This window comes from Emergencia sp., assembly GCF_048465375.1.
Classification (GTDB): domain Bacteria; phylum Bacillota; class Clostridia; order Peptostreptococcales; family Anaerovoracaceae; genus Senimuribacter.
Window position 1 is genome coordinate 692058 of the sequence record NZ_DBFWLQ010000024.1, and the last position, 45794, is coordinate 737851.

General features: G+C 46.2%; 39 protein-coding genes and 1 riboswitch (1 of these 40 only partly in view). Of the genes, 6 read left to right on the forward strand and 33 right to left on the reverse strand.

The annotated features are described in order from the left end of the window. Positions 1 to 406 carry the end of a pyridoxal phosphate-dependent aminotransferase gene (locus ACMQ5W_RS18475; protein WP_419026433.1) on the forward strand. The gene continues 785 nt to the left of window position 1, outside the view, so only the last 406 of its 1191 coding nucleotides appear in the window; the start codon falls outside the window, past its left edge; it ends in the stop codon at positions 404 to 406. A 53-nt stretch (positions 407 to 459) separates the two neighbouring features. On the opposite strand, the gene ACMQ5W_RS18480 is transcribed toward ACMQ5W_RS18475, so the two are convergent. The 6 genes from ACMQ5W_RS18480 to ACMQ5W_RS18505 form a co-directional block, all read right to left on the reverse strand. Further along, positions 460 to 1068: a PolC-type DNA polymerase III gene (locus ACMQ5W_RS18480; protein ID WP_419026434.1), complete on the reverse strand. Its 609-nt coding sequence runs from the start codon at positions 1066 to 1068 to the stop codon at positions 460 to 462. Next, positions 1065 to 1853, reverse strand: a complete 789-nt coding sequence (locus tag ACMQ5W_RS18485; protein WP_419026435.1) for an MmcQ/YjbR family DNA-binding protein — start codon at positions 1851 to 1853, stop codon at positions 1065 to 1067. The genes ACMQ5W_RS18480 and ACMQ5W_RS18485 overlap by 4 nt, the downstream gene beginning before the upstream one ends. Positions 1854 to 2090: 237 nt before the next feature. Next, positions 2091 to 3290 carry an FAD-binding oxidoreductase gene (locus ACMQ5W_RS18490; RefSeq protein WP_419026436.1) on the reverse strand — a complete coding sequence of 400 codons (1200 nt, stop codon included), beginning with the start codon at positions 3288 to 3290 and terminating at the stop codon, positions 2091 to 2093. A 1-nt stretch (position 3291) separates the two neighbouring features. After that, a complete protein-coding gene (locus ACMQ5W_RS18495) occupies positions 3292 to 4812 on the reverse strand; it encodes a phytoene desaturase family protein (protein ID WP_419026438.1) in 1521 nt (506 codons plus the stop codon). 30 nt (positions 4813 to 4842) lie between these two features. After that, positions 4843 to 6078: a 2Fe-2S iron-sulfur cluster-binding protein gene (locus ACMQ5W_RS18500; protein ID WP_419026439.1), complete on the reverse strand. Its 1236-nt coding sequence runs from the start codon at positions 6076 to 6078 to the stop codon at positions 4843 to 4845. A gap of 1 nt (position 6079) precedes the next feature. Continuing rightward, positions 6080 to 7612 carry a phytoene desaturase family protein gene (locus ACMQ5W_RS18505; protein WP_419026441.1) on the reverse strand — a complete coding sequence of 511 codons (1533 nt, stop codon included), beginning with the start codon at positions 7610 to 7612 and terminating at the stop codon, positions 6080 to 6082. A 238-nt stretch (positions 7613 to 7850) separates the two neighbouring features. Here ACMQ5W_RS18505 and ACMQ5W_RS18510 point away from each other — a divergent pair, with 238 nt between their 5' ends. After that, a complete protein-coding gene (locus ACMQ5W_RS18510) occupies positions 7851 to 8570 on the forward strand; it encodes a FadR/GntR family transcriptional regulator (RefSeq protein ID WP_419026442.1) in 720 nt (239 codons plus the stop codon). A 93-nt stretch (positions 8571 to 8663) separates the two neighbouring features. Here ACMQ5W_RS18510 and ACMQ5W_RS18515 read toward each other — a convergent pair whose 3' ends face one another. The 22 genes from ACMQ5W_RS18515 to pyrH form a co-directional block, all read right to left on the reverse strand. Beyond that, complete coding sequence (locus ACMQ5W_RS18515) at positions 8664 to 9428, reverse strand: enoyl-CoA hydratase/isomerase family protein (protein ID WP_419026444.1); 765 nt, start codon at positions 9426 to 9428, stop codon at positions 8664 to 8666. A gap of 14 nt (positions 9429 to 9442) precedes the next feature. Then, the gene (locus ACMQ5W_RS18520; protein WP_419026445.1) at positions 9443 to 10828 is read right to left on the reverse strand and encodes an aminopeptidase; all 1386 of its coding nucleotides are present in this window, start codon (positions 10826 to 10828) and stop codon (positions 9443 to 9445) included. A 72-nt stretch (positions 10829 to 10900) separates the two neighbouring features. Continuing rightward, positions 10901 to 12364, reverse strand: a complete 1464-nt coding sequence (locus ACMQ5W_RS18525) for a sodium/proline symporter (protein WP_419026447.1) — start codon at positions 12362 to 12364, stop codon at positions 10901 to 10903. 112 nt (positions 12365 to 12476) lie between these two features. Continuing rightward, the gene (locus ACMQ5W_RS18530) at positions 12477 to 13238 is read right to left on the reverse strand and encodes a creatininase (RefSeq protein ID WP_148491715.1); all 762 of its coding nucleotides are present in this window, start codon (positions 13236 to 13238) and stop codon (positions 12477 to 12479) included. A gap of 246 nt (positions 13239 to 13484) precedes the next feature. After that, positions 13485 to 14648 (reverse strand): PucR family transcriptional regulator, encoded by a 1164-nt coding sequence (locus ACMQ5W_RS18535; protein ID WP_419026449.1) that lies wholly within the window; start codon positions 14646 to 14648, stop codon positions 13485 to 13487. A gap of 294 nt (positions 14649 to 14942) precedes the next feature. Next, a complete protein-coding gene (locus tag ACMQ5W_RS18540; RefSeq protein ID WP_419026451.1) occupies positions 14943 to 15137 on the reverse strand; it encodes a hypothetical protein in 195 nt (64 codons plus the stop codon). Between the two features lie 402 nt (positions 15138 to 15539). Beyond that, a complete protein-coding gene (locus ACMQ5W_RS18545) occupies positions 15540 to 18059 on the reverse strand; it encodes an ABC transporter permease (protein WP_419026452.1) in 2520 nt (839 codons plus the stop codon). Continuing rightward, positions 18052 to 18735, reverse strand: a complete 684-nt coding sequence (locus ACMQ5W_RS18550) for an ABC transporter ATP-binding protein (RefSeq protein WP_419026453.1) — start codon at positions 18733 to 18735, stop codon at positions 18052 to 18054. The genes ACMQ5W_RS18545 and ACMQ5W_RS18550 overlap by 8 nt, the downstream gene beginning before the upstream one ends. A gap of 12 nt (positions 18736 to 18747) precedes the next feature. After that, positions 18748 to 19512, reverse strand: coding sequence for a TraX family protein (locus tag ACMQ5W_RS18555; protein ID WP_419026454.1), 765 nt, complete (start codon positions 19510 to 19512; stop codon positions 18748 to 18750). Positions 19513 to 19611: 99 nt separating this feature from the next. After that, positions 19612 to 20541, reverse strand: a complete 930-nt coding sequence (locus ACMQ5W_RS18560) for a sensor histidine kinase (protein ID WP_419026455.1) — start codon at positions 20539 to 20541, stop codon at positions 19612 to 19614. Beyond that, positions 20538 to 20747, reverse strand: coding sequence for a hypothetical protein (locus ACMQ5W_RS18565; protein WP_419026457.1), 210 nt, complete (start codon positions 20745 to 20747; stop codon positions 20538 to 20540). The genes ACMQ5W_RS18560 and ACMQ5W_RS18565 overlap by 4 nt, the downstream gene beginning before the upstream one ends. 20 nt (positions 20748 to 20767) lie before the next feature. After that, positions 20768 to 21433 carry a response regulator transcription factor gene (locus tag ACMQ5W_RS18570; protein ID WP_419026458.1) on the reverse strand — a complete coding sequence of 222 codons (666 nt, stop codon included), beginning with the start codon at positions 21431 to 21433 and terminating at the stop codon, positions 20768 to 20770. Between the two features lie 178 nt (positions 21434 to 21611). Next, positions 21612 to 22382, reverse strand: a complete 771-nt coding sequence (locus ACMQ5W_RS18575) for an SDR family NAD(P)-dependent oxidoreductase (protein WP_419026460.1) — start codon at positions 22380 to 22382, stop codon at positions 21612 to 21614. A gap of 456 nt (positions 22383 to 22838) precedes the next feature. Then, the gene (locus ACMQ5W_RS18580; RefSeq protein WP_148491705.1) at positions 22839 to 23072 is read right to left on the reverse strand and encodes a DUF3784 domain-containing protein; all 234 of its coding nucleotides are present in this window, start codon (positions 23070 to 23072) and stop codon (positions 22839 to 22841) included. A 26-nt stretch (positions 23073 to 23098) separates the two neighbouring features. Next, positions 23099 to 26926, reverse strand: a complete 3828-nt coding sequence (locus ACMQ5W_RS18585; protein WP_419026461.1) for a PolC-type DNA polymerase III — start codon at positions 26924 to 26926, stop codon at positions 23099 to 23101. Further along, complete coding sequence (ispG, locus tag ACMQ5W_RS18590) at positions 26923 to 27966, reverse strand: flavodoxin-dependent (E)-4-hydroxy-3-methylbut-2-enyl-diphosphate synthase (RefSeq protein WP_419026462.1); 1044 nt, start codon at positions 27964 to 27966, stop codon at positions 26923 to 26925. Before ispG ends, ACMQ5W_RS18585 begins: the two co-directional genes overlap by 4 nt. After that, positions 27963 to 28958, reverse strand: a complete 996-nt coding sequence (rseP, locus tag ACMQ5W_RS18595) for an RIP metalloprotease RseP (protein WP_419026463.1) — start codon at positions 28956 to 28958, stop codon at positions 27963 to 27965. The genes ispG and rseP overlap by 4 nt, the downstream gene beginning before the upstream one ends. Further along, a complete protein-coding gene (dxr, locus tag ACMQ5W_RS18600) occupies positions 28955 to 30088 on the reverse strand; it encodes a 1-deoxy-D-xylulose-5-phosphate reductoisomerase (protein WP_419026464.1) in 1134 nt (377 codons plus the stop codon). The genes rseP and dxr overlap by 4 nt, the downstream gene beginning before the upstream one ends. A 111-nt stretch (positions 30089 to 30199) precedes the next feature. Then, complete coding sequence (locus tag ACMQ5W_RS18605; RefSeq protein ID WP_148491700.1) at positions 30200 to 30985, reverse strand: phosphatidate cytidylyltransferase; 786 nt, start codon at positions 30983 to 30985, stop codon at positions 30200 to 30202. A 5-nt stretch (positions 30986 to 30990) separates the two neighbouring features. Next, positions 30991 to 31719 carry an isoprenyl transferase gene (locus ACMQ5W_RS18610; protein WP_419026465.1) on the reverse strand — a complete coding sequence of 243 codons (729 nt, stop codon included), beginning with the start codon at positions 31717 to 31719 and terminating at the stop codon, positions 30991 to 30993. 90 nt (positions 31720 to 31809) lie between these two features. Further along, positions 31810 to 32364, reverse strand: coding sequence for a ribosome recycling factor (gene frr, locus ACMQ5W_RS18615; RefSeq protein ID WP_148491698.1), 555 nt, complete (start codon positions 32362 to 32364; stop codon positions 31810 to 31812). Between the two features lie 11 nt (positions 32365 to 32375). Further along, entirely contained in the window at positions 32376 to 33080 is a 705-nt protein-coding gene (pyrH, locus tag ACMQ5W_RS18620) for a UMP kinase (RefSeq protein ID WP_148491697.1), read from the reverse strand. 479 nt (positions 33081 to 33559) lie between these two features. Between pyrH and ACMQ5W_RS18625 the strand changes: the two genes are divergently transcribed. The 4 genes from ACMQ5W_RS18625 to ACMQ5W_RS18640 all read left to right on the forward strand — a co-directional run bounded on the left by ACMQ5W_RS18625 (position 33560) and on the right by ACMQ5W_RS18640 (position 38119). Next, complete coding sequence (locus ACMQ5W_RS18625) at positions 33560 to 33802, forward strand: helix-turn-helix domain-containing protein (protein ID WP_148491696.1); 243 nt, start codon at positions 33560 to 33562, stop codon at positions 33800 to 33802. 85 nt (positions 33803 to 33887) lie between these two features. Next, positions 33888 to 35252: a sigma-54 interaction domain-containing protein gene (locus ACMQ5W_RS18630; RefSeq protein ID WP_419026466.1), complete on the forward strand. Its 1365-nt coding sequence runs from the start codon at positions 33888 to 33890 to the stop codon at positions 35250 to 35252. 168 nt (positions 35253 to 35420) lie between these two features. Continuing rightward, positions 35421 to 36608: a M24 family metallopeptidase gene (locus ACMQ5W_RS18635; protein WP_419026467.1), complete on the forward strand. Its 1188-nt coding sequence runs from the start codon at positions 35421 to 35423 to the stop codon at positions 36606 to 36608. 47 nt (positions 36609 to 36655) lie between these two features. Next, a complete protein-coding gene (locus ACMQ5W_RS18640) occupies positions 36656 to 38119 on the forward strand; it encodes a sodium/proline symporter (RefSeq protein WP_419026469.1) in 1464 nt (487 codons plus the stop codon). Positions 38120 to 38270: 151 nt separating this feature from the next. On the opposite strand, the gene ACMQ5W_RS18645 is transcribed toward ACMQ5W_RS18640, so the two are convergent. The 5 genes from ACMQ5W_RS18645 to ACMQ5W_RS18665 all read right to left on the reverse strand — a co-directional run bounded on the left by ACMQ5W_RS18645 (position 38271) and on the right by ACMQ5W_RS18665 (position 45354). Continuing rightward, complete coding sequence (locus tag ACMQ5W_RS18645; RefSeq protein WP_419026470.1) at positions 38271 to 39179, reverse strand: type II secretion system protein; 909 nt, start codon at positions 39177 to 39179, stop codon at positions 38271 to 38273. Between the two features lie 16 nt (positions 39180 to 39195). After that, positions 39196 to 40524, reverse strand: a complete 1329-nt coding sequence (locus tag ACMQ5W_RS18650) for a M20/M25/M40 family metallo-hydrolase (protein WP_419026472.1) — start codon at positions 40522 to 40524, stop codon at positions 39196 to 39198. 6 nt (positions 40525 to 40530) lie between these two features. Beyond that, a complete protein-coding gene (gene trxB / locus ACMQ5W_RS18655; protein WP_419026473.1) occupies positions 40531 to 41445 on the reverse strand; it encodes a thioredoxin-disulfide reductase in 915 nt (304 codons plus the stop codon). Next, a complete protein-coding gene (nudC, locus tag ACMQ5W_RS18660; protein ID WP_419026475.1) occupies positions 41442 to 42263 on the reverse strand; it encodes an NAD(+) diphosphatase in 822 nt (273 codons plus the stop codon). The genes trxB and nudC overlap by 4 nt, the downstream gene beginning before the upstream one ends. Before the next feature lie 673 nt (positions 42264 to 42936). Continuing rightward, positions 42937 to 45354: a hypothetical protein gene (locus ACMQ5W_RS18665; protein WP_419026477.1), complete on the reverse strand. Its 2418-nt coding sequence runs from the start codon at positions 45352 to 45354 to the stop codon at positions 42937 to 42939. 70 nt (positions 45355 to 45424) lie between these two features. After that, positions 45425 to 45506: riboswitch (cyclic di-GMP riboswitch) on the reverse strand. Between the last annotated feature and the right edge of the window lie 288 nt (positions 45507 to 45794).

Below are 45794 nucleotides of genomic sequence, written 5' to 3' on the forward strand. Positions count from 1 at the left end.
CCAGTGTGATGATGCAGTAAACCTGTACAACGGTATCGCAGGTGCTGCTCGTGCCATGGGACACGTCTGTGCGCCGACTCTGCCGCAGATGGTTATCGCTCGCTGCGTAGATGAAATGCCTGATCTGAAAGCCTACGACGAAAACCGCACCCTGCTTTACGATGAGCTGACTAAGATGGGCTACAAGTGTGCAAAACCAGACGGCGCATTCTACCTCTTCGTAGAAGTACCAAACGGCGACGGCATGGCATTCTGTCAGAAGGCAAAGGAAGATCACAATCTTCTGGTAGTACCTGGCGAAGGTTTTGACTGTCCGGGATATATGAGACTTTCTTACTGCGTATCCAATGCGATGATCAGAAGAAGTCTGCCGGCATTCCAGAAAATGATTGACGCTTACAAATAAAAGAAATACATATCAGAACCCCCAGCTGGATGTCCGGCTGGGGGTTTTTGACATTATTTCATTTTCTGTTTGAAGGCAGCAAGCGAACTGCCACTTCGGCAGATATCCTCCTGCAGGTGTCTGTAACAGGCATTACAGATTTCACAGTCAGCTTCGGCGCGATGAGCGCCGGCAATGGAAATACCGTAGTGACTCGCTACGGTTGTCTGCTTGTGATTCGGAAGATGCCGCAGCACCCGCCTTGCAATGCGAAGCACATCAACAAATGAATTCGTCAGAGGTATGCCGTAACATCCCATGAGATTGTCATAAAGAAAATTGACATCAAAATTCACATTGTATCCCACAAGGATATCATTTTTGACATAGGAATAGAATGCCCAGATCGCATCTTCTATCTTCGGGGCATCGGCTACCATGGAATCTGTGATCCCTGTCAGATTTGTAATAAAAAAATCAATTTTCCGGGACGGTTTTATCAGCGTTGAAAAAGAATCCACTTTGATTCCGTCTGTATATCGTATGGCAGCGATCTCGATAATCTCACAACTGTCTGCAGACAGTCCATTTGTTTCAATATCGACCACAACATACGTGCTGGGGAAATCGATGATGCTCTCTCCTTTGTATTGACGCCGGGAGGTTTGAAGTTGTTTTTTCATTCTGTTTTCGTTTCTGCGCAAAGGGCGCTTATTTCGTAGTGCAAGCTATTGGGAATTCCTCGAGGTCCTCGAACGGCATGGATTCCGTAATCATTGAGTTTTTTGAAATCAAGCTGCTCCTCGTCAAATGTATGTAAAAGCTTGATTTTCATAGCGCGGCTTATATGCAGATTTTGATCTTCGTACTGATATGGGATTTCTACCTCTACCGCCTGACATTGATAAAGAATTGCGGAGATTGGCGCAGCGACATAAAGGTATAGGATATCACCGACGATCACATTGCTGCTTTGTTTCCAGAGAATGATATCACTCTCGGAAAATGCCTTTTTGAGATCAAAATATTTTGGATTTGCCGGAATGATCCACTCTTTGGTTTCGGTACGAGATGGTTTTTGGGAAGATTTGCGATTTTTCGTAATATCAAAGCTCATTTCTAAAAGGGAAAAGAGGAGGTCTTTCTCTACTGTACCATCTAAAAGAACCGTAATCCAGTTCCTTTTGTTCATATGATAGGCCGGTAAAATACCTTTTTCCGATAAAAGGGACCAGGCTGTGGCTGGATCGCACTTGATATCCATAATATCCACAAACCCATCTCCCGAAAGTCCCAGTTTTTTTCTTTGAACATCCATGATGATGGCATACCATTTTCTATTCTCTGCATGACGAAGCACCGCATAATCCGGAAACTTCATCCAAAGGTATTCTGGTTCTGTTCCATATTGCTCTGCGGCGAATTCAAAGATATCTTCCCGATAAGATTTATGATTGCTCTGTTTCATGCTTCAATCCCCCAAATCATAATCTGATTGAACACAGCCATCGAGTCTTGTCCCTTAACATACTCGATTTTGTACTTGGACATAATATAATAAGTATACAATACAAAGTCAGAAAAGAAAAGAGAATCTGTTCCGAGGCGGCACGGTGAGCTTATCTGATTATGGGATTCGCCTTCCTGCCCTGCTGATTGAAAGGGACAAAATCCCCAGCCAGTTACCCGGCTGGGGATTTGTCGTCTATTTCGCTTTTGGAACCTCGATTTCAAGGTCGCTCAGTGCAAAGGACGCACATGGATGGATATACCCGTATTTCAGGTCTGCCATCCGGCGGCCGTCGATTTCCTTCGGCACATATACCTCCCCGCTGATCAATCTTGAATGACACCAGCCGCACTCTCCGCTGCGGCATCTGCTGGCGGCAGAGATGCCGTTTTTCTCGAGAATCTGCAGTATCGTGTCCTGGGCAGATCCTGTAACGATTTTTACTTCGTCACGGATTTTCACCGTAATCTGCACGGTCTGCGGCGCCTCCTTCGGATAGCCTGCACGCCCCTCCGGGTTATGAATTTCCCCAAACAGCTCGTGACGGATAAACTTTCTTTCCAGATTCAGTTTTTCCAGCTCCTGATCGACAAAGGCATACATCTGCTGTGGTCCGCAGAGGAACACGGAGTATGCGCCCTCCGGTGCATATTTTCTGATCAGATCCGCAGTGACGAAGCCGTGCTCAAAGCCATCTTTCCTCTCGTCAGAGAGAACATGGATCACTTCCACTTTGTCAGTCACTTTCATCAGCTCATCAAATTCCTCCTTGAAGAGTATGTGGTCACTGTCGCGGCTTCCATAGAGCAGTTTCAGCTCAAAGTCCTCATCTCCGCAGGCGATCGCCTTTGCCATAGACAGAAACGGTGTGATTCCGCTTCCTCCTGCGATTCCAATCACCGTCCGCGCATCGCGCAGGCTGTTGTATTCAAAAAATCCTTCCGGTGCAGACACCGTAACGGCATCTCCTTCCTTCCAGTTATCCAGGATATACCTGGACGCCAGACCGTCTTCTACATATTTGATTGTCAGCATATATCTCCCTTCCAACGCTTCTTTTGGCGATGAAGAAATCGAATATGCACGGGTCAGATGCATACTGCCGATGTTCAGAAATATGGTCAGATACTGGCCTGCACTGAAGTATGCCAGTTCCTCGGTGCCTCTTTCCCGATCTGCCGTCAGCACAAAGCTTTTACAGTCTGTGCTGCGTTCAATCACCTCGCTGACCTTGAGAAACTGCTTCGCAGGATGGAGTCTTTGCGCCAGGTTGTTCACGCCATATTCCTTTGGCAGCGGCACGGCCGGTGCTGCAGCTGCTTTCTGCCGGCGCTCTTCCAAACGAGCCATAAACCGCATCGGATCCAACGTGTCAATATTATATAGCTTTGTCATATCAGTTTCCCTCCTTTGCATCCTGTACCGTTCTCAGCCCGGTATTCATACCCGAAATATATGCTGAGCTGTATCCGTCGCCGCGTTCTCCGCAGGCGCCGCAGAAACGCAGTCCTTTGATCGGCTCCTCCGCCGCCACGTTCATAGTGCGCATCATCATGGAATCCCACATATCGAATTGATATCCGTAAGGAGTTCCCCTCGGCGTCTTCAGGTACCTGGCAAAAGTCGGCGGTGCCGCAATGACGACTTCTTCTATGTATGGTTTCAAGTCGATTCCAAGTGCTTCCTCACAGTTTCCGATGACTTCACCTGCAATTTTTATCTTCAGCTTCTTATATTCCTCCGGCTTTACATCCTTCCATACATCGCCGTAATACATGGTCGTAAAGAACAGGGTACAGGTTCCCTCCGGAGAGGAGTCCGGAATCACCGTGTTCAGACAGTTCATGATGGCATACTTGCTGTCTTCTATCGAACAACATCTCTCATATTGCTCTCTGGAGTCGGCGCAGGGGATTATAAAATTGGAATAATCCCGTATGCCCAGCTCTTCGCAGGAACGGTTCATGCCAAGATACACTGTGACAAAGGACAGTGCAAGATCCCTGGCGTTGGCAAGTTTCAGCATACTCTCCGGAATCTCTTTGCTGTCTATCATGGACGACAGCGCATTGCTCATGTGAGAGTTGCAGATGATATGGTCAGCATGGATTTCTCTGCCGTCCACCACTACACCGTAGGCTTTTCCGTCCCTGACCAGGATTTTTTCCACCTCACTGTTATACCATACTTCTCCGCCGTGTTTCAAAATCGCCTTCTCAAGGGCGAGGGACATCTCATGAGAGCGCATTGACGGCATGGCGGGTCTCAGCTCCACATAGAGAATCAGCATCAGCACATAATAGAGAAAATCCAGCTGGTCTGCCGGTGCACCCAGATAGCACCAATAAGTGACTAGAATATCCTGCGCCTTCTTTGGCATCTCCAGCGCATCCAAGACTTCTTTCGTGCTGTAGGCCGCCATTCTCATGAAGTCTGCGTACTTTGATGCGAGCACTTCCATGTCAGGGTTTCCCTGTCCCAGATATTCCAGTGCCTCCATAGCATGCTGTCCCAGCTGGAATACGGCTCTTACACTTTCCTCACAGCCCGGAACCTGTCTCTCCATTTCTCTGATAAACGCCTCCTGTCCGGTAGGCAGTACTGCGTCAAACCCGTCTTCGCCGGGCAGTACCACGCGAAAAGCATTTTCCTCAAAGCACCAGTCGATGTCACTGGCGCCCAGCTCATCAAAGAGCTGTCTGACCGTTCCCTCAAAGGGATTTGGCCCTATCTCCGCCAGTTCGTGGAGCGATGTTTCAAATTCAAATCTTCCTCTGCGAAAACTGGTCGCAGAGCCGCCGGGAATATTGTGACGTTCCAGCACCAGGGTCGATAATCCATTCTTCGCAGTAATCCCTCCGGCAGCCAGCCCTCCATTGCCAGCTCCGACTACTACGACATCGTATTGTTTTTTCATCAGTTCGTCTCCTTTCGTAAACATCTATCGTTAACCCAATTCTTCCATAACCGGGTAAACTTCCAGCTCCACATCCCCTGTGGCATAAGTGGCACAGGGATGAATCCATCCAAACTTCAAATCAGCCATTCTCCTGCCGTCAGCATCCTGCGGAATATAGACACTGCCTGACAGCAGCTTGGAATGGCACCATCCGCATTCCCCGCTTCGGCAGTGTGACGGGGCTTTGATGTGTGCCCTCTCCATGGCCTGCAGCAAGGTCTGTTCAGAGGCTGCCTGGATTTCTCTGACTTCCCCACTTATATGCACCCTGATCTGAAATGTTTTTCCGGCGGCTTCTTTTGGATAGTCCGGATTCTTCTCAGGATTGGAGCAGTCGCCGGGGAGTTCCTTTCTGACAAATCTGCGTCTCAGCTTCAGCTTTTCGGCTTCCTTTGTCCCGAACTCATACATCGCCTTCGGTCCGCACATGAACAGCGAATACGTCCTATCAGAAGGCGCATATTTTTTTATCAGCTCTGCCGTCAGAAAACCATGTTCAAAGCCATCTTTCTCCTCGTCGCTCAGGACGTGGACAACCCTTACCTTGCCTGCAGACTGTTTTTCAATCTGCTCCAGTTCCTCTTTCAGCAAAATCCCCTCGCTGGTCCGGCTTCCGTAAAGAATCGTCAGGTTAAAATCTTCAATACCTGCGGCAATTGCGGCAGCCATGGAATAGAAAGGCGTAATCCCGCTTCCTCCCGCCAGTGCCACGACATCCCTGGCATCGCGGAATTTCTGGTAATAGAATTCTCCCAGGGGGCCGGAAATGTCCAAAGGGTCGCCCTCTTTCAGGTGATCCAGCATGTAGCTGGAACCAAATCCCGGGTTGTTTCGCTTGACTGTAAGAATATACTGATTGTCCTTCCCGCCAAGGGCATCAGCCGGATTGGACCTGATGGCATAAGGCTTATTCATGCAGCCTCCTTCAAAATCCAGAAAAACACTGACATACTGGCCTGCGCGAAAATAGGCAAGGCTGTCCGTTCCCTTCGTCTGATCAGGCGTGAGAACAAAGCTCTTTGCATCGCCATGGTCGAAGATTTTTTTGATCTTTACGTGCTGAACCTGCGGGTGAAGACTTTTTGCAAGACGATTGGCGTTAAATTCCGACTGTGGCATGACTGCCTGCGCTTTTTCTATGACCTGGTTCCTATCGCTTACCATGGACAAAAAAGGTTTGATGGAAAGCGATTTCAGCGGTTCCTTATTATAATTGTATTTCATCTTAACGTCCCTCCTCCATATCCTTCAGGGTATATCTTGCAACTTCTCTGCCACTGAGATAAGCCTGGCTGTACCCGTCCATCTGGGTGCCGTGCCCGCCGCAGAAGCGCAGGCCTTTGATGGTGTAGTCCTCTTTTTCGCCTGACATGGTTCTCGGGAGCATGCCGTCCCACAAGTCTACGGCATAGCCATAACAGTTCCCCTGCGGTGTTCCGATATATCTGGCCAAAGTGACCGGCGACGCCGTTACCAGCTCTTCGATGTGGTCGCGAATTTTTACCTTTGCAGCCTCTTCAAAGTAGTCGATGGTCTCTTCTACTATCTGATCCTTGATCTTGAAATAATTCTCTTCTGTCACGTCATCGAAAGCATCGGCCGTATACAGAAGTAAGAACATGATCATACACGTGCCCGGTTCGGATGCGTCAGGAATCGCCCTGTTCAGGCAGGAATAATTGAAAATTCTGCGGTGGCTCTGTCTGGTCTTGCATTTTTCAAACAAAACCTCCGTATCCGCTGTTTCTCTGACAAAGGTATCGTAGCCTTTGATGCCCAGTTCGTCGGCAGAAGCATCCAGCCCCAGATAAATCACGAAACCGTTAGGCCCCAGTGTCCTTGCCTCGCACAGCTTCTTATCTCTTGCGGGCACTTCTTTCGGATCCACCATTTTATCAAATACCACAGTAGGCATGATATTTGATATGATTCTTTTGCATGGGATATAGGTACCGTCCGCAAGTTCAACGCCTTTTGCTATGCTGCCTCTGATGTCGATTCTCTTTACCGGCGTATTGTAGCGAATCTCACCGCCAAAGTCACGAATGCGCTGCTCCAGCGCCAGAACGATTTCAAAGCTGCGCTTTTTTGCGATATACGGCTTCAAGGTCAGATAGGTGTAGACCATAAAACTGTATACGACAAAACTTACCCTGGTGCAGTCCACACTGAGATAGTCCCAATAGGACTCATAAATCTCCCTGGCCTTATCGGGCACGCCCAGCCTGCGGAGCATTTCGTCAGCAGGAACAGATGCCATCTTCATAAAGTCCTTCCATTTAAGCAGCATGGCAGCCTTTGGCGGATCATTCTGATAGGATGCAAGCCAGGAGATCGCATCAAAAATCATTCGATTGACCTCCATCAGATTCTCCATTGACGCTCTGCTTCCCGGTACCTCTCTTTCCATGGCGTCAACAAAAGCATCGACGCCGATAGGCATCTCTACATCAAATCCTGTCTCAGGGTGGGTATTGATGGTGTGGAAAGCCTCGTTCATGGCAACCCACTCCACATCAGTGCCAATATCATCGAGCAGCTTTCGCACCTCGCCTGTTCCTTCAGGTCCCATCTGACAGAGCTCGTGCAATGTCAGCTCAAATTCAAAGCGTCCTCTGACTATGCTGCCGGCACAGCCTCCCGGCAAATTGTGTTTTTCCAAAAGCAGTACCTTTTTTCCTTCTTTCGCCATCCAGGCGGCGCTTGCCAGACCTCCGTTCCCCGCTCCGATGACTAAGACATCGTATTGCTTATTCATGCTGTATTCTCCTTTCTTATCTATGGTATACCACAGACCATTATGACAACATTCTACTCTTAAATCGCAATCAAGTCAACATTTTTAACATTTTTTAATTTATTTTCACAAGATATTTGTGGTATGTCAGATATGATTATTCATTTAATCATAAATAATACCAGAATTCTGTTGAGCCTGGTATCTGAATATGTTACAATACATGCATAGAAACGATAGCATCAGAAAGGGGATATTCATGAAATTTAAAGAATTGGTCACTCCGTCTTTGACGGATTTGTTTATAAAGGAATTACAGAGAATGATTCTCTCTGGCGAACTGAAAATCGGAGACAAGCTTCCCACAGAACGGGAGCTCAGCGAGAATATGAAAGTCAGCAGAGCCGTAGTGAACGGCGGTCTCAACCAGCTCGCTGAAATGGGGTTTATCCGTATCGCGCCGCGAAAAGGTGCATATGTCAATGATTATATCGAAAGCGGCAATATGGAAGTCCTGGTCGGCATCATGGAATATAACGGGTGGCGATTTACACCAGAATACCTGGAGCCGCTGCTTCAGTTCCGCAGCAGCAATGAGCCGTATTTTATGGAGCTTGCCGCCGGTCATGCGGATTCTCCCTATCTTATGGAGGTTCCGGACATACTCGCCCGCCTGAGAGAAAACCCGACCCATCAGAATGCAGGGCAGCTTGTCTTTCTTTTCTATCACAAAACAGCGCTTGCCAGCGGAAACATCATATTCCCTCTGATTCTGCGCACCTTTGACCAAGTTTACCAATCGATGGTAAGCGTCATAGCGCAGCTGGGGTTTCTCGCAGGTCTGACTGCAGATTTGGAAGCCATCTATGAGGCCATCCGCAAAGGACGGCAGCAGGATGCAAAAGAAGCAGATCTTCTCTGTATCGCACATACCCGTTCATGGATCAACTCCCATTATAAACCAGGGGATATTTTTTAGTATTCTTTACGTTCAGAACGGAAAATCGGGAACTGACCAGATACAAAAAAAGAAACGGCATCAATTTTGATGCCGTTAATCGGTTATCTATCTTTACTTTTTTCGAAAACACGCCGGCCGCTTTTCTAAAAAAGCCTGCATGCCTTCTTTCTGATCTTCCGTATCGAACAGTTTTGCCCACTCCTGCCACTCATAGTCGATTGCAGCATGACGATCCGTTTCTTTCAGCCCATGTTCGATGACACGCTTTACCGCTGCCAGTGCAAGAGGCGCGTTCTTTGCCGTTTTCTCGGCAAAGTCCTGTGCAAAATCCAGTACCGATCCCTCCTCGATGACACGATTGATCAGCCCGATTCTGCAAGCTTCTTCGGCTCCGATCTTCATACCTGAAAAAATCAGTTCTTTCGCCTTGGCTTCGCCCACCAGCTTTGGCAGTCTGACACTGCCGCCCGCCCCGGGGAATACACCCAGGCTCACCTCTGGAAATCCAACCTTTGCCCTTTTGTCCGCAAATCGTATATCTGTCGCCAATGCCAGTTCGAGACCGCCACCCAGGGCATAACCTTCGATGGCGCTGATTGTGGGAATCGGCAGAGATTCTATCTTGTTATAGGTCGGTGAATAAGGAAAAGCTCTGACATCCTGTCCATTGCAGTTCACCATCTCGCTGATATCTGCTCCGGCGGCAAAATTTTTCGCACTATAGAAGATGACGGCTCGAATCTGCTCATCCTGCCTGACGTTCTCAACAAGAGCGTCTATTTCTCTGATCGTATCACAGTTCAACGCATTGAGTACCTTGTCCCTGTGAATACTGATGATCGCAATATGGTTCTTTACCTTTATCTCTGCTAACATGATCCGTCCTCCTTTTAGCTCATATTCTGCAGAAACGCCTGATATCCTCTGACTGCTTCATAGATGTCTGCTTTACTGGACACTTCCATCGGTGCGTGCATGCACAGGATTGCCAAGCCGCTGTCGATGACCTCCATGCCGTAATTCGCCATGATCCAGGCGATGGTTCCGCCTCCGCCGGCATCGACTTTTCCCAGTTCCGCCGTCTGGAACATGACGCCCGCATCATCCATGACCTTTCGAATCTCGGCCATATATTCCGCATTGGCGTCGCTGGAGCTTCCCTTTCCTCCTGAACCTGTGTACTTGTTGAACACCAAGCCCTTGCCGAAGAAAGCAGAGTTCTTCTTTTCGAAAACATCTGCATAGAGCGGGTCGTAGGCCGCGCTGACATCAGAAGACAACATCTTGGAGTTCTGCAGACAACGGCGCAGAGAAATGTCTGTAGTGCAGCCACAGAGCTGCAGCACTTCCGCGGTGGCATTCTCAAAGAAACGAGACTGCATACCGCTGGCGCCGTAGCTGCCGATTTCTTCTTTGTCCACCAAGATGCAGCAGGACGTTCTTTTCGGTGTTTCCTCCATTTCTAAGATAGCCATCAGGGAAGTGAAGGCACAAATCCGGTCATCCTGTCCATAGGCCAGAATCATACTGCGGTCAAAACCCAGATCCCTAGCTCTCCCTACAGGTACGATTTCCAATTCGGCTGACAAGAAATCGTCCTCTTTGATCTGATACTTTTCTTCAAGCAGTTTCAACATGTTGGCTTTCACTGCATCTTTTTCCTCATCTGGGAGAGGAACACTGCCGATGAGCAGGTCCAGGTTTTCTCCTTCGATGACTACTCCCGCTTTCTTTTCCATCTGTTTTTTTGACAGATGAACCAAAATATCCGTAATGGTAAATACCGGATCATTGTCGTCCTCTCCGATATTGACCTCTGCCTTGGTTCCATCTTTTCTGACAATCACACCGTGAATGGCCAAAGGAATCGTCACCCACTGATATTTCTTGATGCCACCGTAATAATGGGTATCCAGATAAGCGAGACCGTCCTTTTCGTAGAGAGGATTCTGCTTGATGTCGATACGCGGTGAATCAATATGCGCTCCCAGAATGTTCATCCCCTTTTCGAGAGGTTCCTCTCCGATATGGTAAAGAGCCAGCGTCTTTTCGTTATACACGGCGTAAATTTTGTCGCCAGGATGCAGCGTTTTGCCTTCAGCTGCAAAATCTTTCAGATGCCGATATCCGGCTTCTTCTGCCATCTTAATAGATAAGCGCACACATTCACGTTCTGTTTTTCCGATGTCGATACAGCCTTTGTAGCGATTCGTTACCGCCTCCATTTCCGCAAGTTGTTTTTCTCCGTAAATTTCCCATAAGCTTTTTTCGTTCATACTGATATTAAGTTCCTTTCCAAGTCTGATACCTATATTGTACCACTTTTTTGGTAAATAAAAGCGATTAGTTTATATTTCTTTTCGTATCAGCTTTTGGTAGTGTTCGAACCCACGGGTAATTTCCGCATCCGGACCACCAGTCATTTTGCTCACGGCAAACAAAACAATGGTGCTGGCAATCCAGCCTGGAAATACTTCGAACAGATAGTTAGACAGGCCTGAATAAAACCAGATGATGACTACGATCATGCCGACGAAAATACTGGCCACAGCGCCTTTATAGTTGATTTTGTTCCCGTAAAGACTGGCAATCACAGTCGGACCGAAGGAGGCTCCCAGACCGGAAGCTGCAAACATGGCGATGGTGTGTACGCTGCCGCCGTTAAAGGCCAGATAGTAAGCCAGCAGGGCAATGACAATCATAGCGATTTTTTCTATCTTGACTACTTTGCGGTCGTCATCTATATGCATGTACCTCTTCACCACGCTGCCTCCCAGAGATGCCGTCGCTACGATCAGATAGGCGCAGACGGATGATAGAATCGCTGCCATCACTGCAGCCGCCATCAGAGCAAAGATCGCGTTGTCAAAATATTTTTCGGAGAGAACCAGGAAAACCTGTTCTGGGTCCTCTATATCGGGAACGATGGCTCTTCCTGCAAGACCAATCATTGAGGCGCCGCCCAGAGCTGCACAGCCCCAGACTGTAGCAATCAATGCAGAGTCTTTGATTTCCTCCGGGTCTCTGATTGCCATCAGACCAGTCAGTGCATGCACCATGCCCGGATACATGAACCCGATGCCTACGCCTCCAGAAATCAGAACGACGATTTCTACGATATCTGTCTTACCTGATAAAAACTGGAACAGGTCTGGGTCCTGCAGCACTACATTCTGTGCGATTTCGTCAAAACCTCCATAACTGAAGATTGCATACAGTGGTACCAGCAGCAAGGCGATGAACATCAGAGAACCCTGGATCAGATTGCTCCAGCTCACTGCCATATATCCGCCAAGAAAAGTATAGAAAGCGACGATGATAACACCTACGGTCACTGCCACAGTAAAGTCGACACCGAATGCCGCCTGTATCAGTTTGCCGCAGCCGATCAGTTCCCCAGAGGAATTGATGATCATCAATACGACGATGGACAGTCCCGAAATCAGCCCGACGATGCCCTTCTTGTCTCCCGTTCTTTTTTCAAAATACTCCACCACGGATACTGTGTCATAGCTTTCCGTGGCGATGCGCAGCCTCTTTGCTAAAATGATCCAATTAAACAAAGAACCTCCCATCCATCCAATCAAGGTCCAGACAACGCCAAAGCCGTATGTAAAAGCCAGTCCCGGCATAGCTAAAAGCATCCAGCCGCTGGTCGATGAGGACTGGGTGGATATTCCGGCAATCCACTTGTTGTTGCTTCTGGCAGCCAAGTTGTATTCGGCATAGGACTTGGCTTTCTTAGAGGTATAAACGCCGATGCTAAGCAAGACGGCAAAATATAAGATCAACACGATAATTCTTGTAATCATAACGCCCTCCTATCTCTTCAAAAAATTCATCAGCGCGATTAGAAACCCGCCCCACAACGGAGCAGTAAAAATAACGATAGTAAAACCTCCTGGCATATTGCTCCCTCCAATCTTATCTGAATTCATCTCTTACGATCGGGATTAACGTTTTCAGCAGTTCCTTCCAGATTCGCTCTCCTTTTTCCTTTGTCGCCAAGGTGGCTTTCCAGAGGCTGCCGCTCTTCGTAGTAAATCTCGCTTCTATTGGCAGTGCATCGTAGAAAGTGCATTGTTCCGGTCCATCGTCCACAGCTCGCTCCATCATCACCAGTTCCGGTGCGATGTGCAGCAAAATAGCCGTCTCAAACATAGCCGCATGCTCCACGCCCCATCCTGGGAATCCTTCAGGATATAAGAAGCGCATGGTTTCCTCGTCAAAGCTGTCAAATGGCGTCTCCATAATCAAAACCTTGACGTCTGTGCGCGTGCCACGTTCTGTCGCCCTGAAAGCTGCTTCATAGAGAAAGTTGGAATTCTCCATATGCCAGTTGAACAAGACGATTTTCTTAAAACCGTGGCGGATAAATTCTCTGATCAAATCTTCTACTTGATGGATAAAAGTAATCCCTCCAATAGAGGTCGTACCGACGAAGCCCTGTCCGCCCCCGCTCTGCGGCCTGGAATTGGTTCCATAAGCGACTGGCGGCGCCACCAGCATGTCAGTTTTTTCAGCGATGTCCAGGCATAACTCTGTCGGGATTAGGAAATCAGTAGCCAGCGGCAGATGATATCCATGCTGCTCCATGGCTCCCACAGGAATCATGACACCAAAACCGCCCTCCACGGCTTTCTGCACCTCCGGCCAGGTCAGCTCCCACATTTTTTTCGTTCTCATTATCATACATAGCTCCTTTCCATTTTTCTATTGGAATCATTCTAACACCGACGGATTTCTAAAATATTTTAAATTCTGCATGTAAAATTCGAAAAATTTGAATCAAAAAAGAGCTGTCGCACTAAGATAGATGCACTGCTCCTTCTTCTTACCAGTATGGCCTGGGGAGGCTGCGCGGTCTGCAGAATGATGAATGAACATTGGGTCTGCCCCCACCCCAGGCTTTTTTCTAATTATCTATGCGGTCTACAGTTTTTGTAAAATTTCATCGTGCAATATCCAATTGCTGTATACTGCAGCCCTCGCATCTGCATAAAACTCGTTGGCATTTTTGTATTTCAGGAGGTCATGAATTTTGTTCATTCGATACCGCACCGTAGTCTCATGGATGAATAGCTTTTGACATACAGAGGTGTAATCACCGCCAGATACGATAAACAATTCCAAAACTCTGACTAGATCCAGCTTATTCTCACCATCATACTGCAAAATCGGTTCATAAAATTTACGCCAATATAATTCCAGCAAGGAATCGTTTTTCATCGCCAAAAGCAACGCAAAAACACCCAGATCGTCATAACCGCACAGGTTTTTTTCAGAAAACCTGCCGAAAGCTTCAGCATATATGCTCTCCAAGATGGCCGTTTTGACGCACTCCAGGTTGGTGTGAAAACGGCTGACACCTACATGATAAGCGGCAAAGGAATGTTTCGCCTTGCTGATGAACATTTTCTTCTTTTTATCAATGGAAGCTTTGTCGTCAGATGAGGCGACATAGAGAAGTCCGTTAAAGAGCGGTAATAAAAGGTCGCTTTGATCGACCTTAAAGATATTTCGCGATATTACTTCATCCGTGGAAAGGTAAACTGCCTGCATATTTTCCGCCAGATCAGGGATGATATCCAGAATATGCTTACGGATGATTTCTTCATTTAAATTGCTGCTGAGAATCCGCTGAAGATTCGCTACGTGAACCTGGGCGATTTCGTCTTTCAAAATAAGATCGATAATGCTGTAATTCAGTGCAGTAAAGCCATAGTCATCATCAATTGCGATGATCGGTATGTTGTAGAGGTCAGCTCTGCGCAAAACTTCTTCATCAAGAAAAGGCAATACCTCTTTATGGGTAATCAGCCCGCTTCCTTTCGTCCGGCGCATAAATTCAATTTCTTCATACAGTTTTTCCTTCTGATCACGGAAAACATAGAGTTTAGACACATAAAGATCCCCCGGTCTTACAACTTCATAACAATAATCCCGGTGATCGACAAAAGGTTTCTCAATCGTTGCAATTCTTCGTACAGTTTTATTCAGCCCCTTCTTTCCTGCTGCTACCACTGCATCCGTCATTTCATCTAAGTGTAGAATATCGTTCACTGTAACCGCCATCATACCCTCCATTACTATCATTTTCGCTCAGAAGTTTTCCTGTCAACAATTCTACACTATATTCAGAATATTTCAAACCATTTTCTGCTGATTATGCAAATAATCTCGCAAAGCACACTTTTGTTGTATTGACCAATATGGGAATGAGACTGATACCAGAATTTGGAGTAGTGATACATGGAGATACTGTTGGTATAATGGTAATGTCCTCCTAGTTAAATTGAAACGAGGACATGTGTGTGTTTAGACACCCGACGCGTTGTATGTTCGGGTGTCCTTTCATATTTATGCCTATAAACAGGTATCCCTCTGTTCTCAGCTTTCCAACCACTTCGAAAACTCCAGACCATCACAGAATCCGCTTTTGTACACATCATCTATGATTCTTCTCAAAATATCCTGTGCCTGCAGATCATCCAGGTACTCTTTTAACTCATCGACTCCCTCTTGAACGATATTTCCATATGGATTAAAGTAATAGGTCTGCGTCGGCTTGCTCATTTTCTTCATTTCAAACCCTCCCTTGTTCTTATGTGGATTCGCTCTCATTCAAAGTTGTGGCTACTCGATATAGTATCATGTGTAAATACCCAGAGCCAGCTTTTGACGGTACTATAATCATATTATCTGCAATTAGGAACCTTTAAAATATAGTTCGCTGAGGACTATTCAGATATGAACCTATTCTAAAGGCATGATGAAGCGGTCTTAACTTTTAACACAAAGAAAAGGACGCAATCTCAACGACTGCGCCTTTTCCTGCGATATTTAATTAAGAAAGAACGTTCAAAAGAAATTATTTTCTGTAACCCTATCTCCTTTTGACACTTTTAGTATAGCAAGCTTTTGTGACGTTTCTGTTAAGAAATCTTATCGCTTTGGTGTCAATTTTTATCATCATATCAACAAAGTCTAATCGCTTCTCAGCCTCTCCACAATGGTCTCCTTGCTCATTCGCAGGTAGTTATATACTGGCACTGCAATGGCAATCAAAACCATCAGTGGCAGGCTGACAAAGCTGGCAAGGAGACTTGGATGATAACTGAAGAAGAATGCTCTGCCAATAGTATTAAAAATCATCGGTCTCGCGATGGCCATACCGACTGTATCTGCCAGCAACACCGCCGCCAAAAGATAAATCAGTCCTTCTATAATCAGCATCTTCCTGATCTGCCTCTGGGTCTGTCCCACTGCTTCAAGGAGTGCCAGCTCTCTGCGTCTGGCCATGATGGTGACAGAGGATGTGTTGAAAAAGTTCAGCAGTCCAATAGCAAAGAGCACAGCTGACAGCAAGGCCAAAATCAGGTAATACTTCTCAGAAAAGCCTTTGCACTGTTCCAATACGGCTAATCTCGACTCCACGTATAGAGTCGGTTTTGCATCCTCAACCCGGCCTGATAGCCATTGGTCAAAAGCTTCCTCTCTTCCTTCTTTCACATCAATACCTGCCATCATGGCATTTTCGTTGCCGCCCAAGGCGCTATATTCTGACACTGGCAGATAAAATGAACCGTCAAAGATAGTCTCTTTTGCCCCAAATCGGTAGGACAAATCATATGGCATCCAGCCAATCGCAAGCAAAGTATATTCTTTACCGTTTTTCAGCTCCAATGTAACCTTATCTCCCGGATCGTAGAAAGTTCCAAAGCCCTGAACCAGGTCGCTGACGATGACATAGTCGCCTGTGGCAAACTCGTCGTAGGACGGCTTCTCTCCCGTGAACATCATTTTTTCATAGGCATCTCTGTTGATTCCCATAACGTGGGCAAAGGCTTCCCCGCTGGCAAGATATTTCCTCTCTTTTTTCAGCTGATACCCCTTAATGTATTTTTCCTTTTCGGCCTGATCTATGATCTTTGCAAGATTCTCATATCCCTTATCATCCAGCGGATAACTGATGTCCTCGTTATAGATCAATGCGACCTTCTCTGTATCTTCCTGCGTCGAAACCTCCTCAATAAATTCCGGTGTCACTGCATTCATATTGGAGGAATATGCACTGTGGGTGATTCCTGAAACGTCAAAGTCATAAGAGCAGTAAATGTTCAAGAATTGATCGTAGTCGAAACTTTTGCTGATGGAATAAGAAGCATTGAGAAGTGTCATGGGCAGAGCCAAGGATATCACTACCAACACGGCTTTTTTCCACGAACGTCTCATGTTGCTAAACGCCATAAACAGCGGTGTCGTTTTGCCAGTCTTTTTTCTTGATTTTCTGTTTTCTTCTTCCAAATTCATCCGCACTGCATCCACAGGTGAAATCTTCGCGACGATGCGCGCCGGCATCTGACAGCCAATATAGACTGTGAGAGCGGCAAACAAACCCGCGATGATAAAAATCAGTGGATTGACAGAAGGCTGCACAGGGATGACGCCCATTACAGAGTTATCCGAAAGGAGATAAGGTGTCATCCCGAGACCGATAAAATATCCAATCAGCAATCCCAACGGAATGCCAATGACAGAAAGGGTCATTGCCTGCCTGCGGACGATGGATTTCAGCTGTCTGCCCGTGGTTCCGATATTCTTCAAAAGTCCATAAGTTCTAATATCGCTATTGACAGAAATACGGAATACGTTATAGATAATCAGATAACCAGAGGCAAATATGATCAGTATCATAGCGATCACTGTATCCAGAGGGAAGGCATCGTCTGCGAAGAAATCGTAAGCAGAATTAGAATAAATTCTGCTGTATACATCGCTGAAGTGGTATTGACGTTCCATTTCATTCACGATGTCCTCCAGGTGAAAGATACTCTCACACCATATATATAGACTGTAAGTGCCCTCTGTTTTTCCCTTTTCGATGGAGGTGAGATCAGCCTTTGTGACTTTATCTTCACAAAATGCCTTCGACACCCATACGTTTTGTACCGAGGAAAGAGGGTCGCCTCTCCAGTATCCACTGAGGACAAACTCCTGCCTCTCTTGTTTTCCGTCAACGCCATACTGTAATTTCACTTTCGTCCCCACTTCCCGAGGCAGCCCCAAAAGGTCCAAGGTGATGGTGCTCAACGCAACTTCATTGTACTTTGTTGGCATCTTTCCTTGAACAGGACTGCAGAGCACTGCTTCAGCTCCCTTTTCATCTGTGTACTTCATATCTGTAGCTGAATTGACAAATTCCTGATTCGTAACTGTGCCGAGCATAATGCTGTAGCCAGACTCTTTTATCTTTCCAAATTTAGAAGCTTCAGCGAATTTTTCATATGTCATATTGTCAATTGTAATATGACTCGTATTGGCGTTCATGCGCACTTCCTGCTGCTGGGTGGATTTCATCATAGACAGCAGGGCTGAAAAGAGGGAAGTAAACATGACGGTCGTCATGATGATCGCAATGATGGCGATGATATTTCTGCCCCGATTCACCTGCATGAAGCGCTTTGCAACACTGCGAATCGTCTTTTTACTGTCTACTTTAATCACGGCTGTCACCCCCGCTTACGATTCTGCCATCTTCAATGCGCACGATGCGGTCTGCCATCTGGGCAATTTCTTCATTATGGGTGATGATAACCATGGTCTGGTGAAACCGCTGGCTTGTCACTTTGAGAAGGCCCAACACATCCTGACTGGTTTTACTGTCCAGATTTCCTGTCGGCTCATCGGCCAGGATGATCGTCGGCTTGCTGGCCAGAGCCCTTGCAATGGCCACTCTCTGCTGCTGTCCGCCCGAAAGCTTGTTTGGAAGCCTTTGCAGTTTATCGGATAATCCCAGAATGCTGATGATTTCATCAGTATATGCAGTATCAGCCACTTTGCCGTCCAGTCCTACGGGCAGCAAAATGTTTTCTTCAACGTTCATCATGGGAACCAGGTTATAGCTTTGAAAGACAAAACCGATGTTTCGGCGACGAAAAATAGTCAATTCGTCATTTGTCATCTTGGACAATTCATTGCCGTCTACTGTAACGGACCCCGACGTTGGTTTGTCCAAGCCCCCCAGCATGTGGAGCAGCGTTGATTTCCCACTGCCGCTGGTTCCCACCACAGCAAGGAATTCTCCCTTCTCTACTGATAAACTGACCCCGTCCAGGGCACGCACTTCGGTATCCCCGCTGCCGTAGACTTTTCTTAAATCTTTTGCCTGCAAAATAATCATCTGAAACCTCCCTTACATAAACGCCGGTATCACTGCCAACTTTGTCACCAGTGCCAAGACCAGCAAATGACATGGGTAAAATAGATAGAAAAAATACTTCAGCTTCATTCCCCGCCTGCCATTATAAAAATAGATTGCGATGAGAGGCAGTGCAGCCAGCACTTGATTGAGATCGAAGCTCTCGCTGAACACCATCATGATGGCGATCTGCAGTGCAAAGACGGCTGCGCATTTTCCCAACCGCTTGTCTCGCAAAAGGTAAAACAACACCATCATGAGCACACCGTAATAGCTTCCGTCAAATTTCAAATAATAGGTGGCTGCCGCCATGACAATAGGCGCGGCAATCGCAATGAGTTTTTCTTCTTTGAAACGCTCCATTACAGTCAAAACCAAAAGCCCCGCTGCTAAAGTGAAAAAGACATTTTGCTGTGCCAGATCAAAAGCTGAGGTTCCGGATGCCAGATCATAAGGCACCTCCGAAATTATCGCAAATAAAAAGAGTCTTGTCAAATAATGCTTCACATCTCTAGTATAGACAAAACCTTCCACGATCAGAAAGCAGAAAATCGGCATGGAAATACGCCCGATTGCGTGAAAAGTTTCGTAACAATTAATGATGATTTGAAACTGCGCATCGGTAAAAGCGGAATAGGGGGCGTTCATAATGACCCCTTCCAGTACAATATCCCCGAAGTGGTTGATAAACATCGCCGTAATGGCGATCCATTTTAATGTGCTTCCTGTAAGAAAGCCCTGATTCTTCTCTTGCAGCATGTTCTTCTGTCCTCCCCGTCATATAACAAAAATAATCTGTATTGCTTTTCTACAATACAGACTATATCGAACAAAAGTATCAGGCTAGTTTCTCAATTATTACACTTTTGATATATTTCCTTTCAGTTCTGGCACAAAGACGGAAAAGCAAGAACCCAAGCCCGGCTTGGAAGTTACTTTGATGTATCCGCCTTCAGATTCAATGATCTGGCGAGTCAGATATAATCCCAGCCCCACGCCATCTTTTTCTGCCGCCTGGCTGCCGCGATAAAAGCGGCCAAATATTTTCGGAATCTCCTCTTCCTCCATACCGCTGCCGTTGTCTTTGATATCAATTCTGGCAAATAACTGGTATGCGGTGATAGAAACTTCTATCCTGCCGCCTTCTGCCGTATATTTGATTGCGTTATCCAAAATATTGAAACAGGCTTCCCTGGTCCACTTGGGATCACAGAAGGCAACCTGCTGTGGCTCTCCCCGCACAAAGATCAGATCAATGCCCTTATCCTCGGCCTTCTGCCTGCCCTGCTCACAGACAGATTCCATCAATCCGCACAAATCGCATTCTGCAGCCTGGGTTTTGATGATGCCTGTCTCCAATCTTGACGTTTTGACCAGAGACTGAAGGAGAAAATCCAGCTTCTCAGCCTGTTTGCGGATGGCCCTTACTTTTTCTTCCTGTGGGTTTCCCGCCATCTCTTCTTCCAACAATTCGCTGTAGATCATGATGTTCGAAAGGGGTGTGACAGTCTGATGGGAGATGTCAGATATCAAAGTCTGAATCCTCCCATTCTGCTCCTGCAGGTTTTCTTCACTGAGGATGCTGTCAGTGAGGAATCGTTTCATTGAATTCTCTATAGAGGAAAGCATACTCTCGTCAATCAGCTCCGGCTGAAAATGTCCGTTTCCCGCATCCTCCAGCATCTTCCCCATTCGCCGCAGAAGCAGTTTCTGGCTGTGCCTTTGATATAAAACACAAGCTAAAAGCGCTGCGATCATTATCCCACCGAGAATATAGAACAGGCTCATTTCAGCTTCCTCTTCAATACCCTGGCAATCAGGAGTAAGATGAGGCAGGGTACTAAAAATACGATACTGTAGAATATCACATGGTAATAAAATGGCAGGGCAAACATCTGATAAGTCTTATATTTTGCCCATAAAGTCAGGGCAAATCCCGCGATCAAGAGGACACATATTATATATAAAATCTTAGGGTAAATCTCTTTTTTCACGATACACTTTCCTCCACTCTTCATTGAAAGCTGTAGCCGATGCCGTAGACGGTTTTGATATGCTGTGGGTCTGCCGCATCTTCTCCCAATTTGTCCCGAAGCCTTTTGATGGTGACAGTCAGGGCATGTCCGTCCACATATTCACTATCGCCGTCCCACACGCAGTCGATCAACAGTTCACGCGTCACGGTTTTCCCCTTGTTCTCCACCAAAATGCGCAAAAGCTTCTGCTCTGTCTTGCTCAGTTCTACAGGCTCGCCGCAGACCTGGAAAATCATCCTATCAAAGTCAAAGAAAAAATTGCCTTCTGCAATCGCGTGTTTTTCTTCTTTCCGCAATTGAACGCCGACTCTGGCCCTGAGCACCATAAGACTGAAAGGCTTCGTGATATAATCGTCAGCACCTGATTCCAAGCCTGTGACGATATCTGATTCCATGTTATTGGCTGTCAGCAAGATAATTTTGACTCGTCGTCCGGCGGCTTTTGCTTCTCGAAGGAGAGAAAGGCCGCTGCCATCAGGAAAGTTGATATCCAGGATTACCAGATCAGGGTTCTCATTTTCCATGGCATCCCTCGCTTCTGCCAGGGTATAACTCTGCAGAAATTCCCGCCCTTCTTCACGCAAGCTCAGCTTGATGCCCTCGTTCAATTGTCTGTCGTCTTCTGCAATCAAAATTTTCGCCATATTATCGTTCTCCTCTGTTATTTATATTGTACACTTTTGTAATGTGCCAGTAAAGAAATTTCTGCTGGTATGCCTAGAGGAGGGCTGCCAAATATAGTATTTTTCAAGCTCCATTTAAGTTATTAGATTAAGTCAGACTGGCTCAATGATGAAGCAGCAGCAAGAGGCATCAATTTTTTTACAGAAACGCGCCGTTGCAGACCTGCAGCACCTGCCCTTTCACATGGCGACCCATTTTGCTGGCCAGATACAGACAGGCATATGCCTGATCGAGAGGATCGCATTCCGGCCCAGGAAAGTAAACGAAGTGACCGCTGTGCGCAAGCATCTTCGCGCCCCCAGGCTGTTCGCCTTTTCGATTAGCCAGATGAGCAGGTGTCACCGTAGCGCCGGGAGCCACGGCATTACAGCGAATGTTGGTTTCGATCAACCGCATCGCCACATTTTTTGTCAAAGTGTTCAGTGCCCCTTTTGTCGAAGTATAGGTCGCACCGCAGAACGGGCGCGTTCCATTGACGGAAGAAATATTGATGATGACACCGTCATTCTTTGGCATAAAAATCTTCAGAGCCTCTCTGATATAACGCATCGGACCGCCTAAGTTGGTGTTCATCACCTGCATCATCCAGTCGTCATCTGTATCGTCAATCATCTTCTGTTCCCCGATTCCGGCGTTGTTGATGAGAATATCCACATCACCAAATTTGTCCAGTGCCTTTGCAAAGACCTTTTCCGTATCTTCTGATGAGCACACATCTGCAGTGACGCCGACGGCTTTCCCGCCTTTATCTCGAATGCCATTTACCACATTATCCAGTTGCTCACTCCCGCGGGCAGTCAGAACCACTGATGCGCCTTCCTCGGCAAATAACTCCGCCATAGTCTGCCCCATTCCATAGCTGGCGCCTGTGATGATTGCAACTTTTCCCTTTAACATTTCCTTTTCCATTTTTTCATTTCCTTTCTTGCTCGACAAAATCACTTCATTTGATCTATCTCCTAATGGCATTATAGGTTGGTTTTTATCAAATGTAAAATACCTATATGAAATATGTAAGCATACGTTTTAAGCATGGATAAAGTTGCTGATTCAATAAATGTGCTTGCACGTTATCCCCTATTCAATCAAAAAATGCTAATAACGCCTAAAATTTTCCCGGCTGCAAAGGGAGTATCTCTGCTTCGATGGCTGTAACCGTTGAAACTTCGTTACGGATTTTGCTGACTTTGCGGCTGCATGCAAATTTTTTAGGTGTTTTTGAGTATTTTTAGCAAAATGGCGGGTAAAACCGTTGTCTTTCACAATACATCACAGAAATTGATTCTCTGCGTGGCATCGCCCTTTCCTGCGTAAAAAAAACTCCGCATTTCTGCAGAGTTTTTGTCGTCTTTCTGTGTCAGCTTTCTATTTGATCATTCCCAATTCTCCAATCAGGATAAAGATGCCCGCTAGGATACAGGCGATACCGGCCAGCATTTCTCGTCTGCCAATCCGGTTGGCATAAGCCTCTTCGTCCATCTCTTTTCGCTTTCTATCCACAAGATTTTGAACCATATCATAGCGTTTTTTCACCTTGATCATATATCCAGTCACTGTAAAAATAATCCCCAGCGCTAAGAACAATATTCCGATAATCACTGTACATTCCTCCAAATCTATATCAACTAAAACAACGATAACTGGTCAGTTTCCGGCAATCCTTCAAAGACGCCATGTGCCCGCAGTGCTTCTACGGCGGTTTTGTTCAATTTAGCACGCCCTATCGCTTCTTCAATGGTACCAAAAGGCTTTTCATCATAAGCATCAGCAAAAGCTTTTGCCGCCGTATCACCTACGCCGTCCAAAGCGACAAACGGCAGCAGAACTTTCCCCTCATCAGACCAGAACTTGACAGCCTGGGATTTACCCAGACGCGCTGGCGCAAACTCATACCCTCTGGAATACATCTCGTAAGCAACTTCCAGGATCAATATATCACCCTGCTCTTTAGCTGTGGCATTGTTTCCCATGGCACCTATCATTTCTATCCGGTCCAAGCAGGCCTGTGGCCCTTTGAGTATGGTTTCTGCATCAAAGTTCGCTACCGTACTGCTGAAATACGTAGCGTAAAACTCCACCGGGTAGTATACCTTGTACCAAGCCATACGGAAGGACATCATCACATAAGCCACCGCATGGGCACGGGGGAACATGTACTGAATTTTGATGCAGGAGTCGATGTACCAGTCTGGAACTCCGTGTTCCTTCATGACGGCCAGCTGCTCTTCCTTCAGCGGTCTGTTCTTACGCACGTCCTCCATGATCTGAAAAGAGGTCTTATTCTCTATTCCTTTTAAGATCAAGTAGTTCATGATGTCATCTCGCGTGGAGATAACTTCTCTCATGGTGGCGACTCCCGAGCGGATATAGTCCTGGGCGTTGTTCAGCCACACGTCTGTACCGTGGGAGAATCCGGAAATACGAACCAGATCAGCAAATTTATCTGGTTTGGTATCGTCCAGCATCTGTCTTACAAAGCCCGTGCCAAATTCTGGGATGGCATAAGAGCCATGGGTGAATTTGTAATCCTGATCTTTGATATCCAGAGCCTCAATACCATTAAAAATGCTCAATACTTTCCTGTCGGTCAGGTCAGCTTTCATCGGGTCGATGCCCGTCATATCCTGCAGCTGCCTGATCATGGACGGAATATTGTGCCCCAGAATATCAAGCTTGAGCAGGTTTTCATCAATCTTGTGGTAGTCGAAGTGGGTGGTGATGATATCGCTTTTCACATCGTTGGCCGGGTGCTGTATTGGACAAAACTCATAAATTTCATGGTCGTCCGGCACGATGATGATGCCCCCCGGATGCTGTCCCGTCGTCCTTTTCACACCCGTACAGCCCTGGGTCAGTCTGTCCGCCTCAAACTTATTAATCGGCCTGTTAAATTCATCGGCAAACTTCATGACATAACCGTAGGCGGTCTTATCCGCTACAGTGCCTACCGTGCCAGCCTTGAATACATTTTTCTCACCAAAAATCTCGCCTACATATTTGTGTGCCGTGGCCTGGTATTCGCCTGCAAAGTTCAGGTCGATGTCGGGTTCTTTGTCGCCGTTAAAGCCTAAGAACGTAGCGAAAGGAATGGTATAGCCGTCCCGATGCATCATTGTTCCGCAATCGGGGCATTCCTTTTCGGGCATGTCTATTCCACAGTCGTAAAGCTGCATATCGCCCCATTCCAGATGTTTGCACTTCGGACAGATATAATGGGGTTCCAGCGGGTTTACCTCGGTAATGCCTGCCATGGTCGCTGCAAAAGAGGATCCTACGGAACCACGGGAACCTACCAGATAACCGTCTTCCATGGATTTATGCACCAGCATCTGTGCCGAAACATACATGACCGCATAGCCGTTATCGATAATTGAACTGAGTTCCTTTTCCAATCTGGCGCCGATTTCAGGCGGCAGAGGGTCGCCATAAATGCTGTGCGCCTTTTCCATGCATGTCGTCCGCAGGGTCTCTTCCGCACCTTGTATCTTAGGCGGAAACTTACCCTTTGGCACTGGCAGAATTCCTTCATCAATCATATCAGCGATCATATTGGTATTTTCAATGACGACTTTACGCGCCGTCTCTTCTCCAAGATAACTGAATTCCTCCATCATCTCGTCAGTGGTCCGCATATATAACCCCTGTCCGTTTTCTGCATCTTTAAAACCCATACCTGCCATCAGAATATTCCGGTAAATAGCTGATTCCGGCTCGTCGTAATGGGCGTCGGTGGTTGCTACCACAGGTTTTCCCAGCTTCTCTGCCAGAGCTACGATCTGCTTATTGTGTTCTTTTAACTCCTCTTTGCCCGAAACCATGCCGTTCTCAATCATAAATTGATTGTTGATCAAAGGCTGAATTTCCAGATAGTCGTAGAAAGAAGCAATTTCTTCAATTTCTTCCGTGCTCTTTCCGCCTGCAATGGCCCGATACACTTCGCCCGCTTCACAGGCGGAGCCGATAATCAGTCCTTCTCTATGTTCCGCGATCAGTGATTTTGGCAGCCGCGGTCTCTTATAAAAATAGTTGAGGTGGGAATAGGATACCAGCTTGTAGATGTTCTTCAGCCCCTCCTGCGTCCGTGCCAACAAGATGATGTGGTTCGTTGGCTTTTTCTTAAACTCAATTGTCCCGTCGGCGCTGCGGCAGTCACTATCGTCAAAGACATATCCTTCCATGCCGTAGATGATTTTGATGTTGATCGGGTTATCCTTGTTGCCCGCCAGCTTTTTCGCCGTCTTTGCAGCATCTGGAAAGCTCTGTACCACGCCGTGGTCTGTAATTGCCACCGCTGGCTGTCCCCAAAAGGCTGCTGTCTTTACCAGATTCTCCACCTCGTTGAGTCCGTCCATGGCGCTCATCTTGGTATGGGCGTGGAGTTCTACCCTTTTGCCACCCTCGTAGGTATCTTCTCTCTTCTTAATCTTGCTCTTGTTGATGTCCTTCAGCATGACCACCAGGCAGTTGTCATATCTGTCCCATTCCGTCTCACCGCGAACTTTTATGTAATCTCCATTTTTCAATAGAGAGTCAATTTCATCCCATTTGTTATTGGAGCAAAAGGCTTTCAGACACACGGATGTCTTCTTGTCGGTAATCAAAAGGGTCACCAGCTTCTTTTCGTTTTTGATCGGCCTGGAGTCTTTTTTGAACAAGATGCCTTCGACGATGACAACCCCAGAATCAGCCGACAGGCTGGAAAGGGATACGGACTGTCCCATGATGTCTTTCCCCATGATGCGGTTGCCTTCTGCCGGAGTCTCTTTTTCTCTCCGCTTCCAGCCGCCCTTCTGCTGACCGCCGCCAAATCCGCCACCCTGGCCGCCGCCATCAAAGGCAGGCTTCGCTGGCTTGTCCGGCTGCATCTTGCGTACTTCTGCTGCCGCTTTTGTCGCTTGTGCCAGAGATTCTTTGATATCAGATGCCTCAGAAGCTTTCCAGCTCTCCGCTGCCCTGGAATAAACCTCTTCATCGTTGTGAAAGGAGACCTGGACGCCGATATTAAAATTATCTTTTAAGAGGCGCTGAAAAAGGTGCGCGACTTTCTCATTCAGCTGCTCTGTGGAAAGCTTACCCAGAGCGTAAATATTCAGATGATCTCCGTCAAAAGTGAATTTGCTTGTCTGTATGGTCTTTGTGATAGCCGCATATCTGCCATTGATAATTTCAATCATATGAGGAATGAAAAGCCTGACGATTTCCTCCTCATTTAAGACCATTTCGTCGTATATGTACTCGAATTTTACATCTTTGAGATGTTCTATGGAGTGAAGGATGATGCCCCGCAGCTTTTCCATGTCGATGAAAGGCATGATAAAATTGAGCCGCAAGCGTATAGTCAACACGCCCGTCTCTTTTGAAATCACGGCTTCAGTGATATCATACCGGTATTCACTAACTTCGTGATTGCCGATTGTCTGCCAATTTATATGTTTGTCTATTAACTCTTTCATTTTCCCTCTATCGCATTCATCAATTCGTCTACAATGTCTTTTTCTTCTACAGTCTTTAGGATTTTTCCCTTAGCGAAGATGACACCTTTACCGTCTCCCCCCGCTACGCCAAAATCCGCTTCTTTGGCTTCTCCCGGTCCGTTGACGACGCAGCCCATGACTGCCACTCTGAGACCGCGCGCAATATCTGTTTCTGATAAGCGGCGCTCTACTTCTTCGGCAAGCCCCTGCAGGTCTACCTTGGTCCTTCCGCAGGTAGGACAGGAAACCAGATTTACCTGCGGCTCCCGCAGACCAACCGCCTCTAAAAGCTCCTTAGCATAAGAAACCTCTTCCACCGGGTCTGCTGTCAAAGACACTCGCATGGTATCGCCGATTCCTTCTAAAAGCAATGCTCCGATACCGACTGCAGACTTCACTTTTCCCCGCTTTAAAGTTCCTGCCTCTGTGATTCCGATGTGTATCGGATGATCTGTTTTTTCGGCCACCAGTTTATGGGCTCTGTAATTCATCAAAACATCTGATGATTTCAAAGAAACCACCAGATGGTCATATCCCATATCTTCAATGATCTGGACGCTGCGCAATGCGCTCTCTGCCAGTCCTTCGGCAGTGACGCCTCCGTATTTGTCGAGAATATCTTTTTCCAAAGAGCCGGAATTCACGCCGATTCTAATCGGTATATTTCGCTCTCTGGCAGCGTCGACAACGGCTTTGACTCTCTCCCTGCTGCCGATATTGCCGGGGTTGATTCTGATCTTGTCTGCTCCTGCTTCAATGGCAGCAATCGCCAGGCGATAATCAAAATGGATGTCTGCCACAAGGGGAATTTCTACCTTTGGGCGAATTTTCTGCAGAGTCCAGGCACTTTCCATATCTGGAATGGCAATTCTGACGATGTCGCAGCCCGCTTTTGCCAGCTGATCAATTTGAGTGAGTAGTGCCGCCTCGTCCTTGGAATCCACATTGGTCATGGACTGAATAGAAATAGGCGCACCGCCTCCAATCAAAACATTGCCGCATTTCACTTGCTTTCTCATGTAAATAACCTCGTTATATCATTCCACGTTGCGAAGACCATCAGCCCCAATAGCAGAACCATACCTGCGGCGTGAATTTTACCTTCTAAGTCATCGCTGATCATTTTCCCTGTAATCATTCTGATGAACACAAAGAGAATCCGCCCGCCGTCCAGCGCTGGTATCGGCAAAAGATTGAGGATAGCCAAATTCAAACTCATCAGTGCAATCAGATAGCCAAAATATGTGATACCATAGTTGGTGGTCTCATTGACCATGGTCACCATGCCGATCGGACCTGCGATTTCGCTGCTCGGAACGTCTCCAGTTATCAGCTGTTTCAGCATATCAAACATCATGACTGTCATGTTCCAGGTCGCCTTTGACCCGTTCTGCATAGCCGTGAAGACATTATGGCTTATTTCTGGCGTGATACCTACCACGTATCTGCCGTCCTCACCTTTTTGTGGCTTCGCGGTGAAGGTCAGCTCTTCTCCATTTCTCTCCACTTTGATCGCCAGTGGTTTCTCCGATTTTCCGATTGCTGTTGTCAGATCCTGCCAGGAGGTGATTGATCTGTCGCCAACTGCGAGAATCTTATCTCCTGTTTGCAGGCCTGCTTCGTAAGCCGGGCTGGCCTCCTGTACTTTCTCAATGGACGTGGTCGCACTGCCGACGTAACCCATGATGATGGACAGCACTAAAATTGCGATGAGAACATTCATCGTTGCCCCTGCAAGAAGGACAGAGATCTTCGCCCACCAAGGTTTGTTAGAAAAAGCCCGGTCATCGTCTGAAGCTTCGTTCTCTGCTTCCATCGCACAATAACCTCCGATTGGAACCAGTCTGACAGCGTACAAGGTTTCCCCTCTCTGCCGCTTGAAAATTGCCGGTCCCATACCGAAAGCAAACTCATTTACCTTGACACCCACTGCTTTGGCCACGATAAAATGTCCCAGTTCGTGTGGAAATATTAACAATACAAATAAAATAACTGCATAAACAATTGTCATCCCATAACCTCTTTACGTATTTTCTGATCGATTTCGATAATATCATTTAACCCTAGATTATATGAAGGTGTGTGAAGTTCTAGTATTTTTTCTATGTTTTTTTCGATGTCGACAAAACGTATCTTCCCCTGTAAAAATTGTTCTACCAAAACCTCGTTGGCCGCATTCATGACTACTGGATAACTGCCCCCCGCTTCCGATGCCTCATAAGCCAATTTGATGCAGCCAAAAACCTCCGTGTCAGGTTTCTCAAAGGTCAAGTTCGCTCCTTCTTTAAAGAAATCCAGACCTTTGCCTCCGTAGGGGATTCTTTCCGGATAACCTAAGGCGACGCTGATTGGAATCCTCATATCAGGCAGACCCATCTGCGCAATCACAGAGGTGTCCTCAAACTCCACCGCCGAATGGACGATAGACTGGGGATGTACCAGAATCTGAATATCCGAAAGCGCGACATCAAAAAGCCATCTAGCTTCAATCACTTCGAGGCCTTTGTTCATCATGGTGGCTGAATCTATAGTAATCTTTTTACCCATACTCCACTTCGGGTGTTTGAGGGCCTGTTCTAAGGTCACTTCTTCCAACTGCCTTTTGTTGTATCCTTTAAAAGGACCGCCGGAGGCTGTGAGCAGAATTCGTTTGATTTTCTTACCCTGATTCCCCTGTAGGCACTGGAATATCGCACTGTGTTCACTGTCTACAGGTAGCAGTTTTACACCCGCCCTGCGGACGGCATCCATAATCAGTTCTCCGCCTGCAACCAGGGTTTCTTTGTTAGCCAAAGCGATATCTTTGCCGCTGCAGATTGCTCTATAAGTCGGCACCAGTCCCCGCATGCCCATCAAAGAATTGAGAAGAATCTCGCTCTCATCTTCTGCCGCTGCCGCCAGGCCTTCCTCGCCATACATGATTTCTACGTCTGAATGCTTCTCAGCCAGATTTGATGCGTCTTCTGCCTCTGCCGTCACTACCAGTTTCGGTGAAAATTCCTCAATCTGTTCTGATAAACGATCGATATTTTTCCCGCAAGTCAGCGACGTCACCTCAAATTGTTCCCGGTTGGCTCTGATCACATCAAGAGCCTGGGTACCAATGGAGCCGGTGCTGCCGAGAATCGCTACTTTTTTCATAAATCTATGATCTCCTAATTTCTATAGCAGTATAATCGTGATATAACAGTTCCTTCCGATCTTACGACGTTGTCGCAAAGTCGGAACTGTTGAATCGTCATCTAAATGATATTACCAAAGGATGATGACGATATAGTAATATACCACTGGGGCGGTAAAGAGGACGCTGTCGAAGCGATCCATGATGCCGCCGTGTCCTGGTATCAAATTGCCGTAATCTTTGATACCCATCTTCCTCTTATATGCCGAGGCAGTCAAATCTCCGCACTGGGAGAGTATCGCGCCGATCAAACCGATGATGACACAGTGCACCCAGATTCTCGGAATGACAAAATATCCGAACAGTCCACAGCAGATCAAACTGCCCAAGGTGCCGCCCACTGCCCCTTCAATGGTTTTCTTCGGGCTCAGGTTTGGACAAAGCTTGTGTTTTCCCAAGAAAAAGCCAGTGAAATATGCAAAAATATCTGTACAGAAGGCCGACAAGAGTACCAGCCAAATCAGAATGGAGTATTCCTGAGTTTGGTCGACCAGAACTACGTGGTATGAGAAAAATACTACATAGATGATGCCCAGCATGGTCGCCATGCCGTCTTCTAATTTCCTCTCATTGATTTTAAAGATATAGATGGAACTGGCCATGATGCTGGCAGCCAGCCACGCCAAAATGAACTCGTGTTGCTGCGGCCAAAATCCATTGATCAAATAGAGGACAACCATGCTCCCATATGCGATAGGTTCTGAAGGATGGATATTCATAGCCCTGAATCCATTGAAAAATTCTCTGATACCGACCATTCCGACAAAAATGCACATCGCTGTCAGCCAATAACCGCCCAGATAAACTAGTGCTAGAAGTGGGACCATGCACAATCCTGAAATAATCCTCGTTTTCATATACTCTACTTCCTTCCTCCAAATCTGCGATCTCTATTTTGATATTGTTCTATCAGTTTTTCATATTCCTGTGGCGTAAAATCCGGCCAGAGAACATCTGTAAATTCGAATTCGCTGTAAGCGCTCTGCCATAACATAAAATTAGAAAGGCGCTCTTCCCCGCTGGTTCTGATTATTAAATCTGGATCAGGGATGTTGCCGTTTTCATCGCCTGTATACAAGTATCTGCTGATAATTTCCTCTGTGATTTCAATATCTGTGGTAAGGCTGCCATTTTCTACATCTTTTTTGATGTTGTTGACAGCTCTGACAATTTCCGCTCTGCTTCCGTAGTTGAGCGCTATATTAAACTGGAGCCCTGTATTGTTTTGCGTAGTCTCCAGTGATTTTTCAAGTCTATCTACCGCAACCTTGGGAACCACCTTGTAGTCTCCAAGTATTTTTACTTTTACGTTGTTCTGATGGAGTTCAGCTAGTTCACTGTCAACATATTTGACGACAAGTTTAAATATGCCTCCCACTTCCTCCTGGGATCTCTTCCAGTTTTCTGTGGAAAAAGCATATACGGTCAAATATTTCACTCCAAGTATATCGGATGCTTTGACGATTTCTTTCATTGCCAGCATGCCTGCGTTGTGTCCAGCCATTTTTGGCAGGCCTCTCTTCGCCGCCCATCTGCCGTTGCCATCCATGATAATGGCTACGTGGGTTGGAATTCTGTTCTTATCTATCATATATCCCTCATAACTTGGGGGCTATCCCAAATACTGAGACAGCCCCTTGATTGTAGTTTGTTCAATTGCTTATCATGATACAAGGAGAAATTATACCTCTAGGATTTCTTTCTCTTTTGCTGTGACGATATCATCGATATCCTTAACTGCTTTCTCGACAGTCTTCTGCACTTTGTCTAATTCTTTCTTCAGATCGTCTTCTGTCAGTTCGCCGTCTTTTTCCTGTTTCTTCAGGGCATCGTTTGCATCTCTTCTGAGATTTCTAACAGCAACCTTTGCTTCTTCGCCCATCTTTTTTGTGGTCTTCGTCAGTTCTTTTCTTCTCTCTTCCGTCAGCTGCGGAATGCCTAATCTGATGCACTTTCCATCGTTAGACGGTGTAATTCCGATATCAGCAACATTGATTGCTTTTTCGATATCGCCAATCGATTTTGGATCGAACGGTGCAATCATCAATGTTCTAGGATCAGGTACGGAAATATTAGAAAGGTTCTTAAGCGGTGTCGGGCTTCCATAATAGTCTACCATGACCTTGTCTAATAATGCCGGATTTGCTCTTCCTGCTCTGACTGTGTTCAAGTCCTCTTTTAGTACGGAAAGACTCTTCGCAATTCTCTCCTCTAAGCTTTTGTGTGAATGACTCATGTTTTTTCCTCCTACTTAATTATCGTACCAATTTTCTCACCATATACAGCTTTTAGCACATTTCCTTCCTCGGAAATGCCAAAAACATGAATGGCTATGTGATTGTCTTTACATAATGTGGCTGCGGTTAAATCCATCACCTTCAAATCCTTCTCCAATACTTCCATATGGGTCAGTTCGTCAAACTTGACCGCATCAGGGTTTGTTTCTGGATCATCAGAATAGACGGCATCGACCTTCTTCGCCAGCAGAATGACATCTGCATCTATCTCCACAGCTCTCAGAGCTGCAGCTGTATCGGTTGAAAAGAACGGGTTGCCAGTTCCCGCGCCAAAGATGACCACATCTTTATGCTCAAGCTGGCTGATCGCCTTTCTTCTTGCATAAGGTTCTGCAATTTCTCTCATTTCGATGGCGGTCTGCACTTTTGCTTTGATGCCCTCCGCCAAAAGCGCATCCTGCAGAGCCAGCGAGTTCATCACTGTTGCCAGCATGCCCATGTAATCTGCTGTCGCCCTGTCCATGTCTTTGCTTGTCCTGCCTCGCCAAAAGTTTCCGCCGCCGACTACGATGGCAACTTCTACTCCCAGATCGTGGATTTCTTTCACTTGCCTGGCGACAGTCTTTGTCATCTCTTCATTGATGCCAAATTTACCCTCACCTGCCAAAGCTTCCCCGCTTATTTTTAGAAGAACGCGTTTATACTTGGGTTCCATTCTATTCTCCTTTATTTATATATTGGTTCTTACCTTGCGACAAAACCGTTTTAATTCTGGAACCATTATACCATAAAACCCATATCGGGTGAAAGGTTTTTTCCAATCAGAAAGTTTTGTTTTCTTCCCATCTATGGTCACCTGCCTTAAGAGCCTGTTTTTTACTCTCCTTCAGACAGATTCCTCTATCAAAACAGGCAGGATTGCCTGTCTCCAACAATAAGCACTCTCTCATATCATTTATTTTCTATCTATTTTATCTCTGTCAGAACTATCCGGACCCTTGCAAGAACCCAGGCAAATTAAAAGCATATGTTTAACATACCCACTTTACAGAAGAAAATCTGCCATAAATATACCTAAAATCAAGCATTTCAGCCATATCCATCATTCAAACCCTCGTCAAACGGATCATTATGGCAAATCCCCCTATTTTTTGTAGGTCAATTTGACATAATAAAGATAAAAGGAGTGATTTTGTGGAAGACAACAGATTGAAAGAACTTCGTAACAAAAAGGGCCTCACTCAACTGAGAGTTGAAACGAAAACAGGTATCGACCAGTCCGATTATTCGAAGATGGAAAACGGCATCCGCTACCCGACTATGGAACAGGCCATTGCCCTTTCCAAACTATACGAAACCAGCATCGACTATATCTATCGCCTCACCGATGATCCGAGGCCTTATCCAAGAGTAATTGAAGAAGACGACGAAGAATGAACAGGAGTTGTTACAAAGAATGTAATAGCTCCTGTTTGTTTATTTCTGTCGCTATGCTATACTTACAAGAAAGGCAGGTGATTTCATGGGAAATAGAAATATAGATACAAAAATGATTTTAGACGTATTTAATGACATGTGCTGTTTTGTCATCACAGATGCCAAAGGCCGATATCTATATGCCAACAGGGCCTGGACGCAGACCATGGGTGTAGATTTTGAGCACGATAATATTTATGGTCGATTTGTTCACGATTTAATCAAAGACACGAAGATCAACCAGGCACTGAGAGAGAATCGAACGATTTCCGGTTACTCTACCATCACCACTTGCGATGGCAAAGAAAAACGTGCTTTCTCTATCTACAATCCTATACACGACCAACAGGGAAAAATCATTGCAGGCGCTATTATCGCCATCATCACCGGCGACAACGAAGGCGACGTGGACAGGCTGATCAGGGAGCTGAACTTTTACAAACAGGAGGTCACCAAACTGCGCGGTGCAAAATACAACATTGAAAACATCGTCGGTGTTTCCCCTGCAATCATGCGCATGCGCAAGGAAATCAATCGTGCATCAAAGTCCAACTCTACCGTTCTCATCACCGGCGAAACGGGCAGTGGAAAAGAATTGGTTGCCCATTCCATTCATGCTCTCAGTTCACGGAAAGGCAAAAGTTTTATCAAAGTGAATTGTGCCAATATCCCGAAGGATTTAATGGAGTCCGAGTTCTTCGGTTATGAAGGCGGGGCTTTCACCGGAGCTAGTCAAAAAGGGAAAATCGGCAAGTTCGAGCAAGCCGACAAAGGCAGTATCTTTCTCGATGAAATCAATCAACTGTCATATGATCTGCAGCCCAAGCTGCTCAGAGTCATGCAGGAGCGTGAATTCGAGAGAATCGGAGGCAGCAAAAGCATCGACGTCGATGTCAGATTTATCGCAGCGACAAATATCCCTCTTGACGAACTAGTCAAAAACCATCTGTTTCGACCTGACCTTTATTATCGTTTAAACGTAGTGCCCATTCATGTTCCGCCCTTGAGAGAACGGCGAGAAGACATCCCTCTGCTCATCGATGACATTACAAAAAAATTAGACGGTGAAATCGGCATTCCAGTCCACGACATTCCAGTGAAAATCAAAAACAGACTGATGAATTTAGAGTATAGCTGGCCGGGGAATGTGCGAGAACTGCAGAACGTCATAGAATGGGCAATTAACATGTCCTACGGAGAACCGATGAAATGGAGTCACTTCAGTCAATATTTTACTCTGAAAAGCAGCGGCAGCGAAGAAAAAAACATGAAATTAGGCAGCCTGGCGCTGATAGAAAAGGAGTTGGTCCAGCAAGCTCTCTTGGAGCACGATACCAAAACGGCTGCAGCTGCCGCCTTAGGCATCTCTCGCACCATGCTCTATAAAAAAATCAAGAAATATGATTTATAGGAATATGCAAACTTTGATTTACAGAAGTGCAAACTTTCGTTTGCACTTTTTTATTGTAAAGTTCGATCCCCAGAGCATCTGCGTTGAAATTCTAACCCTTCTTTTCTTGGCATCATCCTTGCGATATTGTCATTGACAAGCTTCATCATTCGGAACGGAGGTAAGAATATGGAAAGGAATCAACAAGAAATCCAAAAAAAACTGCAGACTTTGATGGATCAGGAAGGCTTTGACGTTTTGCTGCTCACAAGGCCTGAATCTATTCGCTACGCCACGGGCGTGACTAGTGCTTTTATGTATTTGAACATCCCCGTCGGCAACGTCATCGGCATCGTGCCAAAGACGGGCAAGGCAGCTGTCATCATGTCGGAGTTCGAGGGCAATGCTGCCAAGATTGACAGCCCGGATATTGACATTCTGGGATATCCTATCTTTGTCTATATCGCTGACTTCGACGCTGGCGGACGTACAAAGGACGCACAGCCTAATACAGACAAAGCGTTCAACATGGCCGCCGCATATATCAGAGAAACGGTGGGAACAGCAAAGAAAATCGGCATCGAAAGGCCTATGTTCCCTTACGACAGGATGCTGTTTTTGCAGAAGCAGTTTGGCGGCGGCGTTCCCCAGGACTGCACCCAGCTGCTGAAAGAAGCGGCAAAATACAAAACAGCCTGGGAAATCGAGGTGCTGCGTAAAAACGCCCAGGCCTCTCAGCGGGTCATGAGTTATGTAGCCAAGCATACGGAAATTGGCATGGACGAACAGGATATTTTGCTGCTTATGAATCAAGGACTTGTTAATGAAGGCAAAGGCTTTTGTTCAACGAGACAGTGTAATGTAGTCGGCGAACAGTTCTCGCCTATCTATCTGCCTCATACCTGTTACAAACTAAAAGAAGGAGACACGGTGCGCCTGGACGGCGGTATCAACGCCAACGCCTACTCTTCTGACATCTCCCGCACTTATTTTGTCGGTCAGAAAGTCAGCGATGAACGACTGAAAATCTGGCACATCCTCCACGATACTTTTGAAAAGGTCTTTGAAATGATCGGTCCGGGCATACGTATCTGCGACATCTTTAAAGCAGCGGAAGACAGTGTCAGAACGGTCATTCCAGAGTATCACCGCGGGCATTTCGGCCACTCTGTAGGCTGCTACGTGTGGTGGGAGGAGTATCCTACCATCAGCCGAAGTGACACCAGCTGTCTTACGCCTGGGATGGTCATGAATCTGGAAATTCCATACTACAGCAGTTTCAACAACTCTTATAATTTCGAAGATACCTTTCTCGTAACCGATGACGGAATTGATCGTTTTACAAAACACAGCGACGATATCTATTGGAGAGATTAGTGCGGTCTGTCAAGAGAACCTGACACTGCCAGAAAGGAGATAAATCAATGAATAAAGGCATCTTACTCATCGTGGCGGCCTACATCGTGGTGCTCGCCTGTATCGGCGTATATTTTAATAAAAGGAACAAAAACAATCACGATTTCTATGTAACCAGAGATCGAATCCCAGGCTGGGCGATTGCAATTTCGGAGCGGGCAACCACCAGCTCTTCCTGGATGATGCTGGGCGGCACCGGCGCCGTCTACACCATGGGGATTTCGGGACTGTGGCTGTTTTTCGGCCTGTATCTGTCTCTGATCATCTACTGGTTTTGGTTCGCCAAAGCGTTTAAAAAAGAAAATGACAAGAATCCGCAGCTGACACTGACGTCTTTCATCGCTGCCAGATGGGGTTCTCATGAAAAAATCATCCGCCTGCTCTGCGCTTTGATCATCGCTGTATTTTACATCATCTACGCAGCTTCAAATCTGGTAGGTGCAGGCAAAACGGTGAACAGTCTCTTCGGCTATGACGTCGTCCCAACCATGATCGTGGTCGCTGTCATCATCACTGCCTATGCAGCGCTGGGCGGTCTAGGTTCCATCATCTACAACGATCTGATTCAGGCTGTCATCATGTGTTTTGCCCTGATTGTTCTGCCCATCATCGCCTGGATACAGGTATTTCAAAATGGCGGCCTGTCAGCAGGGCTCTCTGCGTCGGGGCCTGATTACATGGCCCTCTTCGGCGGCCTCACTACAGGCAGCGCCTTTTTGCTGGTCTTCAATCAGTCCTCTTATATCTGGGGCAATTTTGGCATGGATACCGTGACCAGAAAGGTTATGGCCATCAAAAAGAACGAGGACATTAAGTCCGGACGAGTGGCTGGTCTAGTAACGGGCTTTCTTTGGTACGGCGGTGTATTTTCCATCGGCATCACAGGGCTCTGTCTCTATGGAGCAGGCACCTTTGAAGACCCTGAAACCTTATTTCCAACCATGGTAAATGATCTGCTTCCAGGCGGACTCTCGGTTTTGGTCCTCTGCGGCGTCATCGCTGCCATCATGTCCACCTGCGCCGACCAACTATTGGCAGTAACCGGGGCTATCTCCGTGGACATCGTCCAAAGAGTCTTTAAAGTGCAAATGGGTGAAAGAACAGCCCTCTTCTTCTCCAAAGCACTACTGGCACTAGTCGGCGTCGCCACCTTCCTGTTCGCCCTGAATTCTGGAGACTTGGTCATGAACATGGTCAGTTTTGCCTGGTCGGGTATGGGCTCCTCCCTGGGACCAGTCGTCCTGATGACCATGCTGGATAAAAAGGCTTCCGGTGTCGGCATGATCGCTGCACTTATCGCAGGCGCAGGCCTGACGCTAGTGTGGAGCAGGCTGGCTTTCCTCGCCGCTGTCGATGTGAAGTTCGGCGCATTTTTTATCGCTCTTATTGTCGGTGTGATTGTGAGCAGGCTGGCTCCCAACAAGGGCGTTTCGCAAGAAAGCGACGTCGATGCGGAAGGTGGCAACTGGTGAAAGCAGCTTGAAAATAGCTTGATGGAATAAAAAATGGATAAGGAACTGCCGCATTCACAAAGAAACGGCGTAAAGCATTAATTTTTGCATGCTTTACGCCGTTTTAAAGTAAAAGTATTCTATTCAAATTTCAAAATCCACCATCTCAGAATTATTTTACCTTGATCCATCCATTATCTTTCATAGCATTTTCAATTTTAATATTCTTCTCTTTAGCATCTTTATAAGCCTTATCAACACTTGTCATCACGTAAGCCGATGAGACCGCAGTCCCATTATAATTGGTCTCTTTATTAAAATACCAATGACCGTCAACATAGCATACGCTGCTCTGTTCATGTGTCTTCCCATTTTTCAATTTATCATAACTGGACTGGTTTACATAGTATGGAACCACCTTTTTCCCGTTAGCAGCATAGTATGGTACAACCTTATACGATTTGTTCTTATATGCTTCTAGTGATTTTTCCATGCTTTCAACGTCACCATTCCCGTTCATCTTCGTGATTTGCTTCGCTAATGCTTTTAAATCTACGTTTTTGAGGATGTCAGCCATATTTATGTCTTTCACAAATTTTTGATACTTCTCGCCTGCTTTTCCAAAGAAACTTTTTATGATATCGTCATTACTTTTATCACCAGTTTCGCCCATAAGCGCTTCCACCGCTTCTATCAAATTTGTAACCGCAGATTTTGATTCATCACCACTACCGCCGCTGCCATCGCCGTCATGAAATCCGCACTTGATTTGAAATCCATTCTCAAAGCTTCCTGTAATCGAATAGGTTCCTTTCGATGGACAGACTGCTTCGTCCATTTTTATGTATTCGTCCAAACCCCCTTGATCGAGATGATCGAGTTCGCCCGACATATAGTCTGCCGCCAGATGATGCTTCAGCGATGTCCTGTTGGCTTCACACACCGTCGCTCTTGCCTCTTTCTGCTTGCCTGTGAAGATTACAATAGACACCGCCACCAGAATCGCGATGATTGCTACAACGACAAGTAATTCCGCCAACGTAAATCCTTTGTCTTTATTCTTTACCATCATTATTTTCATATCGTCTACATTCATTTCAACTTAAATTTTTTACCAGCTCTGTCAAAACCTCTGTGCCAAAGGTAGTTGCCCCTACCGGAATCCGTTCATCAGCTGCATGAGCCAATGCCGTAAAGTTATAATCCTCTGGCAGCTTCATGGGCGTAAAGCCGTAAGTCTGAATTCCAAGTTTTGCGAGAAATCTGCCGTCAGTCACCCCGCTGAGTACAAATGGAACAGGGTTTGCCTCCGGCTCTCTCTCGACTAAGGTTCGAGAAATCACCTCATATAAACTCATGTCAATGTTGCTGGAGCCTGGGTTATACTCTACCATTTCGATTTCGTAGTCGGTCCCGATCAAGCTCTGCACGTCAGCAATTCCTTCTTCCATAGTACAGCCAGGAACCAAACGTAAATCGCATTCAAAGGAAACGGCAGACGGGATGACATTGATAGCACTGCCGCCACTGACAATGGTCACATTGGCGTTATTATGTAAGAGAGGATCAAAGAGCTCCCCCGCCGCTCCCAGAAGCCTCAGCGTTTTGTCCGTCTTTGACGGTTTCAACAGCCGTCTGAGAATTTTACCTTGAATGCCACCCATAATATCGGCAAAACCTTCGATCATCAAAGTCGCCGCCGGCGTAATCCGCACTGGCAGTTTTTCTGTAGACAGTTTAAGGATGGCACGGGCAGCCTTTTCCATAGCTGTATCGTGATGGGATAGAGATCCATGACCGCCTTCTCCCTTTGCCGTTACTTTGATGTGTGAAAACTGTTTCTCGGCTACCATGACTGGATAAATCTTTTTTCCGGCTACATGAAAAGTAAAACCTCCGATTTCACCGAAGGCCCACTTCACCCCCTCAAATAGTTCAGGATGTTGATCTGTTAAATAGGAGGCACCGAATTTTCCTGTCCCCTCTTCATCACTGACAAAAAGAAATTTGACGTCAAAGGGCAGCTGCAAGCCTGATTCTTTAATTGCAAGCGCCAGACCGATGAACATAGCGACCTCACCTTTCATGTCGATGGCTCCTCTGCCCCAGATATAGCCATCCCTGACTTCAGCGCAAAAGGGATCGCAGGACCAGTCCTGATCCGTCACAGGCACCACGTCCACATGACCATAAAACATAATCGGCGGCTTTTTCTCTACAACGCCCTTCCCTGTCGGGATGCAGGCATAGAGATTGGGCCTATCGTCGTCTAATGAGATGACACGATTCTCAATGCCTGCTTCGTCAAACAAGTTCTGAATGTACGCGATGCACGGTCGCTCAGAATTGACTCCGCTGACGGTATCCATTTTGATCAAATCACAGAGAATCTGATCTGTCCTCGAAAGTTCCATTTTCGTCTCCATCTATACTCATGCAAGGTTGTTGATATATTCCACAGCGGCAAGTGCTGCCACCGCACCGTCTGCAGCTGCAGTTGCAAGCTGTCTCACCTTTTTCGTTCTGCAGTCTCCCGCAGTGAAAACCCCCGGCGTATTCGTCAGGCAGTCCTCCCCTGCTGCAACATAACCTTTGTCGTCCAGTCCTGCCACGTCAGCAAAATCTTTGTTGTCCGGCATCTGGCCGATGGCGACAAAGACACCCTGGACGAGAAGGGTGATGACTTCTTCTGTCTTCACATTCTTGACCTTCAGGCCGCTGATCATCGTATCTCCAACCAGTTCCACCGGCACACTGTTTAATACAAATTCTACATTGTCCTTTTCGCGAAGTCTTTTGACGTTGGCTTCCTCGCCCCTGAACTGATCTCTCCTGTGAATCAGATAGACTTTGTCAGCAATGCCTGACAAAACCTCTGCATCTTCTAAGGCTGTGTTACCGCCTCCGATGACCGCCACGTCGCGGCCTCTGAAGAAAGCGCCGTCACAGGTTGCACAGTAAGAGACGCCGGCACCAGTGTATTTTTCTTCATTTTCAAGACCCATCGGTCTGTTTTTGGCGCCAGTAGCGATGATGACAGACTTTGTCTCATACACAGCGCTTTCCGTCTTCACTTTTTTCGATGCGCCGGTATCTTCAATGCCGACTGCTTTCTCGTATACGATCTCCGCACCCAGCTCTGTAGCCTGTTCGTAGAGATTGGTCGCAAGCTCCAAGCCAGAAACCTTTTTGATTCCCGGATAATTTTCGACCTCTGGCGTATTGATAATCTGTCCGCCAAAACCTTTTGCGTCGATCAAAAGCGTCTTTTTTCCGGCACGCTGACCGTAAATTGCTGCGGAAAGTCCCGCTGGACCCGCTCCGATGATTACCATGTCGTACATCATTTTATCACTCCTCTTTTAAAAACACTCATCATTTCCCTGGTGAGGCTGAATCCATCATCATCTACAGGCATCTCTTCCCGCTCAAACCATTCTGCTGTAGACAGTTCTTTCTCATCCATAGTGATCGTATCATCTCCATCTAAGTCACAGAAAAAACCTAACAATAGGTTGCTGTCTGTTCCCCAGGGCTGACTTTTGTAATATCTGATATTCTTTACTTTCAGGCCTACCTCTTCCATCACTTCTCTGGCGACAGTTTCCTCAGCTGTTTCGCCGATTTCAGTAAAACCTGCAATTAATGCATATTTTTTATATACCCTGCCATTGTATTTTGTAAGCAGAATTTTGTTCCCATTGATTACACCTACGATGACTGCTGGTGCGATTTTCGGAAAGATCATATTGCCGCAAGCTTTGCATCTCATCATTCTTTCTGCGTGGTCGTGTTCCAGCTTCTTCCCGCACCTGCCGCAGAACTGATTATCACGATACCACTGATAGAGATGATATGCGGTTGCAGCCGCAAAAGCCAATTCCTTCCACTGAAACTTGCGCAGATTTCTCGTGGACTCCCATTCATAGCCTGCCTGCGGTTCTGCCTTTTCCAATGTCAAAAAATAGCGCTCCTCGTTGATGCGAAAGAGGTATTGCATCTTGTGGCCTGCAAAATCGACGGCTTTCGGCACAATCAAAGTTCCGTCTGCGGACTTTGATACCAGAATTTTATCTCCATCAAAGCAAAAGACGTTGTCACATTCTTCTGCTTCTATTTCTTCGAATTCGTTGTACAATTTTTTATCTCCTAAGTCTTGAATCATATTACACCTCTGACCAATATATTATTTACACTACCGATTATTTTATCACAAAAATATGAATTCGTATAGATGGCGTGCTACAGCAAACTCACTCTAATGCCATTTCTTTAAAGACTAACAAAATAGCGCCCCGAAATGGGGCGCGTCGCTTGATGAAACGGACGGCGTAGGGAGTCCCGCTCCCGCAGGAGCGAAGCGTTGCATTTCGATACTACTCAGGGATTTATCATCTTAAAGAGGACCTCCCGGCGGTATTCTCTTCCATCAGCGCGAAAAGAAAACTGTTCTGGAATGACATCTTGTTACAATAGCTTTACGCTTTTTGGTCACATCTGCACACTCTCGCGTAACCGGATTGCTGTCAGAAGGCTTCAACAAAGGGGTATATCTGCTCTCGGTCACTTATTATATCAATTTCTCCGCCGCAAAAGCCGTTCACAGTCCACAAAAGTAACCGAAAGCTGCATATTCATGGATTCTGCAGGGAATCATGTCTTATCTCAAGGCGTAAAGCAGGATATGGCATCTGACACCGCTGCAGCGTTACGCGAGACCTCCAGAAAAGCATCAAAAAGCCTAACTTTATTGTAAAAGACATCTGGTGCATACCCCTATCCCGTATATATCACAATCAGCAATCGCATGATAATAGATGGTGAACATTTTCAAGTAGTTATTTGGCAGTTCTAATCGCCTTGCTCGACCACTTGGTGTAGACTTTTACGCCGTCGATGGTCCTGAGACCTCTCACCTTGTAGTAGTATCTGGTCCCCTTCTTCAGAGCCTTGGTGTTCTTGTAGCTCTTCTGGGTTCCACTCTTGGTGGTATAGAAAGCCTTGGTTCCATATCCGCTGTTCTTCTTTGTTGAGCGGAATACCTGGAAGCAGTCAACCTTGAAGCCGTAGCTCTTCTTCCACTTGATGGTGATGGAACCCTTCTTTGCAGTTGAAGATGCCTTGATGGTCGTAGCCTTCACGCCTGCCTTAATCTGGTCATTCTTTGCCTTCTCCTGCTCTGCAATCACCTTGTCGGCCTCTTCTGCAGTCATGACTGCATAGGTTGAGAAGTGTCCCGTTGTGAAGGTGTAGGTTCCGTCGGCGTTCTTCTTGCCTTCCATCTTGACATAGTTGTCGTCCTCGTCGATGTAGACGCATACGACCTCCTTGTCCTTTAGGGCTGCCGGAAGCGCTATTGTGACTTTCGCATTGCCGCCCTTGAAATCGGTGATGTTTCCACTCTCAGTGATGATCTTCAGCTCCACCTGTACCTGGCTGTCGTCTTCTTTTACTTTCTCAACGACGATGGATACAGTGCCCGTCGTGGCTTTTTCTGCTACTGCTTCTGCTGCCTTCTGGTCTAATACAACCTCTGCAGCATCGGTCTTGACGACTACGTCTGCGGCAGTTTTTTCAACAATCGCCTTGATTGTCTCTGCAGGAAGCTTGACTTCTGCAGTCTTGGCATCAGCCTTTGTCGTGGTTGCATCGATGACGATTTCTTTGGACTCGTTTGCAACTGCCTTATCCACGATCTTATCCGCCGTAGTCTTGTCTACTGTGGCAGTCGCCTTGCCGTCTGCACCTGTTGAAGTTTCAATGTCAGCAGTTGTGGTCTTGTCTACAGGATGATTGATTACATTGTCTGGTACAGAAGGAATAATGGGCACATAAATTGGTTCCTGATAACAAACGGTTCCATCAGACTCCTGCACATAAGACGGTGCAAGATATTCTGTCACATCTTCCTTATAAGTACCACCCATAATTGTAAGTTTCCCCGTATTGACTATAGTTTCTTGGTCATTTTCTGCGCTCACTTCGCCATTACCCATCAGCGTCAAATTGCCATTGTTTGTAATTGTGGCTCCCTCTGGTTTATCAGCGTTACTTAAATTGTGATTGTTCAAATTAATATATATATTTTTGTCTTCTGCAATGGTCACTGCGCCCGTCTCGTTCTGCTGTAAAATAATTGTCTCACCATTATTTGCACTGTCTACCGCAGTTTGCAGACTTCCGTATAGATAATGTCGTTCGTCATCACCAGACTTTCTGACAACTTCCGCAGTCCCATTATCACAAGTTAATAAGCCCTTCAAGTTAGAAAAATAGGTGTCTGAATCTATAATAGCAGTTTTGCTGAGGCCAACAAAAGCTCCAGTATATGTTCCTCTGCCGGTGAGCTCGACCTTGTTTACCGCACAGTTTTTGATGTAACTAGGATATGGACTGTTATATGCATATCCTGCAATTGATCCAACATATTTACCCTTTAACGTAACATTTTCCACTTCGGAATTTTGAAATATGGTTCCGTAGTGTAATACTCCGCCCAGACCTCCACTAATAGGGTTATCTATTGTCAAATTAGCCACTTTGCAATGGTCTATTCTTATAGACTTATTGCCTTCCCCCATATGACCACAAATACCGCCTGCCCAATTTCCCAGGCCTTTAATCAAGCTTCCTTCTTCTGCAATAACAGTACAGTCTTTATAGTTCGCATAACTTTGGCCGGACATTCCGCCAATATAACTGCCCTTGCTTCCTTTAGATTCAATCCTTATCTTTCCAGCGACATGACAATTAGTTATTGCACCTTGATACAGATTGCCACCCATACCACCTACATAAGAATCCCCAACCAAGTGAACATTCTTTACTGTAAGATTCTTTATATATGACGGGTTATCCCCTCTGCCAGTGCAACCGAACAATCCAATATACTGTTTTCCTTCTTCTAATATCTGAAGATTACTGACTGTCTTTCCATTTCCCTCAAAAGTTCCACAAAACTCTTTGCTCTTTGTACCTATTGGTGTCCATGGATTATTATCTAAATCGATATCAGACTTTAGTGTCACTGTTTTGTTCCAAAACATATCCCCTTCATTAACCAGTTTCGCAAGGCCTGCGAGTTGTGCTGCTGTGGAAATTTCAAATGACGAAGCCATTGAATTATACCAACTAGTATCAACAGAAGTTCCATCCCAGGTATTTACCTCGTTCCCTTCTTCTGATGCAAATGCTGCTCCAGGAATAAATGCAGTCAGTAGAATAATGCACAACAACAATACAGAAATTTTTTTCATTTTTCCTCCTAAATTAAATAAAAGCAAACGCCTTCTACAGGGTCTGCTTTATACAATGTTCTTTTATATCAAGTGCAGCTGGCTGCCATCCCATTGGAACAGGCCCTGTAGCTTTGTGTCACTGCCTTTCGACAGTTTTACCAAGTATTTTATTTTCTTTTAAATTATATCCTTCTCCCCGGTATTTTGTCAACTTCTAACATTTATTTATATTACTTCTTGGATTATTTAACATAAAAGGATGCCATACAGCTAGACCTATTCAATCTGCTATATGACACCCTCGATTTTGTGCGTAGTATTTTATGTAGTTATTTAGCGGTTCTGATCGCTTTGGTTGACCACTTGGTGAATACCTTGTCTCCGTCGATGGTCCTGACACCACGAACCTTGTAGTAATATCTGGTTCCCTTCTTCAGAGCCTTGGTGTTCTTGTAGCT

Coding starts and splice junctions, on each gene's coding strand:
- ACMQ5W_RS18535 (WP_419026449.1), bottom strand. CDS start 14,648: ATGATAGTAATGGAGGGTATGATGGCGGTTACAGTGAACGATATTCTA.
- ACMQ5W_RS18585 (WP_419026461.1), bottom strand. CDS start 26,926: ATGAAAGAGTTAATAGACAAACATATAAATTGGCAGACAATCGGCAAT.
- ACMQ5W_RS18495 (WP_419026438.1), bottom strand. CDS start 4,812: ATGAAAAAACAATACGATGTCGTAGTAGTCGGAGCTGGCAATGGAGGG.
- ACMQ5W_RS18630 (WP_419026466.1), top strand. CDS start 33,888: ATGGGAAATAGAAATATAGATACAAAAATGATTTTAGACGTATTTAAT.
- ACMQ5W_RS18485 (WP_419026435.1), bottom strand. CDS start 1,853: ATGAAACAGAGCAATCATAAATCTTATCGGGAAGATATCTTTGAATTC.
- ACMQ5W_RS18500 (WP_419026439.1), bottom strand. CDS start 6,078: ATGAAATACAATTATAATAAGGAACCGCTGAAATCGCTTTCCATCAAA.
- ACMQ5W_RS18530 (WP_148491715.1), bottom strand. CDS start 13,238: ATGAGAACGAAAAAAATGTGGGAGCTGACCTGGCCGGAGGTGCAGAAA.
- frr (WP_148491698.1), bottom strand. CDS start 32,364: ATGAGTCATTCACACAAAAGCTTAGAGGAGAGAATTGCGAAGAGTCTT.
- ACMQ5W_RS18480 (WP_419026434.1), bottom strand. CDS start 1,068: ATGAAAAAACAACTTCAAACCTCCCGGCGTCAATACAAAGGAGAGAGC.
- ACMQ5W_RS18610 (WP_419026465.1), bottom strand. CDS start 31,719: ATGATAGATAAGAACAGAATTCCAACCCACGTAGCCATTATCATGGAT.
- nudC (WP_419026475.1), bottom strand. CDS start 42,263: ATGATTCAAGACTTAGGAGATAAAAAATTGTACAACGAATTCGAAGAA.
- ACMQ5W_RS18515 (WP_419026444.1), bottom strand. CDS start 9,428: ATGTTAGCAGAGATAAAGGTAAAGAACCATATTGCGATCATCAGTATT.
- ACMQ5W_RS18510 (WP_419026442.1), top strand. CDS start 7,851: ATGAAATTTAAAGAATTGGTCACTCCGTCTTTGACGGATTTGTTTATA.
- ACMQ5W_RS18645 (WP_419026470.1), bottom strand. CDS start 39,179: ATGAAAATAATGATGGTAAAGAATAAAGACAAAGGATTTACGTTGGCG.
- ACMQ5W_RS18665 (WP_419026477.1), bottom strand. CDS start 45,354: ATGAAAAAAATTTCTGTATTGTTGTTGTGCATTATTCTACTGACTGCA.
- ACMQ5W_RS18490 (WP_419026436.1), bottom strand. CDS start 3,290: ATGACAAAGCTATATAATATTGACACGTTGGATCCGATGCGGTTTATG.
- dxr (WP_419026464.1), bottom strand. CDS start 30,088: ATGAAAAAAGTAGCGATTCTCGGCAGCACCGGCTCCATTGGTACCCAG.
- pyrH (WP_148491697.1), bottom strand. CDS start 33,080: ATGGAACCCAAGTATAAACGCGTTCTTCTAAAAATAAGCGGGGAAGCT.
- ACMQ5W_RS18555 (WP_419026454.1), bottom strand. CDS start 19,512: ATGCTGCAAGAGAAGAATCAGGGCTTTCTTACAGGAAGCACATTAAAA.
- ACMQ5W_RS18540 (WP_419026451.1), bottom strand. CDS start 15,137: ATGAAGAAAATGAGCAAGCCGACGCAGACCTATTACTTTAATCCATAT.
- rseP (WP_419026463.1), bottom strand. CDS start 28,958: ATGACAATTGTTTATGCAGTTATTTTATTTGTATTGTTAATATTTCCA.
- ACMQ5W_RS18635 (WP_419026467.1), top strand. CDS start 35,421: ATGGAAAGGAATCAACAAGAAATCCAAAAAAAACTGCAGACTTTGATG.
- ACMQ5W_RS18560 (WP_419026455.1), bottom strand. CDS start 20,541: ATGAGCCTGTTCTATATTCTCGGTGGGATAATGATCGCAGCGCTTTTA.
- ACMQ5W_RS18505 (WP_419026441.1), bottom strand. CDS start 7,612: ATGAATAAGCAATACGATGTCTTAGTCATCGGAGCGGGGAACGGAGGT.
- ACMQ5W_RS18550 (WP_419026453.1), bottom strand. CDS start 18,735: ATGATTATTTTGCAGGCAAAAGATTTAAGAAAAGTCTACGGCAGCGGG.
- ACMQ5W_RS18525 (WP_419026447.1), bottom strand. CDS start 12,364: ATGATTACAAGAATTATCGTGTTGATCTTATATTTTGCCGTCTTGCTT.
- trxB (WP_419026473.1), bottom strand. CDS start 41,445: ATGATGTACGACATGGTAATCATCGGAGCGGGTCCAGCGGGACTTTCC.
- ACMQ5W_RS18520 (WP_419026445.1), bottom strand. CDS start 10,828: ATGAACGAAAAAAGCTTATGGGAAATTTACGGAGAAAAACAACTTGCG.
- ACMQ5W_RS18570 (WP_419026458.1), bottom strand. CDS start 21,433: ATGGCGAAAATTTTGATTGCAGAAGACGACAGACAATTGAACGAGGGC.
- ACMQ5W_RS18650 (WP_419026472.1), bottom strand. CDS start 40,524: ATGGAGACGAAAATGGAACTTTCGAGGACAGATCAGATTCTCTGTGAT.
- ACMQ5W_RS18640 (WP_419026469.1), top strand. CDS start 36,656: ATGAATAAAGGCATCTTACTCATCGTGGCGGCCTACATCGTGGTGCTC.
- ACMQ5W_RS18605 (WP_148491700.1), bottom strand. CDS start 30,985: ATGAAAACGAGGATTATTTCAGGATTGTGCATGGTCCCACTTCTAGCA.
- ispG (WP_419026462.1), bottom strand. CDS start 27,966: ATGAGAAAGCAAGTGAAATGCGGCAATGTTTTGATTGGAGGCGGTGCG.
- ACMQ5W_RS18575 (WP_419026460.1), bottom strand. CDS start 22,382: ATGGAAAAGGAAATGTTAAAGGGAAAAGTTGCAATCATCACAGGCGCC.